Origin of the sequence: Bradyrhizobium sp. (assembly GCF_030697065.1) — a bacterium.
In the GTDB taxonomy this organism is placed as follows: domain Bacteria; phylum Pseudomonadota; class Alphaproteobacteria; order Rhizobiales; family Xanthobacteraceae; genus Bradyrhizobium.
The window spans coordinates 1-56,965 of sequence record NZ_JAUYQU010000105.1; the positions used below are offsets into that span (position 1 = coordinate 1).

Genomic DNA, 56,965 nt, shown 5'->3' on the forward strand with positions numbered 1-56,965 from the left:
CTGAAGTCCAAGGGCCATCCGATCGGCGCCACCGGCGTCTCCATGCAAGTGATGAGCGCCATGCAACTGGTCGGCCAGGCGCCCTAGGGCATGCAGATCAAGAACGCAAAACTCGCCGGCATCTTCAATATGGGCGGCGCCGCGGTGGCGAATTACGTCTCGGTGCTGGAGCCGATGAAGTAGGCCAAGGCTGTCTCCCCGCGAACGCGTGGCATCCAGTTCTCCGCGCCTTCGTTGGGAATCGAGAGATCAGCGTATACTGGATCGTCCGCCTTCGCGGACGATGACGGCTGAGGTCCGAAGCCCCTTCACGCATACGTCCATACGCTCGACGCCCTTGCTCTTCCTGACACGCTGCCGTTACTAGGCCCGAGAAACAACAGCGCCGGCAAAACGCGCCGCGTATCGGGAGCAAACCGCGCCATGGGACCACTCGAGGGCATCAAGGTCATCGACATGACGACCGTGCTGATGGGGCCCTATGCCACCCAGATGCTCGGCGACTACGGCGCCGACGTCATCAAAATCGAAACGCCCGACGGCGACGTGACACGGCAGATCGGGCCGACCCGGCATGCCGGCATGGGCCCGGTGTTTCTCAACACCAACCGCAGCAAGCGCTCGATCTGCCTCGACCTGAAGAAGCCGGCCGGGCGCGACGCGGTGCTGAGGCTGATCGCGACCGCCGATGTGCTGGTCTACAACGTCCGCCCGCAGGCGATGGCGCGGTTACAGCTCGGCTACGACGTGGTCTCGAAGGTCAATCCGCGGCTGATCTATGCCGGCGTGTTCGGCTTCGGCCAGGACGGCCCCTATGCCGCAAAGCCCGCCTATGACGATCTGATCCAGGGCGCCACCGCGCTTCCCGCGCTGATGGCGCAGACCAGCGACGGCGTGCCGCGCTATGTGCCCAATGCGCTGGTCGACCGCATCGTGGGCTTGACCGCGGTCGGCGCCATCTGCGCCAGCCTGGTGCATCGCGATCGTACCGGGCGTGGCCAGCGCGTCGACATTCCGATGTTCGAGACCATGGCGGGTTTTGTCATGGGCGATCACATGGGCGGGCTGACCTACGAACCGCCGCTCGACAAGGGCGGTTACGCGCGGCATCTGTCGCGCGACCGGCGGCCGTACAAGACTTCCGACGGCTACATCTGCGTGATCGTCTACAACGACAAGCAATGGCAGAATTTCTTCACGGCGACCGGGCGGGACGACCTGCGCCGCGACCCGATGTTTGCGACGTTTGCCGGCCGCGCCGTCAATATCGACACCGTCTATGCCGAACTCGCGCGTATACTCGAAACCCGTACCACCGCGGAATGGACCGATCAGCTGGTCAAGGCCGACGTCCCGGTGATGCCGATGCATGACCTCGAGGGCATGTTGCAGGATCCGCATCTGGCGGCGACCGGCTTCTTTCCTGTGGTCGATCACCCGAGCGAAGGAAAAATCCGCAACATGAAGGTCGCGGCCACCTGGTCGGAAACGCCGGTCGAGACGGCGCGGCTGGCGCCGCGCCTCAACCAGCACGGCGAGGAAATTCTTCGCGAAGCCGGCTACTCCGCCGACGAGATCGCCGCGCTGGTTCGCGACGGCGCCACCATAACGGCGCCCGCCACGAGGGATTGAGACCATGGATTTCGCACTGACCGCCAACCAGGAATCGATCCGCGACGCGATCGGCAGGATCTGCACCCGGTTCGACGACGCCTATTGGCTGAAGAAGGACAAGGAGGGCGGCTATCCCGCCGACTTCCACCGCGCGCTGGCCGATGCCGGCTGGCTCGGCATCTGCATTCCCGAGGAGTATGGCGGCTCGGGTCTGGGGATCACCGACGCCGCGATCATGATGCGGACCATCGCCGAATCCGGCGCCGGCATGTCCGGGGCCTCCGCCGTGCATATGAACGTGTTCGGGCTCAATCCCGTGGTCGTGTTCGGCACCGACGAGCAGCGCCGGCGCATGCTGCCGGGAATCGTCGATGGCCGCGACAAATCCTGCTTCGCGGTCACCGAGCCGAATACCGGCCTCAACACCACCCAGTTGAAGACCCGCGCGGTACGGACCGGCGACAAATACGTCGTCAACGGCCAGAAAGTCTGGATCTCGACCGCGCAGGTCGCGAGCAAGATATTGCTGCTGGCGCGCACCACGGCGCTGGAGGAGGTGAAGAATCCGACCCACGGCCTCAGCCTGTTCTATACCGATTTCGACAAGCAGCGGGTCGCGGTGCACGAGATCGAGAAGATGGGCCGCAAAGCCGTCGATTCCAACGAATTGTTCTTCGAGAATTTTGTGATTCCGGCCGAGGACAGGATCGGCGAGGAAGGCCGCGGCTTCGAATACATCCTGCACGGCATGAATCCGGAGCGCATCCTGATCGCCGCCGAAGCGGTCGGGCTCGGCAAGGTGGCGCTGAAGCGGGCCACCGATTACGCGAAAAGCCGCATCGTGTTCAATCGCCCGATCGGCAAGAACCAGGCGATCCAGCATCCGCTGGCGAAGAACTGGATGGAGCTGGAAGCGGCGTGGCTGATGGTGATGTCGGCCGGCTGGCAATACGATCAGGGCCTGCCCTGCGGTCCCGCTGCCAATGCCGCGAAGTACCTCGCCGGCGAAGCCGGTTTCCAGGCCTGCGAGCAGGCGGTGATGACCCATGGCGGCTTTGGCTATGCGAAGGAGTATCACGTCGAGCGTTACCTGCGGGAATCCCTGATCCCCCGCATCGCCCCGATCAGCCCGCAGCTCATTCTCAGCTTCATCGCCGAGAAGGTGCTGGGCATGCCGAAGTCGTATTGATGATGAGGTCTCGAGTTTCTCCGCAGTCATTCCGGGATGCGCCGCCAGGCGCAGACCCGGAATCTCGAGTTTCCGGGTTCGCATCTCCGATGCGCCCCGGAATGACGAACTCGAACAGAGTCGAGTCATCATGAGCTTCATCACCGGCGTCGGCCTCACATCCTACGGCAAGCACGAAGGCTCTTCCTCGCTCGACCTGATGAGCCAGGCCGCGCAACTGGCAATTGCCGACGCCGGCCTGAAGCGCAGCGAGATCGATGGCGTGCTGTGCGGCTACTCCACGGTGTCGCCGCATATCATGCTGGCGACCGTGTTCGCCGAGCACTTCGGAATCAAGCCGTCCTACGCCCATGCCGTCCAGGTCGGCGGCGCCACCGGGCTCGCCATGACCATGCTGGCCCACCATCTGGTCGAGGCCGGCATCGTCGAACATGTGCTGGTGGTGGGTGGCGAGAACCGGCTGACCGGGCAGAGCCGCGACGCCTCGATCCTGGCGCTGGCGCAGGTCGGGCATCCCAATTACGAGGTGCCGCTGGGACCGACCATCCCGGCCTATTACGGGCTGCTCGCCTCGCGCTACATGCACGAATACGGCGTGACGCAGGAGGATCTCGCCGAATTCGCGGTGCTGATGCGTGCCCACGCGCGCACCCATCCCGGCGCGCAATTCCATGAGGCGATCACCGTCGCGGACGTGATGGGCTCGAAGCCGGTGGCGATGCCGCTGAAATTGCTCGATTGCTGCCCGGTGTCGGACGGCGGTGCGGCGTTCGTGATCAGCCGCGAACGTACCGGGGAAGCCGGCGTGCGGATCCGCGGCTGCGCTCAGGCGCACACCCATCAGCACATCACGGCCGCTCCCGCCTTGAGCGAACTCGGCGCCGAGATATCTGTCGCAAAGGCGAAACAGGCTGCCGGTGTCGCGATATCGGACGTGCGCTATGCCGCGGTCTACGACAGTTTCACCATCACGCTGGCGATGCTGCTGGAGGATCTGGGCCTCGCCGGGCGCGGCGAGGCCGCAGCCAGGGTGCGCTCCGGGCATTTTGGCCGCGGCGGCGCGATGCCGCTCAACACCCATGGCGGACTGCTCAGTTACGGCCATTGCGGCGTCGGCGGCGCGATGGCGCATCTGGTCGAGACCCATCTGCAGATGACGGGACGGGCGGGCAACCGTCAGGTGCGCGATGCCTCGATCGCGCTGCTGCACGGCGACGGCGGCGTGCTGTCGTCGCATGTCAGCATGTTCCTGGAGCAGGTACGATGAGCGAAAAACCCGCCGACTGGACCACGGGCGCGGAAGCGATCGTCTACCAACGCTGCGCCGCCTGCGGGGCCATGCAGTATTTCCACCGCAGCTTTTGCGCGTCATGCGGTTCGCCGGATCCCGAACCGAAGCAGGCGAGCGGGGCAGGGACGGTCTACGCGACCTCGCTGGTGTGCCGCGCGGCGACGCCGGAGACCCGCGCGCATGTGCCCTACAACATCGTCCTGGTCGACACGGAGGAGGGCTTTCGCATGATGGGCCACGGCGACAATGAGCTCGCCATCGGCGACAAGGTTACCGCACGCTTCGTGCCGTTTGCGGGAAGGTCGGTGCCGTATTTCGAGAAGGTTTAATGATCTCTCTCTCCGTCATTGTGAGCACAGCGAAGCAATCCAGCTTTGATGTGACAAGAAAAGATGGATTGCGTCGTCGCTTCGCTCCTCGCAATGACGGTTATCACCGCACGTAAAACACGAGACTGGCGATGACGAGCATTGCCGTCACCGCCAGCATTTGCGCAAGCGCTTCCGAGGCCGCCCTCTTGGTGGCTTCCTTCATGCCGATCTCCCTAGACTTTAAGCACCCAGGATTTGGGCACGACTCATCGTCGCGCGAGCACGCGAACGATGGTCGGTATTTTTACTCGGAACACCCCACGACGAGTATTCGCTCCATGAGTCCCCACTCAGCGAATATCGACAGCCTAAGGTCGAACAGCAATGCGGCGGCATTTTGACTCGCGCATGACGAGATTTGCGAGAAGGAAGATCGATAAAATCAGCGGCGCATTTTCGCCGATTTGGGGTCACCGGGAGATTTGCAAGGCGGTACAGACTGTTGCTACCGCTGCAACCCGCAGATAGTGTTTCGACGGAGCTGCCCTCGATAGGGCAGCCTGAAAAATAGAAAAACGCCAAGGTGAATCATGGCCCGCATCGACTATTGCGACACCACCAAATCGAACGAGCGCACGAGGGAAATCCTCGGCAAGAACCGCAACGCCAATATCTTCCGGATGATGGCGCATTCGCCGAGCTATTTCGAGCAATATTGCCGGCTCGGCGGCGCGATCCGTCACAAGGGCGAGCTCGATCCGGTGGTGCGGGAACTCGCCATCACGCGCACCGGAATTCTGTGCGAGGCGCCCTACGAGATCGTCGCGCACAAGCGCATCGGCAAGAATGTCGGCGTGACCGACGAACAGAACGAGGCGCTGGAAAACTGGCAGGCCGCCACCTGCTTCACCGACGTGCAGCGCGCAGCACTGGCCTTCACCGACGAGATCGTCCGGCTGCACAAGCCGACCGACGCGACCTTCAACGCCATCGCCGCAAAACTGACGCCGGCGGCGCTGGTCGAATTGCAGCTCTCGGTCGGCTTCTATGTCATGACCTCGAAGTTCCTGGAAACCTTTGGCATCGACATGCAGCCGGTGTCGGAAGTGGTGGGCTGATCGACTCCCCTCCCTCCACGCGCTTTTGCGCGTGGCGGGGAGGGGAGAAGACTAATGTGCCGTCAGCAGATCCAGCCTCGTATTGGCGACGATCAGGCGCTCGGCCAGCAGCTGGGCGAGATTGCGCACGATGCGTTCGCTGGCCCTTGGATGCTGCCTGCGAAACTGCTCGAAATCCCGCAACGGGATTTCGTAGGCGGTGGCGGACATGTCGGCCAGCACGTCGGCGGAACGGTGGCTTTCCAGCAGCGCCATTTCGCCGAAGGCCATGCCGGCGGTCAGCGTCGCGAGCCTGATGCCGTCTGGCAGCGTGACGTGCACGGCGCCGCTGCGCAGAAAGAACAGCGCCGTCGCGGGCTCGCCCGAGGTGACGATCTTTTCGCCCGGCCGGTAGGTCCGGACCATCGCGATCGACGCCAGATCGGTCAGCTCCTCCGCCGTCAGGCCCGCCAGCAGCGGCTGTTCGGACAATTCGGTGGTTTCGTGAAAGTCGATCGCGCCGCCGTAGCGATAGACCATCTGATCCTCGGCCCACTCGATCGCGGCATCGAGCAGATAGAAGTCGCGCACATTCGAGAGTTCGCCGGTCCATTCGCCGAGGATGCTCCACTCCCGCGAATCCCGCTTGATGCCCGAGAGAATCACGGTGACGCCGTGGACCGCCAGTTCGCGGAATTCCTCAGCGACCAGCCGGCCGCCGGCGCGCGTCAGCGAGGTCACCCGGCGCAGGTCGAATATGACGAATTGCGGGCGCGGCTTGGTGGCGAGCTGCCGCGACACATAGTCGACGTTGGAGAAAGACAGCGTGCCCACCAGTTCGAGGACGCGAACATCCCGGTGATGCGCGGCGAGGATATGGCGTTCATGCGGGCGGCGGTCGCGCCGCGAGGGGTTCTTGCCGATGTCGTAGTCGGCGATGATGCTGGTGCGGGCGTCGTCGCTGCGGTTGAGCATGTGCAGGTCGTAATGCTGCGAAAGCTTCTCGCAGACCCGGATGCCGCGCACGCTGTTGCCGTGGCCGTCGAGCTTCGGCGAATAGCTGCCGAGCCCGAGCCGCGCCGGCAGGGCCGCCAGGATGCCGCCGCCGACGCCGCTCTTGGCGGGGATGCCGACGCGATAGATCCATTCGCCGGCGTAATCATACATGCCGGAACTGGTCATCACCGACAGCGTCCGCGAGATCGCGTAGGGCGTCATGACCTGCTCGCCGGTGACGGGATTGACGCCGCGGTTGGCCAGCGTCGCGGCCATCACGGCGATGTCGCGCGCCGTGACGAGAACGGCGCATTGCCGGAAGTAGGTTTCCAGCACCGCGTCGACGTCCTGGTCGATGACGTGCGAGGTGCGCAACAGATAGGCAATGGCGCGGTTGCGGTCTCCGCTGACCCTTTCCGAGGCAAACACGGCCTCGTCGACGGCAAGCTCGCGCCCGGCAAATTTGCCGAGCGCCTGGCGGATATAGTCGAACGCGCCGTCGCCCTTGGCTTCGCGGATCAGGCTGCTGCAGGCGATCGCGCCGGCGTTGACCATCGCGTTGAAGGGGTGGTTGTCGGCATTGAGCCGGATCGAATTGAAGGGATCGCCGGACGGTTCGACGCCGATGGCGCTCTCGACCCGCGCCGCGCCGAGCGTGTCCAGCGCCAGCGCGAACACGAAGGGCTTCGACATCGACTGGATCGTGAAGGGGACGCGGGTGTCGCCGGTCTCGTAGACGTGGCCGTCGAGGGTGGCGAGGCTGATGCCGAAATGGGCAGGGTCGGCCTTGCCGAGTTCCGGAATGTAGTCGGCGACGGCGCCGCCGGTCTCTTTCGAGAAATCCGCGTGGCAGCGGTCGAGGAACCGCAGCAGCGGCGGCTTCGAGGAGGCCCATGAGGCAGGCGCGGCGGGAAAGACTGGAGGCGGCTGTTTCATCGCCTCCAGTCTTGCCGCGCAATCAGCGAACGCGCAACCGTCCCGCGACGAGGGGCTGCCGGCGCACCATCAGCAGCGCAATGGCAACCGCCGGTGCCAGGATCGCCAGCCCTATGCTTGTGATCTGCAGTTGCGAGAGCGGGTTGATGCCGCCGCCGGGGGTTGCAATCACGAATCCGCCGATCACCAGCAATATTCGCAGCGGCCATTCCAGCGCCCCGGTGCGGCGGAGGTCGCCGACGAAAACCTGGTAGCCCTGAATGCCGCCGCAGATGAACAGGATGCCGAACGCGGCCAGCCCCATCAGGCCGAGCGCTTCGAAATAGGGGCTGCTGCCCTGCAGCACCAGCACCGGGTTGAGCACGAAGAAGAAGGGGATGAAGTAGATGATGCTGCCGACCCACATCGATTCCCAGCCGGTCTTCATCGCCGGCGAGCCGGCTATGCCCGCCGCGGCGAACGAGGCGATCGCGACAGGTGGCGTGATCGACGACAGCATGCCCCAGTAGAAGATGAACATGTGCACGGCCATCTTGTTGAGGCCGAGTTTTTCCAGCGCCGGCGCCACCAGGATGGCCAGGAAAATGTAGCAGGCCGTCGTCGTCAGCCCGAGACCGAGGATCAGGCTGGTGATCGCGCACATTCCGAGCAGCAGGAAGGCGTTGTCCCCGGCGATGTGCAACAGGTCGTTGGCAAGGCTGGAGACCACGCCTGTCATCGAGAATGCGCCGATCAGGAGGCCGCAACCGGCGAGAATGCCGGCCAGTTCGACGAAGGTGCGGCCGTTGACTTCGAGGAACTTGTTGATCGTCGAAAATGTCCAGCGGGTATCCTTCGAGAACAACTGGTTCAGCACCAGCAGCAGCGCGGTGGCATAGAACGGCGCATGGCTCTCGCGCTTGAAGTGCAGCAGCATGACGATCAGCAGGGCGATGACGAAGATGTAGTACCAGCCGTCCTTGATCGTATCCATCACCTTCGGCAGTTCGGAGCGCGGGATGCCCTCGAGCCCGTGCCGGGCGGCGTAGGAATCCACCTGCATGAACAGGCCGATATAAAACAGCACCGCGGGAATGATCGCGGCGAGCGCGACCTCGGCGTAACTGACGTTGAGGAACTGCGCGATGACGAAGGCGGTTGCGCCCATCACCGGCGGCGCCAGCACGGCCCCGGTAGAAGCGCAGGCCTCGATGGCCGCGGCATAGGAAGCGCGGAACCCGCTCTTCTTCATGACCGGGATGGTCATGGTCCCGGCGGTCAGCACGTTGGATATGATCGAACCGGACATCATGCCGAGCAGGCCGCTGGCGAAGATGCAGACCTTGGCGGCGCCGCCGCGGAACGTGCCGCACAGCGCGAACGAAAGATTGATGAAGAATTTGCCGGCGCCGGTCATCATCAGCGCGGTGCCGAACACCAGAAAACCGATCACGGTGTCGGCGAAGGCCTGGATCGGAATGCCGAGCAGGCTCTCGCCGGACAGCACATGATAGGAGGTGGCCTGCTCGAGGTCGGCCTGGCTGCCGCGGAACGGGCCGAGCCAGCTTGCTTCGGCAAACAACGGATAGACGGTGAACGGGAAAACGCAGAGGACCAAGCTCCAGCCGCCGGTGCGGCGCAGCGCCTCCATCAGCACCCCCCACATCACCAGGCCGACGGCGATCACCGATTTCGGCGCGCCGGAATACTCCCAGCCGAGCAGCGCGGCCTGACGTACGTTCAGCATCAGCCAGATCGCGGAGGCGCCGGTCATGACGAAGAGAACGACATCGTACCAGGGAATACGGTCGAGCGGGGCGTTTTCGGACCCCGGGAAGATCAAGAACGTGAACGGCAGCATCAACGCGATCAGCAGATAGAAGTACTCGGTATTGAGCTGGGTGAAGCCGACGAAAAAGCGCAACGTGAACTGTTGATTGATGCACAGCAGAATCGTCGCCGCGGTCGCGATGATCAGGGCCCAGCGCCATCCGCCGCCCAGCTTCCGCACGCGCGAGACCTCGGCCTCCTGCAAATTGGAGAGGTTGCCGTGGGGATCGTCGAACTCGATACGTTTTGCCGCCGGCGCTTCCGAGCCGGCGGTCGATGATGCAGACGACATAAGTTACCCCGTCAAGAAGATGTGGCGGCTCTATGCCGGCATTAAGTGAAGCGAAGAGGACGCGAGCGAGATTATCCCTCGAACCCGTCCGGCAGGTTGGCCTTTTTCAGTGCATCGGCGCGGGCCTTCATCCAGCCGGCCAGGAACTCCTTGTCGTCGGAAGGCGGATTGGCCTTGCCGTAAGCGGCCCAGGCGGCCGCCAGAATGCCCTGGCGCTTGATCAGGTCATTGTTGAATTTCTCGTCCGCGTCCGTCCAGTTTCCGGCTTCCTTCAACGCCTTCACGGCGCCGGGATGGAACGGGATGACCCACTGCTTGGTCTGACGCTTGACGTCGAGTCCCGACGAACCCGGTGCGGAATCCTTGTAGGAATCATAGCCTGCGATCATCGCCTTGGTGAGCGCGTAGACCTGATCCGAAGGCTGCGTCGCGTAGGTCGTTGCGATCGGATAGGGGTAGGTCGCCAGATTCAGGGGCTTTGATATGGCCGCGCCGCATGTCGTCACATGGGGCTGGAAGAACGCACCGATTTTCTGCACGCGCGCCCAGCCTTCCTTGTCAGCTACCGGAAGCTCCGGCCAGACGAGGCCGCGCGGCGAGTTCTCGAGTTCCCTGGCGGGGCCGGTCACGGTCGAGGCGAATCCGCCGTCGGCGTCGTTGTTGATGATGCCTTTCCACATCGCACCATAGCTTGCGAACTCGACGATCTTGACGTCGTTCTTCGTGAGCCCGGCGTAGGCGATGATAGCCAGCGCATTCTGGTTCAGCGCCGGCGAGCCGACCACGTGGCCGAGCCGCTTGCCGCGGAAGTCCTTCCACTCCTTGACGCCGGCATCCTTGGCGACGCCGACCGAAAGGCCGTTGCAGTCGATGGTGGAGAGCGTCATCTGCAGCGGCTGCGGGCCCCACTCCTTGACGCCGAATTCGAACACGCCTTCCTGCGCGAAATAGACGCCGGTGCCCATCCAGGCCAGCATCGAGCGGCCTGCGCGCAGCGGCGCCAGGCGCGCGACGTCGTTGCCGGCGGGAAGCACGCGGACATCGGTGCCGTATTTGTCCTTCAGCATCTTGCCGACGCCGACGGCGATGTTGAAACCGGAGGTACCGGTGTCATAGGCCGTGAACGCCATGGTCGGCGGCAGCTTCACGTCCTGGGCGTGAGCCGGCAGTGTCAGCAACGAGACGCTTGTGAAAGCGACAGGCGCGAGCATCAGCAGTCGGTTAATCATGTTCCCTCCATTGGTTTCGCTGTGCGAAAGATGCTTTTTGTTGTCTCGACCATGTCATCGCCCGATGGCGATGCAACGTCCAGCGATTTATTGACGTCAGTTGACAGATTGTCGCGGGTCGGTCGGGCTCGGTGCGAGCCGCGGCTAGGTCTCGACAATCGCAAGCACCTGGCCTTCGGCAACCACGTCATCAATGCTGACGAGTATCAGTTTCAGTTTGCCCGCTGCAGGTGAGGCGACGGGGATTTCCATCTTCATGGCTTCGACGAACGCGACGTCATCGCCGTCGTCGACGCTTCCGCCGATTTCGACGGGAAGCGCGCAAACGCGTCCGGCCACTTCGGTCACGATCTTGATTTCCGGCATTCCGTTCTCCCTCCACCGCCTGTCGGACCAACGCCCTCGCGAACGGCTTTTTGTTGTGGAGGCAGATTGCCTAGGGTAGCTTGTTCCGCAAGTGGAATTTTATTCCGCCTGACGGAATGGAAAAAAATACATGGGAAGACGCTCGGAACGGCTCAGTAAGCAGGGAATGCTCGCCAGCGATCTCGCGGGCGAGGTTGACGTCATCCAGGTGGTGTCGCGCGCGTTCGACGTGTTGCGCTGTTTCGAGGGACACGAGGCCCGACTGGGCAATCTCGAGATATCGAATCGCTGCGGGCTCCCGCGATCGACGGTGTCGCGCTTGACCCACACGCTGACCCGCATGGGCCAGCTGGTTTATCTGCCGCGCGACCAGAAATACCGCATCGGCCCCAGCGCGGTGGCGATGAGCACCTCGATGATGCGGGGGCTGCAGCTTCGCAACCTGATCCGGCTGCGGCTGCAGGATGTCGCGGAACAACTGCCGGGCACCGTCGGCTTCGTCATTCCCGACCGATTCCATCTCGTCTATCTCGAGTTCGCGCGCGCCGCCAATGCGCTCGGCCTGCATGAAAGCACCGGCAGCCGCATCGCCATGGCGAGCACGGCAGCGGGGCATGCCTATACCGCGGCGCTCGATGCCGATGTCGGCGACGCGCTGCTGGCTGAAATGGAGCGCGAGATTCCGGCGGGCGCCAAGGTGTTGCGGCCGCGTCTCGACGCCAACCGGCGCTTTCTGCAAGAGCACGGCTATGTGGTCGCCTGCGGCCTGTGGAGCCCGCATATCAACGGTCTCGCGGTGCCGATCTGGTCGCCGCAGTACCAAACCTTCGTCGTGGTGACGATCGGCCTGCTGGCTGCCATGTATGACGAGAAACGGCTGCACAAGGAGGTGGCGCCGCGAATGGTTGATCTGGGCTTTGCGGTCGGCGGCATGCTCGAGGGCGCCGATGGCGATGTCTTCAGCAATCGGATGGAAAGAAAGCCGCTTCCGGCGGTGGCCCATAACAACAACAAGATCTCGAAGGTGGAGGATACGAATGACCTGGAAGCCGGAACTCGACGACCTCGCCCGGCGCGAAGCGTTCGCGCGCGAGATGGGCGGCGTTGACAAAGTCAAGCGCCAGCGCGACCAGGGCCGGCTCACCGTTCGCGAGCGCATCGACGGACTGATCGACCAGAACAGCTTTCACGAGATCGGCGCGATTTCCGGGGTAGCCGAATACAGCGAGAACGGTGAGCTCACCCATCTGACGCCGGCGAACTGCGTTTTCGGCCGCGGCAAGATCGAGGGACGGCCGGTGGTCGTGGTCGGCGACGATTTTACGGTGCGCGGCGGCTCCGCCGATGCGTCGATATCGGCGAAACCGCTGATGGCCGAGGAGATGGCGCACGATTTCCGGATGCCGATCATCCGCGTCATCGAGGGCTCGGGCGGCGGCGGCTCAGTGAAGACCATCGAGACCAAGGGCGCGGCCAATCTGCCCGGCGGCGTCGGCGGCACCCGCTGGTACTGGTACACGATCGCCAACATGGCGCGGGTGCCGGTGGTCGGTCTCGGGCTCGGCTCGGTGGCGGGCCTCGGCGCGGCGCGACTTGCCGCCAGCCATTATTCGGTGATGACGAAGACGTCGGCGATGTTCGTCGCAGGCCCGCCAGTGGTCAAGCGGCTCGGCCAGGACCTGACAAAGTGGGAACTCGGCGGCGCCGACATCCAGACCCGCGCCGGGGGCGTCGACCATGCCGTCGACACCGAGGAAGAAGCCTTTGCCTGTGCCAGGCGTTTTCTCTCTTACCTTCCGTCGTCGGTGTTCGATCTGCCGCCGACGACTGCCTGCGACGACGATCCGGAGCGCGCGGACGAATCGCTGATGAAGGCGGTGCCGCGCAACCGCCGTCAGGTCTACAAGATGCGGCCCATCATCAACGCGGTAGTCGACAAGGGGTCGTTCTTCGAGATGGGCGCAAATTTCGGCCGCTCGATCATTGCCGGCTTCGCCCGATTGGACGGCCGCGCCGTGATGCTGCTGGCCAGCGATCCCTTTCATTACGGCGGGTCGTGGACGGCGGAGGCGTGCCAGAAAGTGGTGCGCTTCGTGGATCTCGCCGAGACCTTCCATCTGCCGGTGGTCTACCTGATGGATTGCCCGGGGTTCATGATCGGGCTCGAGGCCGAGAAGGCGGCGACCATCCGCCACGGCGTGCGCGCCATGGCCGCGGTCAACCAGACCACCGTGCCGTGGTGCACCATCATCGTGCGCAACGCCTTCGGCGTCGCCGGTGTCGTGCATCAGCCGGCCAACCGCTACTCGATGCGTTACGCCTGGCCGTCGGCCTATTGGGGGTCGCTGCCGCTGGAGGGCGGCATCGAGGCCGCCTATCGCGCCGACATCGATGCATCGGACGATCCCAAGGCCAAGCTGCAGGAAATCGAGGAGCGCCTCAACAAGCTGCGCTCGCCGTTCCGCTCCGCCGAACGCTTCTGGGTCGAGGAAGTGATCGATCCGCGCAAGACCCGTTCGCTGCTGTGTGACTTCGCCCGGCTCGCCGAGCCGCTGCGCACCCCGGGTCCGCCGGCGAATTTTTCGATCAGGCCGTGATGACCGCGGTACTCCTGCCCAAACGGAGCGGTCGGTAGAAGGTTGATCACGGGATGACGACGACGCCGATCGATCAACTGACAAAAGCAGCGGAGCGGGCGCCGAGCGCCCGTCTGTACTATGGCGAGGCGAGTTGCAGTTATGCGGAACTGCTCGATCGGAGTCTGCGCTGTGCTCGCGGGCTCGACGGTCTCGGCATCGGGGCGGGCGACCGGGTGGCGTTCTGGTTGCCGAATTCCATCGCCTACCTCGAACTGTTGTTCGCCTGCCTGCATATCGGCGCCATCGCCGTCGCGGTTAACACCCGGTTCCGTACCGCCGAGGCGGAATCAATCCTGTCTCGGACCGAGGCCAAGGCGCTGGTGCTGTGGCCTCAGTTCAAGGACATCCCCTTCGCCGAACTGCTGGCGGCAATGGATCCGGCAGCGTTGAAGGCGCTGGAGAGCGTCGTTGTTTGCGGCGGCGATTGGCCGGCACGCATGCAGATCGACAAGCGCGTGGTCCGGCACGCCGATCTGCGTGGTGAGGAGCCGGTGGCGAGCCGGGCGGCACCCGAGCTTGACTGCGCCATCTTCGCGACTTCGGGCACCACCAGCGCGCCGAAATTCGCCGTTCATTGCCAGGGTGTGGTGGCGCGGCATGCCGACATGACTGCGGTCGTTTGCGGCTATGACCGGCCTGCCACGCATCTGCTGCAGGCGATCCCGTTCTGCGGCATCTTCGGCTTCAGCCAGATGATCGCGACCGTCGCAGGGGCTGCGTCGGCGACCCTGCTCGATGTGTTCGATCCGGCGGAGGCCGGGCGGCTGATCCGCGAACGCGGCATGCACCACGTCAATGGGACCGACGATCTTCTCAAGCGGCTGCTCGATGTCTATCCGGCGGAGCAGCGGCCTTTTCCATCGCTGCGCCACTGCGTCTACGCCGCCTTCAATCCGACGCTGGCAGAGTTCCCTGCCGAAGCGGAGCGACGCGGGCTGCACCTGATCGGTGCCTTCGGCATGACCGAAGTGTTCTCGTTCGTGTCGCTGCAGCCATATGATGCGCCACTCGATATTCGCAAGACATCCGGGGGCCGGTTGGTCAATCCGGCGGCCAGGGTGCGCGCGCGAAGCCGCGAAACCGGAGAGGTGTTGCCTCCCGGTGAGGTCGGCGGGCTGGAGATTGGCTCCGACACGCTGTTTCGCGGTTACTTCCGCGATCCCGACGCCACGCGCGCGGCGTTCACGGAAGACGGTTATTTCCGCACCGGCGATCTCGGTTTCACGTGCGCCGATGGCGCCTTTCGTTTTCTCGGTCGGGCAGGTGATTTCCTCCGACTCGGCGGGTTTCTGGTCAATCCGATCGAGATCGAGGAGACCCTGCAGCAGCTGGATGCGGCGATCGAGACCGCAGTGGTTGTCGAGGTTGCGACGGAGCGCGGCAACAAGCCGGTGGCTTTCGTGCGTCTGCGCAGCGGTCACGGGTTCGACGAGAAAGTCCTGCGCGACCGGCTGAAGGCGGTAATGGCCGACTTCAAGATTCCGACATGCTTCATCGTGGTGACGACGTTCCCCGTTGCGCAGGGACCGAACGGCGAGAAGATTCAGCGCGTGAAATTGAAGGCCATGGCGACCAATGCAGTCGCCGCAAAGGGTCAGCTCGAAAACCCTTCGAGTCCTGTCTCCTTGCGATGAGGTCGCTCAAGCCGCCGCAACCTTCGCCGGCCGCGCGATCGTCAAGATGATCAGCGATGCCACGATGCACAGCGCGCCGGCGACGAAAAACGCCGGCAGATAGCTCTCCAGCACCGTGCGCGACACCCCCGCGCCGAAGGCGGCGACGCCGGCACCCAGTTGATGGCCGGCAAAGATCCAGCCGAACACCAGATTGGCGCGCTCCGGCCCGAACCGCTGCGCGGTCAGCCGCACTGTCGGCGGCACCGTCGCGATCCAGTCGAGCCCATAGAAAACCGCAAACAGCGACAAGGCGTAGAACGAGAAGTCGGTGTACGGCAGGAATAACAGCGACAGCCCGCGCAGGCCGTAATACCAGAACAGCAGCCAGCGATTGTCGTAACGGTCCGACAGCCAGCCCGAGACGATGGTGCCGATGATATCGAAGACGCCCATGGCGGCGAGCAGGCCGGCGGCATGGACCTGCGGGATGCCGAAATCGAGGCACATCGGGATCAGATGCACCTGAACCAGGCCGTTGGTGCTGGCGCCGCAGATGAAGAAGGTGGCGAACAGGATCCAGAACACTCTCGTCTTCGCGGCGTCGCGCAGCGCGCCGAGCGCGGCTGCGAAGATCGGCGCGGTGTTGGGCGGCGGTGCCGGCAGCGGCTCGGTCCCCTCGTCGCCGAACGGCCGCAGTCCGAGATCACCCGGGCGATCGCGCATCACCAATAGTACCGCCGAGGCTGCGACGGCGAGCATCACGCAGATCAGGCCCAGCGCCATCCGCCAGCCCACGCTTTCCGTCAGGCTCGCCAGCAGCGGCAGGAACACCAGTTGCCCGGTCGCTACGCTGGCGGTAAGAATTCCGACCACGAGGCCGCGGCGCGCGGCAAACCAGCGCGCGGCGACGGTGGCGCCGAGCACCAGCGCGGTCATTCCGGTGCCGAGGCCGATCACCACGCCCCACAGCAGCACCAGTTGCCAGATTTGGGTCATGAACAGCGATGCGACGAGGCCGGAGGCCACGACCAGCAACGAGGTCAGCGTGACATTGCGCAGGCCGTAGCGGTTCAGCAGCGCGGCGGCGAACGGCGCCATCAGCCCGAACAGGATGAAGCGGATCGACAGCGCCGAGGAGATTTCCGCAGTGCTCCAGCCGAACTCCTTTTGCAGCGGCACGATGAAGACACCGGGCGCGCCGACCGTACCTGCGGCGATCAGCGCCGTGAGGAAGGTGACGCCGACCATCGCCCAGCCGTAATGGATGTTGCGGCGGGCGAGGGCGGCTGACAGCCAGTTGGAGATCATGGCATTTCCTGTCCGGTATCCCCGTTGTTGGCGGGAAGTAATGAGCCGCAGTCTGTCGCAGCGTCAGTGCACGATGCGCTCCACGGCAATGGCTGTGGCTTCGCCGCCCCCGATGCACAGGGCCGCGACGCCGCGCCTCAGGCCTTTCGCTTCCAGCGCATGCAGCAGCGTGACGATCAGCCGGGCGCCGGTGGCGCCGATGGGATGGCCGAGCGCGCAGGCGCCGCCATTGATGTTGAGTTTCTCCCGGGGAATGCGGAGGTCGCGCTGCGCTGCCATCGCCACCACCGCGAACGCTTCGTTGATCTCGAACAGGTCGACGTCGGCGGCATTCCACCCGACCTTGTCGAGTAGTTTGCGGATCGCCGGGATCGGCGCGGTGGTGAACCATTGCGGTTCCTGGCTGTGGGTGGCGTGGCCCCGGATGACGGCAAGGCTCGGCAAGCCGTCGCGATCGGCCAGCGAGCGCTTGGTCAGGACCAGCGCCGCGGCGCCGTCGGCATTGGCGGAGGAGGCCGCCGGCGTAATGGTGCCGCCGGCCCGGAACGCCGGCTTCAGGCCGGGGATTTTGGCGGGATCGACCTTCAGCGGATGCTCGTCGTTGGCAATGATGCGCGGGCCGGCCTTTTCGGTGACGGTGATCGGCGCGATCTCGGCTTTGAACGCGCCGCCTTCGACCGCCTTGCGGGCGCGAGTTAGCGTTTCCATCGCGTAGGCGTCCTGGTCGGCGCGGGTGAACTGATAGGCTTCCGCGGTGGCTTCGCCGAAGTCGCCCATCGAACGGCCGGTCTCATAGGCGTCTTCGAGGCCATCCATCATCATGTGATCGATGATGCGGTCGTGGCCCGCGCGGTAGCCGCTGCGCGCCTTCGCCAGCAGGTAGGGCGCGTTGCTCATGCTCTCCATGCCGCCGGCCAGCACGATCTCGGCCGACCCGGCATGGATGAGGTCATGCGCCAGCATGGTGGCCTTCATGCCGGAGCCGCAGACCTTGTTGATGGTGGTAGCGCCGGTCAAATCCGGCAGTCTTGCGCCGCGTGCGGCCTGCCGCGCCGGCGCCTGGCCCTGGCCGGCCGGCAGCACGCAGCCCAACAATACCTCGTCGATCCGCTCAGGCGACAATTTGGCCCGCTCCAGCGCAGCGCCGATCACATGCGAGCCGAGCCTGTGGGCGCTGAACGGCGACAACTCGCCCATGAACCGGCCCAGCGGGGTCCGGGCGGCGGAAACGATGACGACGGGATCGGTGGCTGCGGCCATGGCGGACTCCTCACATGCTTCGAAGGAGAGAAGGTAATTAAATTATGATCATCATATGATGCATCGCAGAAATTGCAACGGCGGTGCGGGATAAATTGTCGTGAGAAGGGCTGCCTTGCCGCGTTCGGGAGAAGCCCGTTACTCCGCAATACCGTCCAGCGCGGTCCGGATCGCGCTCCGGAATACGGCGATGTCGCCGAGTTCATGGCCGAGCACCAGCGCGAGCCGCGTCAGGAACAGCGCTTCGCGCTCGGGGCCCGCCGAATCGATCGCCAGCGCCAGCGCTTCGTAGGCGGCTTCGAAGTCTTCCGGAGGCATCGCGCTCATGGTGTCGCTCTCCCCAGGCAGAGGCGCGCGGTTCGCAGGATTTCGTGAGGCACACTGGCTCTCCAGCGTCCGGCGACGTGGAGGTCGGGGCGCAACAGATAGAGGGTGCCCGGTTGCGCATCGAACAGGCGGGCAATTTCACTGTCCGCATCGGCAATCGCGCCGGCTGCCGGCGCAGAGCCATGGCGCGCAACCAGCAGGCCGACGAACCGCCGGTCCAGTTGAGCGAGTTGCGACAGGATAGCTGCCTGCCCGGCGTTGGGCGCACCGTCGCAAAACAGCATCGCCGTCATGCCGTCGCCGGCACGATCCAGCAGGAAACTGCCGTCGGCCAGCTTAGCATTCGGCGGAAAGCTGCCGCTGGACGGCCCGCCGGCAAACTCCGCGTCGCGGTCCGGATAGGGCGTCAGCGGACTTTCCGAATAGGTGTAGGGCTGCATCTGCCGGGGATTGGCCAGGCCGCGCGGAAACTCGTGTTTCAGGCTGAGCGAGAGTGCTGCTTCGCGGGCCAGCCGCCAGCCGCGCGTCGGCGGGGTCATGAAGCGCGTGCTTTTGGTGGCATTGGCGAAGACGTCCAGCGTGGCGCCGCGCCGCTCCGGCGAATAGCTGTCGAGCAGGCTTTCATCGGCTTCGCCATGGAGAACCGCCGCGAGCTTCCAGCCGAGATTCTCGGCATCGGCGAGACCGTTGTTGAGCCCGCGCACGCCAAAAATCGGCACGATATGGGCGGCATCGCCGACGAAGAACACCCGGCCGTGCCGGTAGTCGTCAAGGCAGAGCGTGTTGGCGGAATAAATGCTCCACCATTCCAGCTCCCAGGGTTTTGTGTGGCCGATATCCTGCAGGATGGCGCCGACGCGGGCGCGGATATTTTCTTCGCGCAGGGCCGCTTCCTCGCTCTCGCCTTCGCGGAGCTGGTAGTCTACCCGCCAGATGTTCTCGGGCTGCTTGTGGATCAGCACGGTGCCGCCGGGATTGCCGCTCGGCTCGAAGAAGGCGCGGCGCTCGGTCGGAAAGTCGTGATCCATGCGGATATCCGCGATGACATACTTGCCCTCGTAGTTCTCGCCCTTCATGCGCAGGCCGAGTTGGGTGCGCACCGGCGAGCGCGCGCCGTCGGCGGCCAGCACGTAGTCCGCCGCGAGGCGATAGTCGCCGGCCGGCGAGGCGATGCCGAGCGAGACGCCGTCATTGCCGGGCTCGATGCCGGTCAGTTCGCTCTGCCAGCGCATGTCGACGAACTCGCTGGCCGCAACCGCGTCGTGCAGATACTGCTCGATATATTGCTGCTGCAGATTGTACATCGGCAGGTATTTTTCGCCTTCGGGATGCGGCATCTCGAGCCGGAAGATCTGCTCGCCGCGGTAGTAGCTGCGGCCGAAACGCCAGCCCAGTGCCTTGTCGAGGAACGGCCTGATCGCCCCGAGCCGCTCCAGGATGTGCATGCTCGGCCGCGCGATGCACAGCGCGCGGCTGCCGTCATTGAAGGTGTCCTTGCGGTCGAGCAGCACGCTGCGGATGCCGTAACGCGCCAGCACCAATGAAGCGGTCATGCCGATCGGACCGGCGCCGACGATCACGACGGGGTGCCGCGCCGCGCGGCCGTCGAACTCGGGGACGTGCCGCGCCGGAAAGTGCGGATAATGGAAATAGAGCGAATCGAGCGGCCCCTTGCCGGCAGGTCTCATGGCGTATCCGTTATCTCTTGCGGTCGATGAATCCCTGCATCAGCCGCTGCGGCTCGCCGGTCAGGAAGGACTGTCCGAACACGGGAATCGAGAGGTCGACGGATTGTTTCAGCGGCAATTCCTCCCATTGCCGGAGCAGGGCCTTTTGCGCGCGCAGCGCTTCCGGACCGCATTCCAGCAGCATCGCCACGGTCTTTTCCACGGCGGCATCGAGGCCGCCTTCTGCGGCGACCACGTCAATCAGCCCCCAGGCCAGCGCGGTGGGCGCGTCGATATTCTCGGCCGTCATCACCAGCCAGCGGGCGCGGCCCCAGCCGATCAGCCGCGGCAACAGTGCCGCGTGGATCACGCTGGGAATGCCGACCCGCACCTCGGGCATGCCGAAATGGGCGTCATGTGCGGCGATCCGGAAGTCGCAGGCGGCGGCGAATTCGAGCCCGCCGCCGAGGCACCATCCCGGCATCCGCGCGATCACGGGAGCCGGGAAGGCGCGCGCGGCCTCGCAGAGATCGCGCAGGCGGGTGATGAACTTTTCCGCCGAAGGCTGGTCGAGTTTTGCCATCTCCTTGATGTCGGCGCCGCCGATCAGGCTCTTTTCGCTCTGGCCGGCGATCACCAGCACGCGAATCTGCCGGTCGGCCGCGAGCGTCTCCAGCCCCTCGCGTACGCCGTTGATGGCGGGCGTTCCCAGGATATTGAGCGTACCGGCGTTGCAGATGGTCAGGCGAACGACACCGCGCGGGTCGCGGTCGACGCCGCAATGGGGGTTGAGCATGTGCATCGCAGTTCCTCGGAGCGTGGGCCGGTCACTTCCGGGGCAAAGCGCCGCCTTGTCAAGTGCTGCATGGGACGGTCGCCGTTGCGCAACCCGTTGCGGAGTGTTGGCCGCTTCGATAATATGATGGCCATAATTCCTTATCGAGCGGGCGCATGACGGCGGTCGAGAGGGTGGACGAGGCTGACCCCACGGATCTGTTTGCCGCGGGATTGCGGCGGCAGCGGATGGTGGACTGGCACGCGCCGGGTCCAGTGGCGAGGGCCGCCGCCGCGATGTCCGGCCTCGACGCCATGCGCGCGATCGGCGACGGGGTGCTGCGGAACCGCCGCTAGCCCGGCTGATCGATTCGGCTGAGGGTGGCGGAACCCGGGCTGATCGTGATGGAGCTGGAACCGCATGAAGGATCAAACGTCAGACCAGCTATGCCGAAGGCTGGGTGCGCGACGGCGCCGGGAACCTCGCGGTGCACGCGACGGCGGCATTCTCGATCGTCGGATAGCCCCCCGCGCGAAATAAGTTGCAGCTTTCCCTGATCGCAACGGCTATTATATGACAGAATACATATCAAGGAGCGCCGAATGCGCTATTCCAGGGAACACAAGCTCGAGACTCACGCCCGGATCGTGAGGAAGGCCTCGGTGCGGATTCGGGAGAAGGGCGCGCATGGCATCGGCGTCGCCGACCTGATGAAGGACGCCGGCCTGACCCATGGAGGGTTCTATGCCCATTTCGATTCGCGCGAGGCCCTGGTGATCGAGGCCTTCGTCTATGCGATGGACCGCTCGACCGAGCGCTGGCGCAAGCTGGCGGAAACCACCCCGCCGGCAAAGCGCATGGCCGCCATCGTCGAATCCTATCTGACGCCGCTGCACCGCGACGATCCCGGACATGGCTGCGCCATCACCGCGCTGGGCGCGGAAATCGCCCGCGAGAGTTCGAAGACCCGAAAGGCGTTCGCGGCCAAACTGGACCAGATGGTCGACATGCTCGCCGAACAGATGCCGCGGGTTCCGCGCAAGGCCGCGCGCAAACAGGCATTGGCGGCGCTGTCGACCATGGTGGGAGCGCTGGTGCTCGCCCGCATCGCCGGGTCCGGCGAATTGTCGGACGACATTCTGGCCGCGGGGAGCGACGCAGCATTGGGTCGCGCGGCGTCACCGAAGCCGACGGCAAAGAAGACCCGTCCGCGGTCGAATTAGGCCGGCATTTCATGGCCGGTTGAACAGCGCGCGTTCGCGCTCCACCGTCTCGTAGATGTAGTCGGCAACCGCGCGGATCCGCGCCAGGTCCTTGCTGTCAGCATGCATCAGCAGCCAGAAGCTGCGCGAGATCGAGATTTCGTCCGGCAGAATCGGCCGCAGCTCGGGATGTGCCGTCGCCATGAAGTGCGGCAGAACCGCGATGCCGAATCCGGCGATGGTGGCGTTGAGCTGGGCGATCAGGTTGGCGCTGCGGAATTTGGCGGAGATTTTTGGCGAAACCTGCGGCAGGTAGTCCAGCTCCGGCGTGAACAGCAGCTCCTCGATGTAGCCGACGAACCGGTGTGCCGGCAGGTCCGCGCGGGATGCGATCGCAGGGCGGCGGTCGAGATAGGCGGGGGCGGCATAGAGTCCGAGGCTGTAGTCGAGTAGCTTGCGCCCGACCACGCGGCCTTCCTTCGGCATCGTCAGGCTGATGGCGATATCCGCTTCCCGCTTGGACAGGCTGAACAGCCGCGCGGTGGCGATCAGCTGAAGGTCGAGATCCGGGTAGCGCTCGGTCAATTGCACCAGTCGGGAGGCCAGGAAGTGGCTGCCGAAGCCGTCGGGCGCGCCGATCCGCACCGTGCCGGTCAGATGGGCCCGCGATCCGCCGACCGCCTCCTGGTTGGCAACGATAGTCGATTCCATCGCCTCGGCGCTGTTGGCGACGCGCTGGCCGGCTTCGGTCAGCAAATATCCGGTCTTGCGGCGGTCGAACAGCTTGGCTGAAAGATGCCGCTCCAGCCGGTCGACACGCCGGATCACTGTGGCATGATCGACGCCAAGCTGCTTCGCGGCAGCGGACACCGATCCGCCGCGCACAATGGCCAGCAGGAACCGGAAGTCGTCCCAATCGATGGCGCCGCCTTGATCCTGCATTTCCGCACATCTATGGTGCAATAACTCGGACTTGAATACCGCAAAATGCGGGTCCAAAGGGTCACAAAGCGATCGAGCCGGGACCAGGGAGATCTCACACATGCGCACAATCGGACATTTCATCGGCGGCCGCGAGGTCAAGGGCACGTCGGGACGGACGGCCGATGTTTTCGAGCCGATGACCGGCGAGGTCCAGGCCAAGGTCGACCTGGCCTCCAAGGCGGAATTGCGCGCGGCGGTCGAGAACGCCAAGGCCGCGCAGGTGGAGTGGGGCGCCACCAACCCGCAGCGCCGCGCACGCATCATGATGAAATTCCTCGAACTGGCACAGCGCGACTACGACAAGCTCGCCGACCTCCTGGCGCGAGAGCACGGCAAGACCGTCCCCGACGCCAGGGGCGACATCCAGCGCGGCCTCGAAGTGGTCGAATTCGCCTGCGGCATTCCGCATCTGATGAAGGGCGAATACACCGAGGGCGCCGGTCCCGGCATCGACATCTATTCGATGCGGCAACCGCTGGGAGTGGTCGCCGGCATCACCCCGTTCAATTTCCCGGCGATGATCCCGATGTGGAAATTCGCGCCCGCGATCGCCTGCGGCAATGCGTTCGTGCTGAAGCCCTCGGAGCGTGATCCCGGCGTGCCGATGGCGTTGGCGGCGCTGATGATCGAGGCCGGCCTGCCGCCGGGCATTCTCAACGTCGTCAACGGCGACAAGGAAGCGGTCGACGCCATCCTCGACGACCCAGATATCAAGGCGGTCGGCTTCGTCGGCTCCTCGCCGATCGCGCAATATATCTATGAGCGCGCCGCCGCCACCGGCAAGCGCGCGCAGTGTTTCGGCGGCGCCAAGAATCACGCCATCATCATGCCGGACGCCGACATGGACCAGACCGTCGATGCCCTGATCGGCGCCGGCTACGGCTCGGCCGGCGAACGCTGCATGGCGATCTCGGTCGCGGTGCCGGTCGGCAAGACCACCGCCGACCGCCTGATGGAGAAGCTGATCCCGCGGGTCGAGGCCCTGAAGATCGGAACCTCGATCGATCCTTCCGCCGACTTCGGCCCGCTGGTCACCAGGGCGGCGCTGGAACGCGTCAAGGATTACGTCGAGGTCGGCATCAAGGAAGGCGCGACGCTGGCGGTCGATGGCCGTGGCTTCAAGATGCAGGGTTATGAAAACGGGTTCTACATGGGCGGCTGCCTGTTCGACAACGTCACGAAGGACATGCGGATCTACAAGGAAGAGATCTTTGGACCGGTGCTCTCGGTGGTGCGCGCGCACGACTACAACGAGGCGCTGGCGCTGCCCTCCGACCACGACTACGGCAATGGCGTCGCGATCTTCACCCGCGACGGCGACGCCGCACGCGATTTCGCGGCCAAGGTCAATGTCGGCATGGTCGGCATCAACGTGCCGATCCCGGTGCCGATCGCCTACTACACTTTCGGCGGCTGGAAGAAGTCCGGCTTCGGCGATCTCAACCAGCACGGCCCGGATTCGATCCGGTTCTATACCAAGACCAAGACGGTGACGGCACGCTGGCCCTCCGGCGTCAAGGAAGGCGCGGAGTTCTCGATTCCGACGATGAACTAACTCTAAATGCAGTTCGCCCTCAACGAGGACCAGATCGCGGTTCGCGACATGGCGCGGGAATTCGCCGCGGAAAAAATCGCGCCGCATGCGGTGCGTTGGGACGAGGAGAAGCATTTTCCGGTCGATGTGATGCGCGAGGCCGCAGGCCTCGGCATCGGTGGCGTCTACATCCGCGACGACGTCGGCGGCTCGGGGATGACGCGGTTCGACGCCGCGCTGATCTTCGAGGCGCTGGCGCAGGGCTGCCCGACGGTGTCGGCCTTCATCTCGATCCACAACATGGCGTCGTGGATGATCGACGCCTATGGCAACGACGCCCAGCGCCACAAATGGCTGCCGAAGCTTTGCACCATGGAACTGCTGGCGAGCTATTGCCTGACCGAGCCGGGTTCGGGATCGGACGCCGCGGCGCTGCGCACCCGCGCGGTGCGCGATGGCGACCATTATGTTCTCAACGGCCAGAAGCAGTTCATTTCGGGCGCCGGCAAGGGCGATCTCTACGTGGTGATGGTGCGGACCGGCGCCGACGGCCCAGGCGGCATCTCGACGCTGGTGATCGAGGGCGATACGCCGGGCCTGTCGTTCGGCGCCAATGAACGCAAGATGGGATGGAACGCGCAGCCGACCCGCGCGGTGATTTTCGAGAATGCCCGCGTACCGGTGGCCAACTGCCTCGGCGAGGAGGGCATCGGATTCAAGATCGCGATGGCCGGGCTCGACGGCGGGCGGATCAATATCGCGGCCTGTTCGCTCGGCGGCGCGCAATGCGCGCTCGACAAATCGCTGGCCTACATGAAAGAGCGCAAGGCGTTCGGCAAGCGCCTCGATGAATTCCAGGCGCTGCAGTTTCGTCTCGCAGATATGGCGACCGAGCTGGAGGCGGCCAGAACCTTCGTCTGGCGGGCAGCGGCGTCACTCGACCGCAAGGATGCCGACGCCACCATGCTGTGCGCGATGGCCAAGCGCTTCGGCACCGATGTCGGCTTCGAGGTCGCCAATCAGGCGTTGCAGCTGCATGGCGGCTACGGCTACCTCAGCGAATACGGCATTGAGAAGATCGTGCGCGATCTGCGCGTGCATCAGATTCTGGAAGGCACCAACGAGATCATGCGGCTGATCGTATCGCGAAAACTGATCGAGAGCGCGCGATGACGGCGGTCGCTGCCGCTGCGGGCTCCGAACCCGACCTGATCGCGCGGCGCGAGGGCGCGGCCGGTGTGATCCGGCTCAACCGTCCCAAGGCGATCAATGCGGTGACGCTTCAGATGTTTCGCGACATCGACAGGGCGCTCGACGCATTCGAGGTCGATCCCGCGGTCGGCGTGATCCTGCTGGAAGGCGCTGGCGAGCGCGGCCTCTGCGCCGGCGGCGATATCCGCGCGCTGTATGAGGATTCCAGGGTCAAGGGCGATCTCGGCAGGATTTTGTGGCGCGAGGAGTACATCCTCAACGCCCGGATCGCGAAATTCGCGAAGCCCTATGTGTCGTTCATGGACGGCATCGTGATGGGCGGCGGCGTCGGACTGTCCGCGCACAGCAGCCATCGTATCGTCACCGAACGCACGAAACTGGCGATGCCGGAAGTCGGTCTCGGCTTTTTTCCCGATGTCGGCGGCACCTGGCTGCTGGCGCGCTCACCGGGCGAGATCGGTACCTATTTCGGGCTCACCGGCCAGATCATGAACGGTCCGGATGCGGTCCATGCCGGCTTTGCCGATGCCGTGGTGCCGTCAGGCAAACTGGCGACCTTGCGCGAGGCGCTGACGAAACTCGGGCCGGGCGTTGCCGCTGCACAGGTAAAAAGCATGATCGATGGCTTTGCGACCGGCGAGACCGCTGGACCGGTCGCGGCCATCGAGCCGCAGATCGATCGCTGGTTTGGCCATGACTGCATGCAGGATATCATCGCGGCGTTGCAGGCGGATGGTTCGGAGCTGGCGCAAGCAACGTTGAAGACGTTGAGCGAAAAGTCGCCGCGCGGCATGGTCGTGGCGCTGAAGCTGCTGCGGCTGGCGCGGGCGTCATCATCGCTGGAAGAGTGCCTGGCGCGTGAATACCGCGCCGCGCTCGAAGTGTTCGCCAGCGACGATTTTCGCGAGGGGGTGCGCGCCGCAGTGATCGACAAGGACCGAAACCCAAAATGGTCGCCGGCGCGCGTTGAAGATGTGACGCCCGAGATGGTGGCGCCTTACTTTGCCGAAATCGGTGCCGACGAACTCAAGTTCGACCAATAAGAGCAGCAACGGCTCAAGCGGAGGGAATTTCGGATGACAAACATCGCATTCATAGGTCTCGGCAATATGGGCGGTCCGATGGCGGCCAATCTGGTCAAGGCCGGTCACAAGGTGACCGCGTTCGACCTGGTCGAGGCCTCTTGCGCGCAGGCCAAGGCCGACGGGGCAGGGATTGCCGACAGTTCGGTGGCTGCGGTGAAGGGCGCAGAGGTTGTCATCACGATGCTGCCCGCGGGCAAGCACGTGCTCTCGGTCTGGACTGAAGTCATTCCGTCGATGGCGAAGGGCGCGCTGATCATCGATTGCTCCACCATCGACGTCGAAAGCGCCAAGCAGGCCCATGCGCTGGCTGCCAAGCACGACGTCGGTTCGGTCGATGCGCCGGTGTCCGGTGGCACCGGCGGCGCCAAGGGTGCGACGCTTACCTTCATGTGCGGCGGCGAGGACAAGGCCTTTGCGGCGGCGAAGCCGGTGCTGGAAAACATGGGCAAGAAGATCGTGCATTGCGGCGGCGCCGGTGCCGGGCAGGCCGCGAAAATCTGCAACAACATGATCCTGGGTATTTCCATGATCGCAGTCGGCGAGGCCTTTGCCTTGGCTGAAAAGCTAGGACTGTCGCATCAGGCGCTGTTCGACGTCGCCTCGACCTCGTCGGGACAATGCTGGGCGCTGACATCCTATTGCCCGGTGCCGGGCCCGGTGCCGACTTCGCCGGCGAATAACGACTACAAGCCCGGTTTCGCCTCGGTGCTGATGGTGAAGGATCTCACCCTGGCGCAGGATGCCGCCAACGCGACAGGCGCCGCGACGCCGCTTGGCAAACATGCGCAGGAAATCTACAAGGCATTCGATGCCGCGGGACATGGCGGGGTGGATTTTTCCGGGATCATCCAGCACGTGCGCGGGTTGGCGGGGAAGTAGTTGACGTCTTCATTGCGGGCGAAGCGAAGCAATCCAGCTTCGCCGCAGTGAAGCTGGGTTGCTTCGTCGCTTCGCTCCTCGCAATGACGACAATGTAGGCCGATCACATGACAACCTTCCAGGACGCGCGTTCCTTCCTGCTGCAGCATCGCACCGACTACGATGCAGCCGTTAAGGGATTCCGCTGGCCGGATCCAGTGCCGTTCAACTGGGCGCTGGACTGGTTCGACGCGGAACTGGCTGATAATGCCGACAGCAAGGAGCGCCCGGCCTTGTGGATCGTCGACGCCGGCAGCAATCGCGAGACGAAACTCTCTTTTGCAGCATTGTCGCGCCGCTCCAATCAGGTGGCAAATTTCCTGCGCGCGCAGGGACTGCAGCGCGGCGATCATCTGCTGCTGCTGCTCGGCAACGTCGTTCCGCTGTGGGAGACCATGCTGGCGGCGATCAAGCTCGGCGTGGTGGTGATTCCCGCGACCACGCTGCTGACACCGGACGAGTTGCGCGACCGGCTCGATCGCGGCCGCGCCAGGACCGTGGTGGCGACGCAGGACCAGGTCGCGAAGTTTTCGGGGCTCGGCGGCGACGATCTGGTTCGCATCGTCGTCAACGCGCCCTCGCAGCAGGAGGGCTGGCTGGCCTATGAAAAGGCCGCGGAATTTCCGGAAGCGTTTGAACCGGATGGCCCAACCAATGCCGACGATCCAATGCTGCTGTATTTCACCTCCGGTACCACGGCAAAGCCGAAGCTGGTGCGGCACAGCCAGCGCAGCTATCCCGTTGGCGCGCTATCGACCATGTTCTGGCTCGGGCTGCAGCCGGGCGACGTACATCTGAACATCTCCTCGCCGGGCTGGGCCAAGCACGCCTGGAGCTGTTTCTTCGCCCCCTGGAATGCCGGCGCCACGGTGTTCGTGGTCAATCAGCCGCGCTTCGACGCCAAGGGCCTTCTGGCGACCATCGGCCGCTGCGGCGTCACCACGCTGTGTGCGCCGCCGACGGTGTGGCGGCTGTTCATCCAGGAGAAGCTCGACACCTTCAAGGTGTCGCTGCGCGAAGTCTGCGGCGCCGGCGAGCCGCTCAACCCCGAAGTGATCGACCAGGTGCGCGCCGCCTGGGGGCTGACCATTCGCGACGGCTACGGCCAGACCGAGACCACGGCGCTGGCCGGCAATTCGCCGGGGCAGAAGCTGAAGGTGGGTTCGATGGGCCGCCCGCTGCCGGGCTATAACGTTCAGATCACCGACATCGACGGGCAGGTGACGAAAGAGGGCGAGGTCACGCTGGTGCTCGGCGCCGACCGGCCCGCCGGCCTGATGCAAGGCTATCAGGACGACGACGGCAAGCTGTCGGGCGCCGACGGCGAGCTCTACCGCAGCGGCGACGTGGTGTTCGCCGACGACGAGGGCTATCTCACCTTCGTCGGCCGCTCCGACGACGTGTTCAAATCGTCAGATTACCGGATCAGCCCGTTCGAACTCGAAAGCATCCTGCTGGAGCATGAATCGGTGGCGGAAGCCGCCGTGGTTCCCAGCCCCGATCCGATCCGGTTGGCGATCCCGAAGGCCTATGTGCTGCTGGTGTCGGGCGCGGAGCGCTCGGGCGAAACTGCGTTGTCGATCTTCCGGCATCTGCACACCCGGCTGGCGCCGTTCAAGCGGATCCGGCGGATCGAACTGGTGACGGAGCTGCCAAAGACGATTTCCGGCAAGATCCGCCGCGTGCAGCTGCGCCGGCTGGAGCATGAGAATGATCGCGAAGATTCACTGCGCGGCGTCGAATTCCGCGAAGAGGATTTTCCGGAACTGAAGAAGGAAATGCCGGCGGGATCGGCGGAGAATTGACGCATGAATGAAGTCTGGAAAAAGCCGCCCATCCCGCTCGATGACTATCTCAAACTGGTAGGCCACGAAGTCGGGGTATCGTCATGGCACCTGATCGATCAGAAGCGGATCGATGTCTATGCCGACGTGATCGAGGACCATCAGTTCATCCATGTCGATCCCGAGCGCGCCAAACGCGAGACCGCGTTCGGCACCACGGTGGCCCACGGTTTTCTCACGATGTCGTTGATGAGCATCATGTCCTATGAGGTCATGCCCGTGATCGAGGGCACCACGATGGGCGTCAATTACGGCTTCGACAAACTGCGATTTCTCTCGCCGGTCCGCGCCGGCTCGCGGGTCCGCGGCCGTTTCACGCTGACGGAAGCGACGCTGCGCAAGCCGACGGAGCTGCTGTCGCGTACCAATGTATCGGTCGAAATCGAGGGCGAGACAAAACCCGCTTTGGTGGCCGACTGGATCGGGCTGATCTATTTCGCGTAGCCAAAACCAACAGCCGTCATTGCCGGGCTTGACCCGGCAATCCATCACTGATCAAAAAGCGACCGACGCTTACACCCTCTCCCGTTGTGGGACAGGGTAGTTTCGCGAAGCGAAGCCGGGTGAGGGGTCTCTCTCCGCGGATACAGACCCCTCATCCGGCGCGCTGCGCGCGCCACCTTCTCCCACAAGGGGAGAAGGGAAGAAGAAATGTGGGGAATTGCGATCATGACTATCAGGTTTGACGGACGCGTCGCCATCGTCACCGGCGCGGGCAATGGTCTTGGCAGGGCGCATGCGCTCGGGTTGGCGAGCCGCGGCGCCAAGGTGGTGGTCAATGATTTTGGCGGCGCCCGCGACGGCACCGGCGGGTCGCTGACCCCGGCCGAAACCGTGGTCGAGGAGATCCGCAAGGCCGGCGGCAGCGCGATGGCCGACGGTGCCGACGTTTCGAACTACGAGCAGGTCAAGGCGATGGTGGCCCGCGCCACCAGTGAGTGGGGCAGCGTCGATCTGCTCTGCGCCAATGCCGGCATTCTGCGTGACAAGTCGTTTGCCAAGATGGAGATCGCCGATTTCGCCAAGGTGATCGACGTGCATCTCACTGGCACCTTCTATTGCTGCAAGGCGGTGTGGGACGGCATGCGCGAGCGTAACTACGGCCGCATCGTCATCACCACCTCGTCGTCGGGACTGTACGGCAATTTCGGCCAGGCCAATTACGGCGCCGCCAAAGCCGGCATGGTCGGCCTGATGAACGTGCTGGCCGAGGAGGGCCGCAAGAACAACATACGCGTCAACACGATCTCGCCGACCGCGGCGACCCGGATGACCGAGGAATTGCTGCCACCGCAGGCGCTGGGGCTGATGCGGCCGGAAGCGATCACGCCGGCGGTCGAGTTCCTGCTCAGCGAGGACGCGCCGACCCGCACCATCATGGGGGCAGGCGCCGGCTCCTTCGCGGTGATCCAGATCATGGAAAGCGAAGGCATCAACCTCGCCCAGTCCGACTGGACCCCCGACGCAGTGGCGGCGCATTTCGCCGAAATTGGCGACATGGCAAAAGCAAAAGCGTTGCAGGGCGCGTTCGAGCAGACCCAGAAGTATGTCGGCCAGGCCGCGGCGCGGGCCGGGATAAAACTGTAAGGGACGTCATTCCGGGGCGATGCGAAGCATCGAACCCGGAATCTCGAAATTCCGGGTCTGGTGCTTGCGCACCATCCCGGAATGACGAAATACTCTCGTCATGCCCGGCCATGACGGCTGTGTTGTGGCAAGCAGATAACGCCTACACTCCCTCCATGTCTGCAGTTTCAAAGAATCAGGTCGCCGTCATCGGCGCCGGCCCGGCCGGCCTGATGTCGGCCGAGGTGCTCGCGCAGGGCGGCGCCGCCGTGACCGTCTATGACGCGATGGCGTCGGCGGGTCGCAAGTTTCTGATGGCGGGGCGGGGTGGGCTCAATCTCACGCACAGCGAGGCGCTGCCGGTATTTCTCGTGCGTTACCGCGAGGCGACGCCGAGGCTTGCGCCGGCGATAACGGCGTTACCGCCGGATCGGTTGCGCCAATGGAGCGAGGATCTGGGGCAGCCGACCTTCGTCGGCTCCAGCGGCCGGGTATTTCCCCGAGCCTTCAAGGCCTCGCCGCTGCTGCGCGCGTGGCTGCGGCGGCTGGATTCGATGGGCGTGCAGCTCAGGCTGCGTCATCGCTGGACCGGTTGGGATGAACAGGGCCGGCTGCTGTTCAATGTGCCGGACGGAAGGCACGCCGTCGAGGCGAGCGCCACGGTGCTCGCGCTCGGCGGTGCGAGCTGGCCGAAGCTCGGGTCCGATGGCGCGTGGGCCGAATGGCTGGCGGCGAAGGGTGTGACGATCTCGCCGTTGCGGCCAGCGAATTGCAGCTTCGCTGTCGCCTGGTCCGACATTTTTCGCGATCGTTTTGAGGGGCAGCCGCTCAAGGGCATTGCCCTGTCATTTGGCCCGCACCGCGCGCGCGGCGAGGTGCTGATCACGCGTACCGGTATCGAGGGCGGCGCGATCTATGCACTGTCCGCCGAACTGCGTGAGGCGATCACGGATGCGGGTCAGGCAACGCTGAGCATGGCGTTGCGTCCCGATCTGGTCACGAAGGATCTGGTGGCGCGGCTGTCAGCACCGAAAGGCAAGCAATCATTTTCGAACTGGTTGCGCAAGGCCGCGCATCTGTCGCCGGCCGGCATCGGGCTGTTGCAGGAGGCGGCCATCGCATCGGGCGTGCCACTGTCGTCGCTATCAGCTGAACAACTGGCCGAGTTGATCAACGCCGTGCCGGTTCGATTGAACGCAGTAGCGCCGATCGCGCGCGCGATTTCCACCGCGGGCGGAATTGCCTTCGATGAACTCGACGGCGATTTCATGATTCGTCGGTTGCCCGGCGTGTTCGCCGCAGGCGAAATGCTGGACTGGGAAGCGCCGACCGGCGGCTATCTGCTGCAGGCGTCGTTTGCGACCGGTGCAGCGGCGGGGCGGGGGGCGTTGAAATACCTCGGCGCTCATGGCGAGGAGCGCCGCGGATAGCGGCTACCGCAGCTTTCCCCGCGCCGCCACGGCCAGCGTGCCGATGATCTCGTCGCCGCGCACCATCACCACCTCGTCCATCATGTTGACGACCACGCAGACATGGTTCGGCACGATGCGCACGACGTCGCCGACAACAGGGCGGGTGTTGCTGCGGGTGAGGTCGAGAAAGCCGTGCTCTTCGGCAAAGCGCGCGATCCTGGCTTCGGGGTGTTCGAGAATGAGGCCATGGCCGTCGAGGCCGCCGGTATCGGATGTCAGCGTCTTCGATCCGGCATCCAGGATGCCGCGATCGGGGCCGGCGCGGCTAACCACGGTGGAATAGATGTGAAGCGCGCAATCGTCCCAGCCGGCGACGCCGGCGGCGACCTGCATGCGGTCGTTATAGATGTAAGTGCCGGGACGGTGCTCGGTGGCGCCTTTGAGTTTTCCGACGTTCTTCAGGTTCGGAGTGCCGCCGGTCGAGACCATCGCGGCATCGAGCCCATGCGCGCGCAGGCCGGCCAGCGCCTCGTCGTAGAACTTTTGCGCTTCAGCCCAGCCGCTTTCGGTCGGATAGAGCATGAAGCCGGCGAACAGCAACCCCTTCGACGACGCGATCTCGCGCGCAAGCGCGACGGCTTCGGCCGGAGTTTCGACGCCGGCGCGCTTGCGCCCGGTGTCGCATTCCACAACCACCGAGAGCGGCCGACCGGAGGCGGCGGCCGCCTGCGGCAGGCCTGATATCACCGTCGAATTGTCGGCGGCGACGGTCATGTGGGCCTTTGCCTGCAGCGCGCCGAGCCGCGCCATCTTCTCCTCACCGATCAGATTGTAGCTGATCAGGATGTCGTCGATCCCCGCATTCGCCATCACCTCGGCTTCGCCGATCTTCTGGCAGGTGATGCCTTTGGCGCCGGCCGCGGCCTGCATCCTCGCCAGCATCGGGCTCTTGTGGGTCTTGATATGCGGCCGGTTGGCGACCCCGGCTGCATCGCAGGCAGCCTGGATCCGCGCAATGTTGTGCTCGACCCGGTCCATGTCGATGACGGCGGCTGGCGTGCCATATTCGCGGGCGATTTTGGCGGCGAGGGGCGTGGTCATCGGCGTCAACTCCAATTGTATCATCCGTCATTGCGAGCGTAGCGAAGCAATCCATCTCACGGCGGGAAGAAAGAATGGATTGCTTCGTCGCAAGCGCTCCTCGCAATGACGGCGTCAGGCCTGCTCGATCTCTTCACGCATCACTTCGAGCTCCAGCCATCGGTCCTCGGCGGCCTCCAACTCCTTCTGTGCGGCGGAGAGCGCCGCCGAACACAGATCGAATTTCTTGCGATCCTTCTTGTAAAGATTGGGATCGTCAAGATGCCGCTGCTGTTTTGCAATCTCCGCCTGCAGGTTGGCGATGGTCTTCGGCAGTGTTTCCAGCGCGTGCTTGTCCTTGAAGTTGAGCTTGCGCTTCGCCGCGGTCGAAGGCGCGCCGGCCTTCGATTCCTTTTTCTCGTCGGCGACGGCCTTCACCGCCTCGCGCTTCAGGTCGGCGCCGCGCTGCGCCAGCATGTCGGTATAGCCGCCGGCGTATTCGACCCAGCGGCCGTCGCCTTCCGGCGCGATCACCGAGGTCACGACGCGGTCGAGAAAGTCGCGGTCATGGCTGATCAGGATCACGGTGCCTTCGTAATCGCCGAGCATTTCCTCGAGCACGTCGAGGGTTTCGAGATCGAGGTCGTTGGTCGGCTCGTCCAGCACCAGGAGGTTGGAGGGCTTCGCCAGCGCGCGCGCCAGCATCAGCCGGCCGCGTTCGCCGCCGGAGAGCACTTCGAGCGGCGTGCGCATCTGCTCCTGCGCGAACAGAAAGTCCTTCATGTAGCTGACCACGTGCTTCGGCTTGCCGCCGACCATCACATTGTCGCTGCCGCCGCCGGTGAGGGCGTCGGCCAGCGTCGACTTCGGATCAAGGCTTTCTCGGTGCTGGTCCAGCGTCGCCATTTCGATGTTGGCGCCGAACCGGATGGTGCCGCTGTCGGGGGCCGCGCCGCCGGTCAGCATCTCGATCAGCGTGGTCTTGCCGGCGCCGTTCGGCCCGACGATGCCGATGCGGTCGCCGCGCTGCACCCGGATCGAGAAGTCATCGACGATCTTGCGCTCGCCATAGGTCCGGCCGATGCCCTTGGCCTCGATGATCAGCTTGCCGGACTTGTCGGCTTCGGATGCGGCCAGATTGGCGTTGCCGGCGGCGCCGCGATAGTCGCGGCGTTGCTCGCGCAGCGCGAACAGATTGCCGAGCCGCTTGACGTTGCGCTTGCGGCGGCCGGAGACGCCGTAGCGCAGCCAGTGCTCCTCGTTGACGATCTTGCGGTCGAGCTTGTGCTGGTCGCGCTCCTCCTCGGCCAGAGTTTCGTCGCGCCAGGACTCGAAGGCGCTGAAGCCGCGGTCGATCTGCTTGATCTGGCCGCGATCGAGCCAGGCGGTGGCGCGCGACAGGTTGGACATGAAGCGGCGGTCATGGCTGATGATGACCAGCGCCGAGCGGCGGCTGGCGAGTTCGCCTTCCAGCCATTCGATGGTGGTGAGGTCGAGATGGTTGGTCGGCTCGTCCAGCAGCAGGATGTCGGGCGATGGCGCCAGCACCCGCGCCAGCGCGGTGCGGCGAGCCTCGCCGCCGGAGATGTGCGCGGGGTCCTCGTCGCCGTGCAGCCCGAGCTGCTCCAGCACGTAACGCGCCTGGTAGTGGTCGTCGCCGGGCCCGAGGCCGTCCTCGACATAGGCCAGCGTGGTGCCAAATCCCGAAAAATCCGGTTCCTGCGGCAGATAGCGCACGGTGGCGCCGGGCTGCACGAAACGGCTGCCGCTGTCGCACTCCACGAGCCCTGCGGCGATCTTCAGCAGGGTCGATTTGCCGGAACCGTTGCGGCCGATCAGGCAGACGCGCTCGCCCGCGGAGACCGATAGTTCCACGCCGGACAACAGCGGCGTGCCGCCGAAAGTCAGCTTGATGTCTTTCAACTGGATCAGGGGAGGCGCCATCTTTTCTCAATTCAATTCTGGTTCTGCGCGATGTGATCCGCGCGCTGGCGCTGGATGCGCCTGATGGTCTGGTCGAGCGCCGAGAGGAACGCCGAGCGGTCGCGCGGTGCGAATCCCCTGGGGCCGCCGGTGACTTCGCCTGACGACCGCAGATCGGTCATCAGGTTGCGGACCGCCAGCGTCATCCCGATCGATTGTTCCGAAAACGGCTTGCCGTTCGGCGCGATCACCTCGGCGCCTGCCTTAACGCAGCGGCTCGCCAGCGGGATATCGGAGGTAATGACGATATCGCCCTTTCCGGCGCGTTCCGCAATCCAGTCGTCGGCGGCATCCATCCCGGAACCCGCTGCGATCCGCTCGATCAGGGGATCTGAAGGCACCCGGATGAAATTGCCGGCGACCACGCTGACGGGCAGGCCATGCCTGATGGCAACGCGGTAGATTTCGTCTTTGACCGGACAGGCGTCGGCGTCGACATAGATGCGGGTGGTGGGGTTCAAAACGGGTGTCATCGGTTGGGATTTTGGCGGGGAACGCCGCGGCGCTCCCTTCGAATGCGCGTGGTACTCCATCGTCAGGGGAAATGCGAGCAAAAGCGGGCCGAAACCCGCTTGCCACGGCCTTTTCTTCGCGTACCATCGTGCCAGAAACGCCAACCAGAATAAGGGGAAACAGGCATGACAAGCCGTATCCAGCCGTACCGGGTCTCGGCCTACAACACGTCAAAACATTCCGAGAACAAGATGCACGACGATACGGTAGCGAAGCGTTACGGCTTTGACGGCGGGCTGGTGCCGGGCGTGGACGTCATGGCCTACATGATGCATCTGCCGGTCGCAAAATGGGGCCGGGCCTTTCTTGAACGAGGATTGATCGAGGCCCGTTTTACCAAGCCGGTCTATGACGGCGAACTGGCCGATGTCACGGCTGAGGAAAGCAATGGCGTGCTTTCGATCGAGGTCAGGAGCCGTGGAGCGCTCTGCGCGACTGGCACGGCATCGCTGCCAGCGGCAGCGCCGGCATTTTCCCTTGCCGACTTCGTCGAGGTCGCGGCAGTAGCCGAGCGCAGGCCGGTGGATGCGACGTCCTATGCGTCAGGAAAATGGCTCGGTGCCGTGCCGCGCACCTGGGCGGCCGATGCGGCCAAGGAGTACCTGGCGGATATTCGCGAAACCGACGCGATCTATACCCGGGAGGGGTTGGGCCATCCCGGCCTGTTGCCGCGGGTCATGAACAAGGTGCTGGTCGACAACGCCATCATGGGTCCCTGGATACATGTCGGCACAAGGATGCAGCTTCTGTCGGCGGCCGGTATCGGCGATGAATTGACCGCGCGTGCGAAGGTCACCGGCAATTACGACAAGAAGGGCCACCGCTTCGTCGAACTCGACGCCCTGGTGGTGGCCAACGGTACCACGCCGCTGGCGCACTGCCATCACATCGCGATCTACCAGCCGCGCGAGCAGGCCGCGGCTTAGGGTGGCGTCCAAACACCTTCAGTAGTCGTCCTCCGCGAAAGCGGGGGACCCAGTACACTGCGGCTTCTCGGTCCCATCGCTGGCGTCTCTGGGATACTGGTTCCCCCGCCTTCGCGGGGGATGACGAGTGAGAATGCTGGAGCGGCTCGAACGTTTCTACACAAGACCCATTGAGGAATTCATACGATGACCATCACCGTCGATTATTATATGGCCCTGACTTCGCCCTGGACCTATCTCGGTTGCGCGCCGTTCGAAGAGATCGTCAGGCGCCACAAGGTGACCGTCAACATCAAGCCTTGCAAGTTCGGACCGATTTTCGAGCAGACCGGCGGGTTGCCGCTACCGAAGCGTTCGCCGCAGCGGCGCGCTTACCGGATGATGGAGTTGAAGCGCTGGCGCGAGGTGCGGGATGTTCCGCTGATCCTCGAGCCAAAATACTTTCCCTGCGATGACGGCGTGGGGACGCGGCTGCTGATCGCTGCCAAGCTGCAGGGCAAAGATACGCTCAAACTGTCGGAGGAACTCGGGCGCGCGGTGTGGGAACGCGAGGAAACGCTCGCCGATCCGGATCACGTTGCATCGGCTGCCCGACGGGCCGGTCTCGACGCCGCCGCGTTGCGCGCCGGAGGTCCTTCCGACGCGGAACTCGATGCGTTGCATGAGCAATACACGCGGGAGGCGGTGGCGGCGGGCGTGTTCGGCGCGCCGAGCTACGTGCTGCCGTCGGGCGAGATCTTTTGGGGACAGGACCGGCTGGAGTTGCTGGAGCGGGCGCTGAAGCGGCTCACATCGTGAAGATGCGCCCGGGATTCAGAATCTGATGCGGGTCGAGCGCGCGCTTCAGGGTGCGCATGGTTTCGATCTCATCCGCGGTGCGGCTCAGCCGGAGATAGGGCCGCTTCAGCATGCCGATGCCGTGCTCGGCCGAGATCGAGCCGCCGAAATCGCCGGTGATGCTGTACACCAGCTTCGACACCTCGTCGTATTTGTCGGCCGGCGGCGGGTATTTTGCGCTGATGTGCAGATTGCCGTCGCCGGCATGGCCAAACACGATCGCGTAGGCATCCGGGTGAATCGTCTTCATGCCCTTGTCGATGGCGATCGCGAACGCTTCCATGGCGTCGATGGCAAGGCTGATATCGAAACCGACACCGGGGCCGGTGGCGCGGCCGAGTTCGACCGAGGAGTCGCGAATCCGCCAGATCGCCGCGGCCGACGCTCCGGAGCTTGCAATCGTGGCATCGAGGATGATCCCGTCCTCCAGCGCCTGCTCGAGCAATTTCTCGAGGTCGCCGCGGATCCGCTCGGCGTCGCTGCCTGACGATTCCAGCAGGACGTAGAACGGATAGTTGGTCGCGAGCGGCGCGGCGACGCCTTTCACGAATTCGGTGGTGAGGCGATAATAATTGTTCCACATCACCTCGAACGCGGTGAGGTCTCCGCCAAGCCGCGTGCGCGTCAGCGTGAGCAAGTCACGGACCATGTCGAAGCTCGGCAGCGCGCACAACGCCACCTGCTGCTCCGCCGGCGCCGGGAAAATCCGCAGTGCGGCGCGGGTGACCACGCCGAGCGTCCCCTCGGTTCCGACGAACAATTGCTTGAGGTCGATGCCGGTGTTGTTCTTGATGTATTTGCGCACCCCCTTGAGGATGGTTCCGTCCGCCAGCACGGCTTCGAGCCCGAGCACGAGATCGCGGGTCATGCCGTAGCGGATCACCCGGTTGCCGCCGGCATTGGTGGAGATGTTGCCACCGATGGTGCAACTGCCGCGCGCGCCGAGATCGAGCGGAAACATGAAGCCATCCTGTTCGACCCGCTCCTGCAGCCGCTGCAACGGCACCCCGGTCTGGGTGATGACGACTCCGCCGCCGGTGTCGACCTCCTCTATTGCGTTCATGCGCTCGGTCGACAGCACGATTTCGCCCGGCGCCGGCATCGTGGCGCGTACCAGCCCGGTCATGCCGCCCTGGGTCGTGACCGGGACGCGGGCCTGATGGCATATTCTCAGAAATTGCGAGACCTCTTCCGTGGTGCGTGGCCGCACCACCGCGAGCGGCGGCGCGACCGCGACGCCGGCCATGTCGGTGTGATAGCGGGCGCCGATGTCGCTGCCGGTCAGCACCGCCGCCGGATCGAACGCGGCGCGAAGGTCGTCGATGATGGTTGACTGCACGTCGTTCGCTCCGCTTGCAAGACCGAGGGGCACATCGCCCGCAACGCCCTCAGTCGTCGTCCCCCGCGAAGGCGGGGGATCCAGTACGCCGCGGCTTCACGGCTCTATTACAGACGTCTCGGAGTACTGGGTCGCCCGGTCAAGCAGGCGACGACAGTTGTGGGTGTGTTGAGCAGCGCGGCTCAATCTTTAACGCAAACACTCACGCCGCCTTTTGCTTCGCATCCTGAATTGCCCGCCACACCCGCTCCGATGTCAGCGGCATGTCGATCTGCGTGACGCCATAGTCGGACAGCGCGTCGAGCGCCGCGTTGACGATCACAACCAGGGCGCCGGCGCAACCGGCTTCGCCGCAGCCCTTGGTGCCGAGCGGGTTGGACTTCGCCGGCGAGGGATGATCGCCGACCACCATGGGTGGAATGTCTTCCGCGCGCGGCAGTGCGTAATCCATGAAGGATCCCGTGATCGGCTGGCCGCTCTCGTCGTAGCTGACTTCCTCCATCAGTGCCTGGCCGATGCCTTGCGCGACCCCGCCATGCAACTGGCCTGCGACGATCATCGGATTGACGATGGTGCCGAAGTCGCTGATGCCGGTATAGCGCACGATCCGCAACACACCGGTTTCTGGATCGATCTCGACTTCCGCGACATGGCAGCCATTGGGGAAGGTCGACGGAGTATCCTTGGTGGCGTGATCGACGTCGAGCGTATCCGGCACGCCCTCGGGTACCTTGCCTTCGCGCAGGCGCTGCGCCAGTTCCATGATGCCGATCGAACGGTCGGTGCCGGCGATGGTGAAGCGGCCGCCTCCGAACTCGATGTCGCTTTCGGCGGCTTCCAAAAGATGCGCCGCCGCCTGCTTGCCTTTTGCAACCACCAGCGCCGCAGACTCGACGATCGCCGCGCCCGTCGCGGTAATCGAGCGGGAACCGCCGGTGCCGTTGCCGAAGCGGACGAGGTCGCTGTCGCTCTGTTCGAGCGTGATCTTCTCGAAGGGGACGCCGAGTTGCGCCGACAGCACCTGGGCAAACGGCGTGGCGTGACCCTGGCCGTAATCCAAAGTGCCGGTGGTGAGTTTCACCGAGCCATCCGGCTCGAACGTGATCTTGCCGAGCTCGCCGCTCGGCGGTGCCGTGACCTCAAGATAGGAGCCGACCGCGATGCCACGCAGTCTGCCGGCCTTGCGGCTTTCCTTCCGGCGTTTGGGGAAATTGGCATGATCCGACATCTCCAGCGCCTTGTTGAAGACGCCCTGGAAATCGCCGCTGTCATAGGTGACGCCGGAGGCGGCGGCGAACGGCAATTGCGCCGGCTTGATGAAGTTGCGCTTGCGCAAGGTCAGCGGGTTGATGCCCATCTCGCCGGCGGCGCGATCGATCAGGCGCTCCATGTAGTAATTGGCTTCGGGGCGTCCGGCGCCGCGATAGGCGCCCATCAGCGTAGTGTTGGTCAGTACCGTCTTGATGTCGACGCCGAGCAGCGGCGTGCGGTAGACGCTGGCGAGGTTCTTGCCCGTGTTGAGCGACAGCGGACCTGGCGCCACGCCGGTGATGTAGGCGCCGAGGTTGCCGTAGCCCTGGAGGCGAACGGCGAGAAACCTGCCCTCGGCATCGAGCGCCAGTTCGGCATGCATCAGCTGCGCGCGGCCATGGCTGTCGGAGAGAAAACTGGTGGAGCGCTCATCGGTCCATTTCACCGGGCGACCGAGCGCCTTCGCCGCGTGCAGGATGCAGATATATTCGGGGTAACTGACGTTCTTCATTCCGAACGAGCCGCCGACATTGGCGGTGAGGATGCGGACCTTGTCGTTCGGCACGTTGAGGATCTTCGCCAGCGTCACCTTGTTGCCCGAGACGCCCTGGGTGGGCACCTGCAGCGTGTAGCGCCCGCTGGTTCTGTCGTAGGCCGCCAGGGCCACGCGCGGCTCCATCGACACCACCGCGACGCGCGTGTTGACGATGTCGAGTTTTGTCACATGCGCCGCCGCCGCAAAAGCTGCGTCGATCTTGGCGGTGTCGCCATAGTGGTAGTCGAGTGCGACGTTGTTGGGGATGTGATCGTAAAGCTGCGGCGCGCCGGGTCGGGCGGCTTCGGCGGCATCGGTGACGGCGGGAAGCGGCTCGATATCGAGTTCGATGGCTTCGCCGGCCTCGCGTGCCTGTGCCAGCGTCGTCGCCACCACGAACGCCACGGGATCGCCGACATAGCGCACCCTGTCGGTCATCAGCGCGGCGCGGTTGGTCTGCATCAGCGGGGTGCCGTCGCGGCTCTTCAGCGGCAGGCCGCAGGTGAAGGGGCCGTAACCGGCGGTCACGAGATCGGCTCCGGTCCACACGCCGAGCACGCCCGGCATCGCCTTGGCGGCTTTGGTGTCGATGCCGCGGATGATGCCGTGGGCGTGGCTGGAACGCACGATCCAGGCATAGGCCTGGCCGGGCAGGCTGAAATCGTCGGTGTACTTGCCCTTGCCGCGCACCAGCGTATCGTCCTCTTTGCGGCGGACCGGCTGCCCGACACCGTATTTTTGCAGTGCGATAGCGTTTTCCAAAGCGATTGAGGGCGGTTGATCTTGCATTGAAAATTACCTGAAATGCCTGGTTTTGCGCGATTATCGTGGTTTCCCTGAGATAACGCACCGATATCGGAACGACAACGACTGATTGGGCATGGTGGCATGTGAACGGCTGTTGCGCGGCTGTCCGGCGCTGCTAAAGTTTCCGTGAACAGAAATTCCACGTCGGCCCCCGAGGGCTGCGGAAAGACATTTTGAATGAACGAAGACACGCGGCTTCGCGACGGCATTGGGCTGCGCGGAGACGGCCAAGGTCCGCCCCATAGCGGCGGCGTGCCCGGCGCCGGCCGTTCGCCGGCGGCAGTAACCGGCGTCTATGCCGCGCTGGACCTCGGCACCAACAATTGCCGCCTGTTGATCGCCTGTCCGACCGGCGACAGCTTTCGCGTGGTCGACTCGTTCTCGCGGATCATCCGGCTCGGGGAAGGAATCTCGGCGACCGGCTGCATCAGCGACGCTGCGATCGACCGCGCCATCGCGGCCTTGAGCATTTGCCGGGACAAGATCCAGTCCAGGAAGGCCAAGCGCCTGCGGCTGATCGCCACCGAAGCCTGCCGCGCGGCGTCGAATGCCGACGGTTTCATGGACAGGGTGGCGGCGGAGACCGGCATCCGGCTCGAGGTGATCGACCGCGAGACCGAAGCCGCGCTGGCGGTGACCGGCTGTTCGCCATTGCTGGATCCCAAGGGCAGGGGCGCAATCCTGTTCGACATCGGCGGCGGGTCGACGGAACTGGTTCGGATCGAACGCGATCCGGAGCAGGAAAATGCGGTTCCGCGCATCAAGGCATGGATGTCGATTCCGCTCGGCGTGGTCTCGCTGGCCGAAGCTTTCGGCGGCAAGGACGTCACGCCGCAGTCCTACGCCGCCATGGTCGCCGAGGTTGCGCAGCACATTGCCCCGTTCGCGGCCGAACACGGCGCCGACCTCGGCGGCATGCATCTGCTCGGTACCTCGGGCACGGTGACGACGCTGGCCGGGGTCCATCTCAATCTGCCGAGATATGATCGCCGCCGGATCGACGGCGTCTGGATGAGCGATGCCGATCTCACAGCGACCGTCGCGCGGCTGCTGTGCATGACCTATCAGGAACGCGCCGGCAATCATTGCATCAGCATCGAGCGCGCCGACCTGGTACTGGCAGGCTGCGCCATCCTCGATGCCATCCGCAGCGCGTTCCCGCTGCCGCGGTTGCGGGTCGCCGATCGCGGCCTGCGCGAGGGCATGCTGGTCGAAATGATGCGTGCGGACGGCGCCCTGAGCGGAAGCCGATAGGCGCGCCCGTTGTCGATGTGCTAGAGCCTCGATCATGGCAAAAGACACAACCGGACGGCTACGGGTTACCGTCAAGAGCGCAGGCAGGCTGAAACTGTCCTCGAAACTCTGGCTGGAGCGGCAGCTCAACGATCCCTATGTGGCGCAGGCCAAGCGGGACGGCCTGCGCTCGCGCGCGGCCTACAAGCTGCTCGAGATCGACGACAAGTACCATTTCCTCAAATCCGGCATCACAGTGGTCGATCTCGGCGCGGCGCCGGGCGGCTGGAGCCAGATCGCGGCCAAGCGGGTCGGCGCAGCCGACAACAAAGGCAAGGTGGTCGCGATCGACCTCCTGGAGATGCCGGAAATACCCGGCGTCAGCTTCGCGCAACTCGATTTTCTCAAGGAGGACGCGCCCGACAAATTGCTTGCGATGATGGGAGGCCGCGCCGACGTGGTGCTGTCCGACATGGCCGCCAACACCACCGGCCATCGCAAGACCGATCAGTTGCGCATCATCGGCCTGGTCGAAAGCGCCGCCGCCTTTGCCGCCGACGTGCTCAAGCCCGGCGGGACATTCGTGGCAAAAGTGTTTCAGAGCGGCGCCGATGCGACGCTGATGACGCAGCTCAAGCACGATTTCGCCACCGTCAAGCACGTCAAGCCGGCCTCGAGCCGCAAGGATTCCTCGGAGCGCTACGTGCTGGCGATGGGATTTCGGGGCGTGCAGGGCAAGCCGCAAGCCTGACGGCGCGACGCAGGAGCGGATCGGCGCAGCAAGGGCAGCCGAGAACGGGCCATCAGCCTTGGGCCTGCCCCGGACTTTCCTTCGGCCGCGCTTCCAGCGCCATCCGCACTTCCCTGGCGCTCGTCAGGGCGCGCCGGATGTTTTTGTCTTCCGAACCGGCATCGAATGTAATCAGGCGGTTGCAGTGCTGGCAGTTGGTTTGAAAGCCGTCGCGGAGTTTTTGCGCGCGCTCCCGGAACACCTGCGAGCATTTGGTGCATTTGACCCTTACTTTTTCGTCGATCATGAAACCTCCCTGAGCGGCAGCAAATCTCGTTGCCGGGGCTTAAGGGGATGGCAGGGGGTTTGCTAAAACTCTCGTCAAATCAATCCATGTTCATCGAGCCGGCCCCGATTACCTTGCCCCAGCGCCCGCCGCGAGCGCGAATGCGGCGGCAACGATCCGTTCTGGCGTCCGCACGGCATCCTCCCTTGTTGCAATTCACCCCAGCCGCTGATCCCGGGCGTCTTCCGTGGTTTCGCTGCCGGCTTTTGCCGCTGCCTTCGCGGCGCTCTTGCGGCTGGAGATTTCGACCGCGCTGCGGCCGGAGATCTCGTGCCCGGCATCGTCAGGCATTTGCCAGAAGAAGTAAGCCGAAATCGCCGAGAAGACCGCGACCACGATAAAGGCTGGCGCGAAATCGACCGCGCTCAGTTCGGTCACATGGCGCATCAGCATTGAGGATTCAACAGCAAACGCGCCGACCGCGACACCGGCAGAAATCGCCAGTTGCTGGTTGACGCTGACCAAAGTGGTGGCGCGGCTCATCTGCGCCGGCTCGACCTCGGCATAGGCCACGGTGTTGATCGCGGTGAACTGCAGCGAGCGGAAGAAGCCGCCGACCAGAAGGATGATCACGATCAGGAGCAGCGGCGTCGCCACCGTGAACAGCGCGCAGGCGGCGAGAAAAACCGAACTCACGATCGCGTTGACGACCATGATGTTGCGAAAACCGAAGGTGCGGATGATGCGTGCCGCCAGCGTCTTCATGCCCATGGCGCCGACCGCCGAGGCGAACGTCACCAGTCCCGAGTGGAACGGCGACAGGCCGAAGCCGATCTGCATCAAAAGCGGCAGCAGGAACGGCAGCGCGCCGATGCCGAGGCGAAACAGGAAACCGCCGAGGATGCTTGCGCGCAGTGTCGGCAGCCGCATCAACGAAAAGTCCAGCACCGGCGACTGGGTCCGCCTGGCATGGATCACGTAGAGCGTCATCGAAACCGTGCCGATTCCGATCAGCGCTGCCACGACGGTCCACGGCAGCAGATTGAGCCCCGCCACCGACAGTCCGAATGCGATGCCGCCGAGCCCCAACCCCGCCAGCAGCAGCCCGTAGAGATCGAAGCGCTCGGGTGTCTCGCTGCGGATCGGGTCGATGTAGCGCTGCGCCATGAAGATGCCGAGCAGGCCGATCGGAATGTTGATCAGGAAAATCCAGTGCCAGGAAAAATAGGTCGTGATGAAGCCGCCGAGCGGCGGGCCGATCACCGGCCCGATCAGCGCCGGTACCGTGACCCAGGCCATGGCGTTCACCAGTTGGCTCTTGTCGATCGAGCGCAGCAGCACCAGCCGTCCCACCGGGGTCATCATGGCACCGCCGATGCCCTGCAGGATGCGCGCAATGACGAAATCGGTGACGGAAGTGGACAGCGCGCAGCCAATCGACCCCACCATGAACACGGCGATCGCCGCCGAAAATACCGTGCGGGCGCCGAAGCGATCGGCGGTCCATCCGCTCGCCGGAATAAATACCGCGAGCGACAGGAGATAGGAGGTAATGGCGAGCTTCAGCGTCAGCGGACTGGTGCCGATATCCGCCGCGATCGCCGGCAGCGAGGTCGCAATCACCGTCGAATCCATGTTCTCCATGAACAGGGCCGCGGCCACGATGAGCGGGATCAGGCGTTCTTTGGTCATCGGAACCGGGGATCGATGGAGAGCGGGGGAGGCAGACCGGCTGTAACATCGCGGCGGATGCGGGGCTATTGCGGAGCCCGCAAAACCACCTAAATCCTGACAATGTTCACTGCGCGGCATGGCCGCCGGAGATCCGACGATGATCTATGTCCTCGCCGCCCTGCTGCCGCCGCTCGGATTGCTGCTGAACGGGCAGCCATTCTCGGCGATATTCAACCTCGTCCTGATCGTGCTTTGCGTGATTTTCGGGTTGATTTTCCCCATCCTGCTGCTGGTGCCGTCAGCGCACGCGCTGATCGCGGTTCACACCAAGCGCGAGGATCGCCGGCACCGGGAGGTGGTGGAGGCGATCCGCCAGCATGGCCCGCCACCGGGCTATCCGCGCTAGGAAGCAGGGCCCCCGGCTACCGTTCACAAAAGCCTGTGCATGGCTGGCAAACGCTTTGATTCGGCGCTCCGCCATGCTATCGACCACCGCCAACCCTACCGATGGGCTTCGATTCGACGGTGACGCCTTGGCGTCGGCGCAGGTCCTGCTCATCCCATAGGTCGTATCGCGGCGAACGGGCCGCCGAAGGAGTTGGTAAATGGCGCTGGTAAAGGGACTTCAGGGGATTCGCGAAGCCTATACGTTCGACGATGTGCTCCTGAAACCGGGCCTTTCGGACATCCTGCCCTCCGAGGCCGATATCCGCTCCCACGTCACCCGCTCAATCCCGCTCAATATTCCGATCATTGCCTCGGCGATGGACACTGTCACCGAAGCGAGGATGGCGATCGCCATGGCGCAGGCCGGCGGCATCGGGGTAATCCACCGCAATTTCGACGTCGACGGCCAGGCCGCCCAGGTGCGGCAGGTCAAGAAGTACGAATCCGGCATGGTGGTCAATCCGTTGACCATCGGCCCCGACGCGATGCTGTCGGACGCGCTGGCGCTGATGACCGACCACGGCTTCTCCGGCATTCCCGTGGTCACCGGCGCGGCCAAGGGCGTGCCCGGAAAACTGGTCGGCATTCTCACCAACCGCGACGTGCGCTTTGCCACCGACCCGCGCCAGAAGATCTCGGAGTTGATGACGCACGAAAACCTCGTGACGGTGCGCGAGGGCGTCAGCCAGGACGAGGCGAAGCGGATGCTGCACCAGCATCGCATCGAAAAGCTGCTGGTGGTCGACGACCAGTATCGCTGCGTCGGCCTGATCACCGTCAAGGACATGGAAAAGGCGGTCGCGCATCCCCTGGCCTGCAAGGACGCGCAGGGCCGCTTGCGTGTCGCCGCCGCGACCACGGTCGGCGAGGGCGGCTTCGAGCGCACCGAGCGCCTGATTGAGGCCGGGGTCGACATCATCGTGGTGGACACCGCGCACGGTCATTCCTCGCGGGTGCTGGAGGCGGTCGACCGCATCAAGCGGCTCTCCAATGCCGTGCAGGTGATCGCCGGCAACATCGCCACCATGGAGGGCGCGCAGGCGCTGATCGATGCCGGCGCCGACGCCATCAAGGTCGGCATCGGTCCGGGTTCGATTTGCACCACCCGGATCGTCGCCGGCGTCGGCGTGCCGCAACTGACCGCGATCATGGATGCGGTCGAGGCCGCCAAGAAAGCCAACGTGCCCGTGATCGCCGATGGCGGCATCAAGTATTCCGGCGACCTCGCCAAGGCGCTGGCTGCCGGCGCCGACATCGCGATGGTCGGTTCGCTGCTGGCCGGCACCGACGAGACCCCGGGCGAAGTGTTTCTGTGGCAGGGCCGCTCCTACAAGGCCTATCGCGGCATGGGTTCGGTGGGCGCCATGGCGCGCGGTTCCGCCGACCGCTACTTCCAGCAGGACATCAAGGACACGCTCAAGCTGGTGCCCGAGGGCATCGAGGGCCAAGTGCCTTACAAGGGCCCGGTCGGCAACGTCATGCACCAACTCGCCGGCGGCCTGCGTGCGGCGATGGGATATGTCGGCGCGCGAAACCTCGCCGAGTTCCACGAGAAGGCGCAATTCGTCCGGATCACCGGGGCGGGCCTGCGCGAAAGCCACGTCCACGACGTCACCATCACCCGCGAAAGCCCGAATTATCCCGGCGGGGTCTAGTTGTCAGGGTCCAAATAGACCACCACAAATCAGGCGAAACGCGATACGGTGCGGGCTGCCGATATCCGCGCTGCCCGGATCTTCAGTTTCTGGTTCCAGGCGCTGGATCCTGGCTCGGGATCGCAGTGTTTCCCTGAAATTCATCTCAACATAAGTCAGAAAAGAAGTTGGTCACTATGGTCGATTGGTCCGATGACAGGATTGCCGCGCTTTCAGATCAGGATCTGAAGAATCTGCTGGTCAACGCGGAACGCAAATCCGTCGCCGAGGTCATCGCGCAGTGCAAGGCCGAGATGGAAAAGCGCGATGCGTTGAAGCCCCGCAAGGCCTCGAAGCCGCGCACCGAATTGAAGGAATTCGAGCACGACATGTCCGGGCAGCTTGCCGTGGTCGGCAAGGAGATGGCCGAGAAGTACGATTTGTCGGAAGAGACTGCGAAGGCCCAATCGGTCGGCGTCAAGGGCTTCAAGTCGCACAAGCTGCTGGATGCCAAGGGTTACGCCAAGCTCGGCGGCATGCAGCGCGACGGTTCGGTCGCGATCGACCGCTATATTTCCTACCGCCGCGGCAAGGACATCGTGTCGCTCAGCGTCTTCCTGCTCAAGGACCAGCCGATCGAAGCGCATGAGTTTCACGTCATCGCCCCGCAGGCCTTGCTCGATGGCGCCAAACCGGTGGCGGAAATTCGTCCGACTGCGACTGAGGCGCAAAAGCAGTCCGCCGACGGCGGCCTGGCCTTCAAGGATCTGCCGAGTGCCGCGGCGGCATTCGACGCGGCGCTGGCGAAGATCACGGCCTGAGAACTATACTCGGAACTTCAAACGTCATTCCGGGGCGATGCGAAGCATCGAACCCGGAATCTCGAGATTCCGGGCCTGGTCGATCGGACCATCCCGGAATGACGAACCAAAAAATCAGAGGAAAGCACAACCATGTCCCAATCCGCCAAACGCGTCGTTCTCGTCTCCCGCCCGGCCGGCGAACCCAAGGCGTCGGACTTCCGCATCGAGGAGTGCGCGATCCCGACACCGGCCGCCGGAGAGGTGTTGCTGCGCACCATCTGGCTGTCGCTCGATCCCTATATGCGCGGCCGCATGAGCGATGGCCCGTCCTATGCGGCGCCGGTGCCGATCGGGGGCGTGATGGAGGGCGGCACCGTGAGCGAAGTGATCGCCTCGAACAATCCCGCTTTCGCCAAGGGTGACATCGTGCTGTCGCGCGCCGGCTGGCAGACCCATGCGCTGTCCGACGGCAAGGGGCTGAACAAGATCGACCCGAAACTCGGCTCGATCTCGACCGCGGTGGGCGTGCTCGGCATGCCCGGCATGACCGCCTATACGGGCTTGCTCGATATCGGCAAGCCGCAGCCCGGCGAAACGGTGGTGGTGGCCGCCGCCTCCGGCGCGGTCGGCTCGGCGGTCGGGCAGATCGCGAAGATCAAGGGGGCGCGCGCGATCGGGATCGCCGGCGGCAAGGACAAGTGCGACTATGTCAAAAAAGAGCTCGGTTTCGATGATTGCCTCGATCACCGCGATCCCGATCTGGCTGCGAAGCTGAAGGAAGCCTGCCCCAAGGGCATCGACGTCTATTTCGAGAATGTCGGCGGCGCGGTGTTCGAAGCCGTATTCCCGCTGCTCAATGCGTTCGCGCGCATGCCGGTCTGCGGCCTGATCGCCGAATACAATAATTTCGGCGAGACGTCGCCGAAATGGGCCGGCAAGATGATGCGCGCGGTGCTGACCAAGCGCCTGACCATCCGCGGCTTCATCGTCAGCGATTTCGCCGCGCGTCACGGCGACTTCCTGCGCGACATGTCGCAGTGGGTGCGCGACGGCAAGGTCAAGCACAAGGAATTCGTCACCGAAGGACTCGACAGCGCGCCCGCCGCCTTCATGGGCCTGCTGAAGGGCGCCAATTTCGGCAAGCAACTGGTACGGGTCGGGCCGGACAAGGCCTGAGGCGCGAGCACGGCGTCCGCCCACAACACGGGCGGACGTTGGGCCCATCCCATATAGCTCAAATCCGGCGCATCGGCTTTACCGGCCTTCAACCTTCCCCACGTAACAATGGCCCCGATACAACTCTCTTTCGGGGCCGCAACATGCGTATCGTTCCAGCTGTCTTGCTGCTGATTGTTGCCGGCCTCTCGACCGCATCGGCGCAGGAGGCCGCGACTGCGCCGGCATCTTCACCGGCTCCTGCGTCATCGTCCCCGGCGCCATCCTTTGCGATGGACCATGGCAATGCGGCCTCCGCCGCGGCGGCTTCGAAAGCGGCGGCGGCTGCCGCAAGAGCCAAGGCAGACGCCATCCGCAACGGACGTCCGCTCACCCCCAGCCAGTCGACCGATTTTGGTGTCAATGGCGGCGGTGTCGTTCGCCTGGCTCCGCCGCTCACGCCGGAGCAGCAGAAGGCCGAGGCGGAAGCCCGCGCGGCCTGGCAGGCGCGTTGCCGGCCGGTCGTGGTGACAGACCGCGAGGGGCTGCGCCGGACGCAGTATGCCGAGCCCGATTGCGACCTTTCGCGGTTCAATACGGCCGGCGGCGCATGAGCGTGCCAGCGGGTCAATCCGGCATGAATATCGGACAGAAGGCTGGCCGTTTCACGACTTGCGGTAACAGCCTCTTAAGCGAAGCTGCCTAGAGTTTCGCCTCGACGCACGCTCGATCCTCCGTCCGATGCGGGAGCGCACCGTTTCCAACGCCCCGGTCCGGTCATGAAAAGCACCGCTCACAATCCCAATCGCAGCCTGGTTCGCATCTTCTGCCTGTCGCTCGGCGGATTGGTGTTCGTCTACACGGCGATTGCGATTTACACCCTGATGATGCGCCCGGACGTCGGTGCGGCGGAGTTGGCCGCCAGCCTTGTGCGGATCGCGTTCGGATTTATGCTGGCAGCGCTGTTCTGCTGGGGGTGGCTGGCCGAACCGCTGGAGCGGCAGGTCAGGCTGATGGGGGCGGTGTTCGAATCCGACTACGCCAACCTGGATACCCGGACCAAGATCAGGGCGATCGTGCTGGTGACGATGCTCAGCCTGCTCCTCGAACTGGTACTGATCCGCTGGCTCGCATCGGTATTTCCGGTGTTCGCCTTCTACAAGAACTTCACCATGCTGGCCTGCTTCCTCGGCCTCGGCGCCGGCTACGCGGTCGCGGAAAAGCAACGCTGCGCGCCCGCACTGGTGTTGCCCATGCTGGCGCTGTTCGTCGGCGTCATCACGCTGCTGCGTTACGATACCGGCGGCGGACACCTGATCTTCTCGATCGGCTGGCTCTCCGCATTCGATCTTCCGGTCTATTTTCTGCTCGGGGCGAGCTTCATCCTGTGCGCATGCATCTGCTATCCGCTCGGCCAGCTTTGCGGCAAATTGCTGCACAGCTCCAATTCGCTGAAAGCCTATGGCCTCAATCTGATCGGCAGCATTCTGGGCGTCGTCGCGCTGTTCGTGATGAGCCTGTACTGGCTGCCGCCGGTGATCTGGTTCGCCGTGGTCGGCGGCATGATGCTGCTGTTCGTGCTGCCGCGCGACGGCTTCCTGCCGGCGGGCATCGCCAGCTTCTGCGCCCTGCTGGCGATCCTGGCCTGGCCGGTGCAGCCGGAGACGCAGCGGATTTACTCGCCGTACCAGTTGCTGGAGCGCACCGCCACCGCCGAGGGATTGATGCAGATCCTGTCGGGCGGCAGCTACTACCAGAAAGTCTACAATTTCGCCGACAGCAAGCGCGGGCAGGAAAGCGACGCGGATCGCTATGTCCGCGCCTATTACGAATTCCCCTACAATTTCAAGAAGCCGCCGGAGCGCGTCGCCATCGTCGGCTCCGGCAGCGGCAATGACGTGGCCACCGCGCTGCGGTTGGGCGCGTCGCATGTAGATGCGATCGAGATCGATCCCGCCATCGCCTTTCTCGGCAGGAAGTATCATCCGGAACGGCCGTACGACGACCCGCGCGTCAACCTGTCGATCAACGATGCCCGCAATTTCTTCCGCACCGCCGACCAGAAGTACGACCTGATCGTCTACGGCGTGCTGGATTCGCATACCGCGCTCAGCCATGCCTCCAACCTGCGGGTCGATTCCTACGTCTACACCCGCGAGGGGATCGCCGAGGCCTTCAGGCTGCTGAAGCCCGATGGCGTGCTCTCGATCTCGTTCACGCTGGTCAACGACGCCCTCGGCTTCAAACTATCCAAGATACTGCGGGAACTGCCCGGCGCCGGCAAGCCGCTGGCGGTGCGGGTGCTCTATGACTATTCGAACACCACTGCCTTCATCGTCAGGAAGGGCGGCGCAGTGACGATGCCGAACGCCAGCGCCTTTGCCGCGATCGGCTTTACCGACGTCTCCGAGCAGTTCTCGCAACCCTATCCGGAGTCCGCGGTCCCGACCGATGACTGGCCGTTCTTCTACATGGTCGAGCGCGCCTATCCTTTCACCTACATGATCGCGCTCGGGATCATCCTGGCCCTCAGCTACTTCTTCGTGCGCAAGACCATCGGATTTTCCGATCCGATCGACCGCAGTTATCTGCCGTTCTTCTTTCTCGGCTCCGGTTTCATGCTGGTGGAGACCAAGGCGATCACCGAACTGGGACTGCATCTCGGCGGAACCTGGGTGGTGATCGCGGCTGCCATCCTGCTGGTGCTGGGAATGGCCTTCATGGCCAACCTGATGGTGACGCGGACCGGGCGCAATCTGACCGGACCGGCCTATGTCGGATTGTTCGTCAGCCTGCTGGTCGGATACGGGCTGGCGGTCAGCCACAGCGATTGGACGTTTGGTCCGCCGTTCTTGCAACTGGCGATGAGCTGCTTCGTGCTGACGGTCCCCCTGTTCTTTGCGGGAATCATCTTCTCCAGCCTGATCGGCGAGGGCAGGATCAACATCTCGACGGCGTTCGCCTACAATCTGATGGGTGCGCTGTTCGGCGGCGTGATGGAATACAACTCGATGTATTTCGGATTTGCGTTCCTCTATTTACTCGCACTCGGCTTCTACGTACTGGCCTGGCTATTCTCGCGGAAATCCGCGTCGCTGGCGCAGGCGGCGCATCTAGCTCCTGCGGAGTAGCTGCTCCAGATCGACATCGATCTGGCCCGGCGCCCTGACGTGGCGGACCTCGAACGCGTCGGGCTGAAAGCGGTACTCCACCAACCCGACCTCCTTTCTGCCGATCACTTCCTGCTTGCGGTCAGGAATGATGAAGCCGGTCGACGGCGCCCAGACGTGTCTGACATGGCGAGAGGTAAAATCGCGGCGCTGGTGCACATGCCCGCTGGCGACCAGCCGCAGGTCGACGGTGTTCAGCATCTCCACGAGGCGGCGGCGAGAGGGCATCGGCACGAAGCGCATCGCGGTCGCCGCCAGTTCTGCGTCCTCGGGTGAATTGAGAAACAGCGGCTTGTGCAGGAACAGCGCTACCGGCCGGCGATCGGCGCTCGCGAGCGCCTGAGCCAGCCAGTCGAACTGTTGGGCCTCGCTCGCAAGGCCGGTGTTCATCACAAGCGAGTTGAGACCGATGAAGCACCAGCCCGCGGCCTCGAAGCGCCAGCGGTCTTCGCCGAAGCACGCGCGAAAAGCCTGCACGCCTTGCTCGGTGACGGGCTGAGACGGCGCGGGAGCGGGGAGGGTCGGGTTGTCGCCGACGTCATGATTGCCGGGAAGATAGCGGCACGGCACCGGCAGCGCTGCGTGCAGTTCGTGGGCAAATTCGGGATCATCCGGGTTGGTCGGGGCATCCCAGGCGAGATCGCCGCTGTTGACGACGAGGTCCGGTCGCGTCGCGTCGATATATTCGCTGACCCGGTGAAAATTGTCGGTGAGTTCCTGGTGGCGGCGGGTGAGGTGGGTATCGGAAATCTGGGTCAGGCGAAATTCGGGCATGCACGGTTCCTTGCGGGGCCGATTATAGGTCGATCAGCGACGGAATGATGAAAATCCGGGAGCAAACTCCCCTGATCGAGTTGCTACTCGAGCATCAGGTGGATCCCGGTTGAGACGATTTTAACCAGTTTGCAATATTGACCGCAATCGTACCGCAATTTTGTCGAGTCCGCTCAGCTTGACCCTCCCGGGACCATGGCCATGAGACTTCGCATTACGATTTCCCGCGCGATCTTTGCCTTCGGGGCGCTGACGGTCGTCGGTCTTGTGGCCGTGATCTTTGCCAGCAATTACGCGCTCTCGGAGCTCAAGGTCGGAGGGCCGCTCTACAGCAAGATCAAGCTCGGCAACGACCTGATCGCGGATATCCTGCCGCCGCCCGAATACATCATCGAAGCCTATCTGGAAGCCACCCTGGCGCGGCAGGATCCGTCGACGGTCGCGGCGCGGCGTGACCGGCTGGCGCAGCTCAGGAAGGACTATGACGACCGTCACGCGTTCTGGATCAATTCCGACCTCGAGCCCGTGAACAAGACCATGCTGGTCGAAAAATCGCACAAGGAAGTGCAGCGCTTCTGGAACGTGGTGGAGCAGTCGTTCCTGCCGGCACTGGCGAAGGGCGACACGGCCCAGGCGACGTCGTCCTATGCGGCAATCGCTGCGGCGTATACGGCGCACCGCGCCGTGATCGACGAGATCGTCAAAAAGGCCACCGACGACAACGCCGCCGCGGAAGCCGAAGCCACCAGCCGGGTCCGGTGGTTCACGATTCTGCTCTGGAGCATTTCCGCGTTCGTGTTTCTCGTCGTCGGCGCCGGGATTGCCGGCGTGGCAAGGGGTGTCATCCAGCCGATCATCAGGATGACCGGTGCGATGCAACGGCTCGCCAGCGGCAAACTGGACAACGAAATTCCCTCGCTCGGCCGCCAGGACGAGGTCGGCGCCATGGCGACCGCGCTGCAGGTATTCAAGGAAAATGCGTTGCGCGTTCAGGCCATGGAAGCCGCGCAAGCGAGCGCGGCAAAACAGGCCGAGGCGGACCGCAGGGCCGGCATGCTGCAAGTGGCGGACGGCTTTGAAAAGGCCGTGGGCCGGATCATCAGGACCGTATCGTCGGCTTCAACCGATATCGAGGCGGCCGCCGGCAGCCTGACCAGGACCGCGGAGACGACCCAGAAATTGTCCGCGACGGTCGCGGACGTATCCGAACAATCGTCATCGAATGTGCGCTCCGCGGCGGCTGCCTCCGAGGAGATGGCCGCTTCGGTCGCCGAAATCAGCCGGCAGGTCCAGCAATCCCAGGCGATTGCGCAGGCCGCGGTGGCGCAGGCGGAGCAAACCAATGTCCGGATCGCGGAGCTGTCGCATTCGGCGGGCCGTATCGGCGAGGTCATCAAGATGATCACCGCCGTTGCCGAACAGACCAACCTCCTGGCGCTCAATGCGACGATCGAGGCCGCGCGCGCCGGCGACGCCGGGCGGGGTTTTGCCGTGGTGGCATCCGAGGTGAAAGCACTATCCGCGCAAACCGCCAAGGCCACCGAAGAGATCGCGGCGCAGGTGACCCAAATGCAGTCCGCCACCGAGCATTCGGTGTCCGCGATCAGGGATATCGGCGCGACCATTGCCCAGATTTCGGAAATTTCCACCGCGATCGCGGCGGCCGTCGACCAGCAGGGCGCATCGACCCAGGAAATCGCCCGCAACGTCCAGCAGGCGGCCCAGGGCGCGACCCAGGTGACCGGGCGGATCACCGACGTCAATCGCGGCGCGGCGGATACCGGCGCCGCCGCCGGACAGGTTCACGGCCTCGCGGTGTCGCTGCTCTCGGAAAGCAATCACCTCAGCACCGAGGTTGAAACCTTCCTGCAGACCATCCGCGTGGCCTGACGAGGGGCAGGGGCTGCCATCATCCGCCACCGGGTCGGCGCTATCTTGTCCAGGCCAGCGGCTCGCAGCTCGGGTGCCGGTTCGGCACCGAAATCGATGGAACCGCCCGCCCTTGGTCACGGCAGCGGCGATGCGACCGGGCGGGATTGATTGTCAGGGGGGAGCGCGGTCGCTATAGCGGGGGCCTGCACGCGATCGAGGGGGAATTCCGATGACGGTTCAAATGGTTTTGCTGCCGGTGTTCGTGCTGGTGGGGCTTGCCTTCGCGCTGCTGCTGGGGATGGCCTCGGCGCGCACCCGGGCGGTCGTGGGCAAGCAGGTCAGCCTGAAGGATGTCGCGTTGCGCCAGCCGAACTGGCCCGAGCGGGCCACCCAGATCGGAAATTGCTTCAGCAACCAGTTCGAGATCCCGATCCTGTTTTACGTGCTGATCGCGCTGGCGCTGCCGTTGCGCAAGGCCGACCTGATCATCGTGCTGCTGTCCTGGGTGTTCGTGGTCACGCGCTTTGCCCATGCCGGAATCTTCGTGACCTCCAACGACGTCCGGCAGCGCTCGCTGGTCTGGTTCGCCGGCGTGCTCGTGTTGTTCGCGATGTGGCTCTACTTCGCTCTGAACATGCTGTTGTTGAGCTAACCCCTTATCCAGTCGAAAGTATCGCGAAAGGCCTCAATGACTCCCGCCGCGCGGCTCTCCGCCGCCATCGAACTGATCGGCACCATCGACGCGGAGCGCGTTCCTGCCGCGAAAGCGCTGAAGGAGTGGGGCACCGCGCATCGTTATGCCGGCTCCGGCGACCGCGCCGCGATCGCGGGGCTGCTCTGGGACGTGCTGCGCCGGCGCGCCTCCAGCGCCTGGATCATGGACGCCGATACGCCGCGGGCGCGGATGCTGGGCATGCTGAAACTCGAGCGCAAGCTCGATACTGACGCGATCGCAGCCCTGTGTGACGGCGGGCGCTTCGCGCCGGAGCCGCTGACCGAGGCCGAACGCACCGCGCTGACCTCGCGCTCGCTGGCCGACGCGCCGGCGCACGTCGCCGGCGATTATCCGGAATGGCTCGATCCCCATCTGGCGCAGGCGTTCGGCGACGACCGGGTCGCCGAGGCGACCGCGATGGCGAGCCGGGCGCCGCTCGATCTGCGCGTCAACACGCTGAAAACCAGCCGCGAAAAGATGCTGCCGTCGCTGGCCCATCTCGGCGTTCAGCCGACGCCATGGTCGCCGATCGGGCTGCGCATCGAGCTCGGCGCCGACGCGCGCAATCCCGGCATCCATGCCGAGGAGGATTTCATCAAGGGCGCCATTGAAGTTCAGGACGAGGGCTCGCAGCTCGCGGCCCTGCTGTCGGCGGCAAAACCCGGCGAGCAGGTGATCGACCTGTGCGCCGGCGCCGGCGGCAAGACGCTGGCGCTGGCGGC

The 56,965-nt window shown here is 64.5% G+C and carries 49 protein-coding genes and 1 pseudogene (1 of these 50 cut by a window edge); 32 read left to right on the top strand and 18 right to left on the bottom strand.

Annotated elements, in window-relative coordinates; translation table 11 throughout:
- The 6 genes and pseudogenes from Q8R73_RS07875 to Q8R73_RS07900 form a co-directional block, all read left to right on the top strand.
- Positions 1-183, top strand: a pseudogene (locus Q8R73_RS07875) (thiolase domain-containing protein); the annotation flags it as partial.
- A 240-nt stretch (positions 184-423) separates the two neighbouring features.
- Positions 424-1,632 (top strand): CaiB/BaiF CoA-transferase family protein, encoded by a 1,209-nt coding sequence (locus Q8R73_RS07880; protein ID WP_305718981.1) that lies wholly within the window; start codon positions 424-426, stop codon positions 1,630-1,632.
- A 4-nt stretch (positions 1,633-1,636) separates the two neighbouring features.
- Complete coding sequence (locus Q8R73_RS07885) at positions 1,637-2,803, top strand: acyl-CoA dehydrogenase family protein (RefSeq protein ID WP_305718982.1); 1,167 nt, start codon at positions 1,637-1,639, stop codon at positions 2,801-2,803.
- Between the two features lie 130 nt (positions 2,804-2,933).
- On the top strand, positions 2,934-4,070 hold the full coding sequence (locus Q8R73_RS07890) for a thiolase family protein (RefSeq protein WP_305718983.1): 1,137 nt from the start codon (positions 2,934-2,936) through the stop codon (positions 4,068-4,070).
- Complete coding sequence (locus Q8R73_RS07895) at positions 4,067-4,423, top strand: Zn-ribbon domain-containing OB-fold protein (RefSeq protein ID WP_305718984.1); 357 nt, start codon at positions 4,067-4,069, stop codon at positions 4,421-4,423. Before Q8R73_RS07890 ends, Q8R73_RS07895 begins: the two co-directional genes overlap by 4 nt.
- A gap of 572 nt (positions 4,424-4,995) precedes the next feature.
- Entirely contained in the window at positions 4,996-5,523 is a 528-nt protein-coding gene (locus Q8R73_RS07900) for a carboxymuconolactone decarboxylase family protein (RefSeq protein ID WP_305718985.1), read from the top strand.
- Positions 5,524-5,574: 51 nt separating this feature from the next.
- Here the strand turns inward: Q8R73_RS07900 and glsA are convergent, their stop codons facing one another.
- The 4 genes from glsA to Q8R73_RS07920 all read right to left on the bottom strand — a co-directional run bounded on the left by glsA (position 5,575) and on the right by Q8R73_RS07920 (position 11,130).
- Positions 5,575-7,434, bottom strand: a complete 1,860-nt coding sequence (gene glsA / locus Q8R73_RS07905; RefSeq protein ID WP_305718986.1) for a glutaminase A — start codon at positions 7,432-7,434, stop codon at positions 5,575-5,577.
- A gap of 22 nt (positions 7,435-7,456) precedes the next feature.
- On the bottom strand, positions 7,457-9,535 hold the full coding sequence (locus Q8R73_RS07910) for a TRAP transporter permease (RefSeq protein ID WP_305718987.1): 2,079 nt from the start codon (positions 9,533-9,535) through the stop codon (positions 7,457-7,459).
- A gap of 71 nt (positions 9,536-9,606) precedes the next feature.
- Positions 9,607-10,764, bottom strand: a complete 1,158-nt coding sequence (locus tag Q8R73_RS07915) for a TAXI family TRAP transporter solute-binding subunit (protein ID WP_305718988.1) — start codon at positions 10,762-10,764, stop codon at positions 9,607-9,609.
- A 144-nt stretch (positions 10,765-10,908) separates the two neighbouring features.
- Positions 10,909-11,130 carry an acetyl-CoA carboxylase biotin carboxyl carrier protein subunit gene (locus Q8R73_RS07920; RefSeq protein ID WP_305718989.1) on the bottom strand — a complete coding sequence of 74 codons (222 nt, stop codon included), beginning with the start codon at positions 11,128-11,130 and terminating at the stop codon, positions 10,909-10,911.
- 130 nt (positions 11,131-11,260) lie between these two features.
- Here Q8R73_RS07920 and Q8R73_RS07925 point away from each other — a divergent pair, with 130 nt between their 5' ends.
- The 3 genes from Q8R73_RS07925 to Q8R73_RS07935 are packed head-to-tail and all read left to right on the top strand — an operon-like array spanning position 11,261 to position 15,403.
- Positions 11,261-12,238 carry an IclR family transcriptional regulator gene (locus Q8R73_RS07925; RefSeq protein ID WP_305718990.1) on the top strand — a complete coding sequence of 326 codons (978 nt, stop codon included), beginning with the start codon at positions 11,261-11,263 and terminating at the stop codon, positions 12,236-12,238.
- Positions 12,168-13,727, top strand: coding sequence for an acyl-CoA carboxylase subunit beta (locus Q8R73_RS07930; protein ID WP_305718991.1), 1,560 nt, complete (start codon positions 12,168-12,170; stop codon positions 13,725-13,727). Before Q8R73_RS07925 ends, Q8R73_RS07930 begins: the two co-directional genes overlap by 71 nt.
- 53 nt (positions 13,728-13,780) lie before the next feature.
- Positions 13,781-15,403, top strand: a complete 1,623-nt coding sequence (locus Q8R73_RS07935; protein ID WP_305718992.1) for an AMP-binding protein — start codon at positions 13,781-13,783, stop codon at positions 15,401-15,403.
- Positions 15,404-15,409: 6 nt separating this feature from the next.
- On the opposite strand, the gene Q8R73_RS07940 is transcribed toward Q8R73_RS07935, so the two are convergent.
- From Q8R73_RS07940 to Q8R73_RS07960, 5 genes are all read right to left on the bottom strand, one after another.
- Complete coding sequence (locus Q8R73_RS07940) at positions 15,410-16,693, bottom strand: MFS transporter (RefSeq protein ID WP_305718993.1); 1,284 nt, start codon at positions 16,691-16,693, stop codon at positions 15,410-15,412.
- Positions 16,694-16,756: 63 nt separating this feature from the next.
- Positions 16,757-17,953 (bottom strand): acetyl-CoA C-acyltransferase, encoded by a 1,197-nt coding sequence (locus tag Q8R73_RS07945; RefSeq protein WP_305718994.1) that lies wholly within the window; start codon positions 17,951-17,953, stop codon positions 16,757-16,759.
- A gap of 138 nt (positions 17,954-18,091) precedes the next feature.
- Positions 18,092-18,280, bottom strand: coding sequence for a hypothetical protein (locus Q8R73_RS07950; protein ID WP_305718995.1), 189 nt, complete (start codon positions 18,278-18,280; stop codon positions 18,092-18,094).
- Entirely contained in the window at positions 18,277-19,968 is a 1,692-nt protein-coding gene (locus Q8R73_RS07955) for an FAD-dependent monooxygenase (protein WP_305718996.1), read from the bottom strand. The genes Q8R73_RS07950 and Q8R73_RS07955 overlap by 4 nt, the downstream gene beginning before the upstream one ends.
- A gap of 10 nt (positions 19,969-19,978) precedes the next feature.
- A complete protein-coding gene (locus Q8R73_RS07960; RefSeq protein WP_305718997.1) occupies positions 19,979-20,749 on the bottom strand; it encodes an enoyl-CoA hydratase in 771 nt (256 codons plus the stop codon).
- A 167-nt stretch (positions 20,750-20,916) separates the two neighbouring features.
- Here Q8R73_RS07960 and Q8R73_RS26030 point away from each other — a divergent pair, with 167 nt between their 5' ends.
- Positions 20,917-21,078 carry a hypothetical protein gene (locus Q8R73_RS26030; protein ID WP_371126057.1) on the top strand — a complete coding sequence of 54 codons (162 nt, stop codon included), beginning with the start codon at positions 20,917-20,919 and terminating at the stop codon, positions 21,076-21,078.
- Positions 21,079-21,324: 246 nt separating this feature from the next.
- Positions 21,325-21,945, top strand: coding sequence for a TetR/AcrR family transcriptional regulator (locus Q8R73_RS07970; RefSeq protein ID WP_305718998.1), 621 nt, complete (start codon positions 21,325-21,327; stop codon positions 21,943-21,945).
- Positions 21,946-21,954: 9 nt separating this feature from the next.
- Here Q8R73_RS07970 and Q8R73_RS07975 read toward each other — a convergent pair whose 3' ends face one another.
- Positions 21,955-22,866 (bottom strand): LysR family transcriptional regulator, encoded by a 912-nt coding sequence (locus Q8R73_RS07975; protein WP_305718999.1) that lies wholly within the window; start codon positions 22,864-22,866, stop codon positions 21,955-21,957.
- 100 nt (positions 22,867-22,966) lie between these two features.
- Between Q8R73_RS07975 and Q8R73_RS07980 the strand changes: the two genes are divergently transcribed.
- The 8 genes from Q8R73_RS07980 (at position 22,967) to Q8R73_RS08015 (ending at position 32,497) form a co-directional block, all read left to right on the top strand.
- Complete coding sequence (locus Q8R73_RS07980) at positions 22,967-24,463, top strand: CoA-acylating methylmalonate-semialdehyde dehydrogenase (protein ID WP_305719000.1); 1,497 nt, start codon at positions 22,967-22,969, stop codon at positions 24,461-24,463.
- A 6-nt stretch (positions 24,464-24,469) separates the two neighbouring features.
- Positions 24,470-25,615: an isobutyryl-CoA dehydrogenase gene (locus Q8R73_RS07985; RefSeq protein ID WP_305719001.1), complete on the top strand. Its 1,146-nt coding sequence runs from the start codon at positions 24,470-24,472 to the stop codon at positions 25,613-25,615.
- Complete coding sequence (locus tag Q8R73_RS07990) at positions 25,612-26,697, top strand: enoyl-CoA hydratase/isomerase family protein (protein ID WP_305719002.1); 1,086 nt, start codon at positions 25,612-25,614, stop codon at positions 26,695-26,697. Before Q8R73_RS07985 ends, Q8R73_RS07990 begins: the two co-directional genes overlap by 4 nt.
- A 33-nt stretch (positions 26,698-26,730) precedes the next feature.
- Entirely contained in the window at positions 26,731-27,618 is an 888-nt protein-coding gene (gene mmsB / locus Q8R73_RS07995) for a 3-hydroxyisobutyrate dehydrogenase (RefSeq protein ID WP_305719003.1), read from the top strand.
- A 107-nt stretch (positions 27,619-27,725) separates the two neighbouring features.
- The gene (locus Q8R73_RS08000) at positions 27,726-29,462 is read left to right on the top strand and encodes an AMP-binding protein (RefSeq protein ID WP_305719004.1); all 1,737 of its coding nucleotides are present in this window, start codon (positions 27,726-27,728) and stop codon (positions 29,460-29,462) included.
- 3 nt (positions 29,463-29,465) lie between these two features.
- Positions 29,466-29,945 carry a MaoC family dehydratase gene (locus Q8R73_RS08005; RefSeq protein WP_305719005.1) on the top strand — a complete coding sequence of 160 codons (480 nt, stop codon included), beginning with the start codon at positions 29,466-29,468 and terminating at the stop codon, positions 29,943-29,945.
- A 225-nt stretch (positions 29,946-30,170) separates the two neighbouring features.
- On the top strand, positions 30,171-31,088 hold the full coding sequence (locus tag Q8R73_RS08010; RefSeq protein WP_305719006.1) for an SDR family NAD(P)-dependent oxidoreductase: 918 nt from the start codon (positions 30,171-30,173) through the stop codon (positions 31,086-31,088).
- A 155-nt stretch (positions 31,089-31,243) separates the two neighbouring features.
- Positions 31,244-32,497 carry a TIGR03862 family flavoprotein gene (locus tag Q8R73_RS08015; RefSeq protein ID WP_305719007.1) on the top strand — a complete coding sequence of 418 codons (1,254 nt, stop codon included), beginning with the start codon at positions 31,244-31,246 and terminating at the stop codon, positions 32,495-32,497.
- A 3-nt stretch (positions 32,498-32,500) separates the two neighbouring features.
- Here the strand turns inward: Q8R73_RS08015 and Q8R73_RS08020 are convergent, their stop codons facing one another.
- The 3 genes from Q8R73_RS08020 to Q8R73_RS08030 form a co-directional block, all read right to left on the bottom strand.
- Complete coding sequence (locus Q8R73_RS08020) at positions 32,501-33,580, bottom strand: D-TA family PLP-dependent enzyme (RefSeq protein WP_305719008.1); 1,080 nt, start codon at positions 33,578-33,580, stop codon at positions 32,501-32,503.
- A 114-nt stretch (positions 33,581-33,694) separates the two neighbouring features.
- Positions 33,695-35,503 (bottom strand): ABC-F family ATP-binding cassette domain-containing protein, encoded by a 1,809-nt coding sequence (locus tag Q8R73_RS08025; RefSeq protein ID WP_305719009.1) that lies wholly within the window; start codon positions 35,501-35,503, stop codon positions 33,695-33,697.
- An 11-nt stretch (positions 35,504-35,514) separates the two neighbouring features.
- Positions 35,515-36,015: a YaiI/YqxD family protein gene (locus Q8R73_RS08030; RefSeq protein WP_305719010.1), complete on the bottom strand. Its 501-nt coding sequence runs from the start codon at positions 36,013-36,015 to the stop codon at positions 35,515-35,517.
- Between the two features lie 165 nt (positions 36,016-36,180).
- Between Q8R73_RS08030 and Q8R73_RS08035 the strand changes: the two genes are divergently transcribed.
- Both Q8R73_RS08035 and Q8R73_RS08040 read left to right on the top strand, forming a co-directional pair.
- Positions 36,181-36,981 (top strand): hypothetical protein, encoded by an 801-nt coding sequence (locus Q8R73_RS08035; protein WP_305719011.1) that lies wholly within the window; start codon positions 36,181-36,183, stop codon positions 36,979-36,981.
- Positions 36,982-37,167: 186 nt separating this feature from the next.
- The gene (locus tag Q8R73_RS08040; protein ID WP_305719012.1) at positions 37,168-37,779 is read left to right on the top strand and encodes a 2-hydroxychromene-2-carboxylate isomerase; all 612 of its coding nucleotides are present in this window, start codon (positions 37,168-37,170) and stop codon (positions 37,777-37,779) included.
- On the opposite strand, the gene Q8R73_RS08045 is transcribed toward Q8R73_RS08040, so the two are convergent.
- Both Q8R73_RS08045 and Q8R73_RS08050 read right to left on the bottom strand, forming a co-directional pair.
- Positions 37,769-39,157, bottom strand: a complete 1,389-nt coding sequence (locus Q8R73_RS08045) for an FAD-binding oxidoreductase (protein WP_305719013.1) — start codon at positions 39,155-39,157, stop codon at positions 37,769-37,771. The two genes, Q8R73_RS08040 and Q8R73_RS08045, sit on opposite strands and share 11 nt — an antisense overlap.
- Before the next feature lie 202 nt (positions 39,158-39,359).
- Positions 39,360-41,732, bottom strand: a complete 2,373-nt coding sequence (locus tag Q8R73_RS08050; protein WP_305719014.1) for a xanthine dehydrogenase family protein molybdopterin-binding subunit — start codon at positions 41,730-41,732, stop codon at positions 39,360-39,362.
- A gap of 195 nt (positions 41,733-41,927) precedes the next feature.
- On the opposite strand from Q8R73_RS08050, the gene Q8R73_RS08055 reads away from it, so the two are divergent.
- Both Q8R73_RS08055 and Q8R73_RS08060 read left to right on the top strand, forming a co-directional pair.
- Positions 41,928-43,004, top strand: a complete 1,077-nt coding sequence (locus Q8R73_RS08055) for a Ppx/GppA phosphatase family protein (RefSeq protein ID WP_305719015.1) — start codon at positions 41,928-41,930, stop codon at positions 43,002-43,004.
- 34 nt (positions 43,005-43,038) lie between these two features.
- The gene (locus tag Q8R73_RS08060) at positions 43,039-43,734 is read left to right on the top strand and encodes an RlmE family RNA methyltransferase (protein WP_305719016.1); all 696 of its coding nucleotides are present in this window, start codon (positions 43,039-43,041) and stop codon (positions 43,732-43,734) included.
- A 52-nt stretch (positions 43,735-43,786) separates the two neighbouring features.
- Here Q8R73_RS08060 and Q8R73_RS08065 read toward each other — a convergent pair whose 3' ends face one another.
- Complete coding sequence (locus tag Q8R73_RS08065; protein WP_305719017.1) at positions 43,787-44,020, bottom strand: hypothetical protein; 234 nt, start codon at positions 44,018-44,020, stop codon at positions 43,787-43,789.
- 195 nt (positions 44,021-44,215) lie between these two features.
- Positions 44,216-45,691: an MFS transporter gene (locus Q8R73_RS08070; protein ID WP_305719018.1), complete on the bottom strand. Its 1,476-nt coding sequence runs from the start codon at positions 45,689-45,691 to the stop codon at positions 44,216-44,218.
- Between the two features lie 139 nt (positions 45,692-45,830).
- Here Q8R73_RS08070 and Q8R73_RS08075 point away from each other — a divergent pair, with 139 nt between their 5' ends.
- The 6 genes from Q8R73_RS08075 to Q8R73_RS08100 all read left to right on the top strand — a co-directional run bounded on the left by Q8R73_RS08075 (position 45,831) and on the right by Q8R73_RS08100 (position 52,843).
- The gene (locus tag Q8R73_RS08075) at positions 45,831-46,079 is read left to right on the top strand and encodes a hypothetical protein (protein WP_305719019.1); all 249 of its coding nucleotides are present in this window, start codon (positions 45,831-45,833) and stop codon (positions 46,077-46,079) included.
- 199 nt (positions 46,080-46,278) lie between these two features.
- Entirely contained in the window at positions 46,279-47,775 is a 1,497-nt protein-coding gene (gene guaB, locus Q8R73_RS08080; RefSeq protein ID WP_305719020.1) for an IMP dehydrogenase, read from the top strand.
- Between the two features lie 176 nt (positions 47,776-47,951).
- Positions 47,952-48,575, top strand: a complete 624-nt coding sequence (locus tag Q8R73_RS08085) for a hypothetical protein (RefSeq protein ID WP_305719021.1) — start codon at positions 47,952-47,954, stop codon at positions 48,573-48,575.
- Between the two features lie 132 nt (positions 48,576-48,707).
- Positions 48,708-49,733 carry an NADP-dependent oxidoreductase gene (locus tag Q8R73_RS08090; protein WP_305719022.1) on the top strand — a complete coding sequence of 342 codons (1,026 nt, stop codon included), beginning with the start codon at positions 48,708-48,710 and terminating at the stop codon, positions 49,731-49,733.
- Positions 49,734-49,876: 143 nt separating this feature from the next.
- Complete coding sequence (locus Q8R73_RS08095) at positions 49,877-50,326, top strand: hypothetical protein (RefSeq protein ID WP_305719023.1); 450 nt, start codon at positions 49,877-49,879, stop codon at positions 50,324-50,326.
- Between the two features lie 165 nt (positions 50,327-50,491).
- The gene (locus Q8R73_RS08100) at positions 50,492-52,843 is read left to right on the top strand and encodes a hypothetical protein (protein WP_305719024.1); all 2,352 of its coding nucleotides are present in this window, start codon (positions 50,492-50,494) and stop codon (positions 52,841-52,843) included.
- On the opposite strand, the gene Q8R73_RS08105 is transcribed toward Q8R73_RS08100, so the two are convergent.
- Entirely contained in the window at positions 52,826-53,656 is an 831-nt protein-coding gene (locus Q8R73_RS08105; RefSeq protein ID WP_305719025.1) for a metallophosphoesterase, read from the bottom strand. The genes Q8R73_RS08100 and Q8R73_RS08105 overlap by 18 nt on opposite strands.
- Positions 53,657-53,857: 201 nt before the next feature.
- On the opposite strand from Q8R73_RS08105, the gene Q8R73_RS08110 reads away from it, so the two are divergent.
- From Q8R73_RS08110 to Q8R73_RS08120, 3 genes are all read left to right on the top strand, one after another.
- A complete protein-coding gene (locus Q8R73_RS08110) occupies positions 53,858-55,546 on the top strand; it encodes a methyl-accepting chemotaxis protein (protein ID WP_305719026.1) in 1,689 nt (562 codons plus the stop codon).
- Positions 55,547-55,757: 211 nt separating this feature from the next.
- On the top strand, positions 55,758-56,180 hold the full coding sequence (locus Q8R73_RS08115; protein ID WP_305719027.1) for an MAPEG family protein: 423 nt from the start codon (positions 55,758-55,760) through the stop codon (positions 56,178-56,180).
- A gap of 36 nt (positions 56,181-56,216) precedes the next feature.
- Positions 56,217-56,965: the 5' portion of an RsmB/NOP family class I SAM-dependent RNA methyltransferase gene (locus Q8R73_RS08120; protein WP_305719028.1), read on the top strand. It continues 550 nt past the right edge of the window; 749 of the gene's 1,299 nt are visible here — the first part of the coding sequence; its start codon is at positions 56,217-56,219; its stop codon lies off the right edge, out of view.

Excerpts from the sequence above, each read along its gene's own strand:
- Q8R73_RS07935 (WP_305718992.1), top strand. The coding sequence starts at position 13,781 with ATGACGACGACGCCGATCGATCAACTGACAAAAGCAGCGGAGCGGGCG.
- Q8R73_RS08040 (WP_305719012.1), top strand. The coding sequence starts at position 37,168 with ATGACCATCACCGTCGATTATTATATGGCCCTGACTTCGCCCTGGACC.
- Q8R73_RS07960 (WP_305718997.1), bottom strand. The coding sequence starts at position 20,749 with ATGCACATGCTCAACCCCCATTGCGGCGTCGACCGCGACCCGCGCGGT.
- Q8R73_RS08025 (WP_305719009.1), bottom strand. The coding sequence starts at position 35,503 with ATGGCGCCTCCCCTGATCCAGTTGAAAGACATCAAGCTGACTTTCGGC.
- Q8R73_RS07980 (WP_305719000.1), top strand. The coding sequence starts at position 22,967 with ATGCGCACAATCGGACATTTCATCGGCGGCCGCGAGGTCAAGGGCACG.
- Q8R73_RS07900 (WP_305718985.1), top strand. The coding sequence starts at position 4,996 with ATGGCCCGCATCGACTATTGCGACACCACCAAATCGAACGAGCGCACG.
- Q8R73_RS07920 (WP_305718989.1), bottom strand. The coding sequence starts at position 11,130 with ATGCCGGAAATCAAGATCGTGACCGAAGTGGCCGGACGCGTTTGCGCG.
- Q8R73_RS08090 (WP_305719022.1), top strand. The coding sequence starts at position 48,708 with ATGTCCCAATCCGCCAAACGCGTCGTTCTCGTCTCCCGCCCGGCCGGC.
- Q8R73_RS07925 (WP_305718990.1), top strand. The coding sequence starts at position 11,261 with ATGGGAAGACGCTCGGAACGGCTCAGTAAGCAGGGAATGCTCGCCAGC.
- Q8R73_RS08055 (WP_305719015.1), top strand. The coding sequence starts at position 41,928 with ATGAACGAAGACACGCGGCTTCGCGACGGCATTGGGCTGCGCGGAGAC.
- Q8R73_RS07990 (WP_305719002.1), top strand. The coding sequence starts at position 25,612 with ATGACGGCGGTCGCTGCCGCTGCGGGCTCCGAACCCGACCTGATCGCG.
- guaB (WP_305719020.1), top strand. The coding sequence starts at position 46,279 with ATGGCGCTGGTAAAGGGACTTCAGGGGATTCGCGAAGCCTATACGTTC.
- Q8R73_RS08030 (WP_305719010.1), bottom strand. The coding sequence starts at position 36,015 with ATGACACCCGTTTTGAACCCCACCACCCGCATCTATGTCGACGCCGAC.
- Q8R73_RS08110 (WP_305719026.1), top strand. The coding sequence starts at position 53,858 with ATGAGACTTCGCATTACGATTTCCCGCGCGATCTTTGCCTTCGGGGCG.
- Q8R73_RS08105 (WP_305719025.1), bottom strand. The coding sequence starts at position 53,656 with ATGCCCGAATTTCGCCTGACCCAGATTTCCGATACCCACCTCACCCGC.
- Q8R73_RS08000 (WP_305719004.1), top strand. The coding sequence starts at position 27,726 with ATGACAACCTTCCAGGACGCGCGTTCCTTCCTGCTGCAGCATCGCACC.
- Q8R73_RS08095 (WP_305719023.1), top strand. The coding sequence starts at position 49,877 with ATGCGTATCGTTCCAGCTGTCTTGCTGCTGATTGTTGCCGGCCTCTCG.
- Q8R73_RS07885 (WP_305718982.1), top strand. The coding sequence starts at position 1,637 with ATGGATTTCGCACTGACCGCCAACCAGGAATCGATCCGCGACGCGATC.
- Q8R73_RS08075 (WP_305719019.1), top strand. The coding sequence starts at position 45,831 with ATGATCTATGTCCTCGCCGCCCTGCTGCCGCCGCTCGGATTGCTGCTG.
- Q8R73_RS08100 (WP_305719024.1), top strand. The coding sequence starts at position 50,492 with ATGAAAAGCACCGCTCACAATCCCAATCGCAGCCTGGTTCGCATCTTC.
- Q8R73_RS07950 (WP_305718995.1), bottom strand. The coding sequence starts at position 18,280 with ATGAGCGCGATGCCTCCGGAAGACTTCGAAGCCGCCTACGAAGCGCTG.
- Q8R73_RS07910 (WP_305718987.1), bottom strand. The coding sequence starts at position 9,535 with ATGTCGTCTGCATCATCGACCGCCGGCTCGGAAGCGCCGGCGGCAAAA.
- Q8R73_RS07970 (WP_305718998.1), top strand. The coding sequence starts at position 21,325 with ATGCGCTATTCCAGGGAACACAAGCTCGAGACTCACGCCCGGATCGTG.
- Q8R73_RS07930 (WP_305718991.1), top strand. The coding sequence starts at position 12,168 with ATGACCTGGAAGCCGGAACTCGACGACCTCGCCCGGCGCGAAGCGTTC.
- Q8R73_RS07880 (WP_305718981.1), top strand. The coding sequence starts at position 424 with ATGGGACCACTCGAGGGCATCAAGGTCATCGACATGACGACCGTGCTG.
- Q8R73_RS07940 (WP_305718993.1), bottom strand. The coding sequence starts at position 16,693 with ATGATCTCCAACTGGCTGTCAGCCGCCCTCGCCCGCCGCAACATCCAT.
- Q8R73_RS07915 (WP_305718988.1), bottom strand. The coding sequence starts at position 10,764 with ATGATTAACCGACTGCTGATGCTCGCGCCTGTCGCTTTCACAAGCGTC.
- Q8R73_RS08085 (WP_305719021.1), top strand. The coding sequence starts at position 47,952 with ATGGTCGATTGGTCCGATGACAGGATTGCCGCGCTTTCAGATCAGGAT.
- mmsB (WP_305719003.1), top strand. The coding sequence starts at position 26,731 with ATGACAAACATCGCATTCATAGGTCTCGGCAATATGGGCGGTCCGATG.
- Q8R73_RS07945 (WP_305718994.1), bottom strand. The coding sequence starts at position 17,953 with ATGGCCGCAGCCACCGATCCCGTCGTCATCGTTTCCGCCGCCCGGACC.
- Q8R73_RS08010 (WP_305719006.1), top strand. The coding sequence starts at position 30,171 with ATGACTATCAGGTTTGACGGACGCGTCGCCATCGTCACCGGCGCGGGC.
- Q8R73_RS08115 (WP_305719027.1), top strand. The coding sequence starts at position 55,758 with ATGACGGTTCAAATGGTTTTGCTGCCGGTGTTCGTGCTGGTGGGGCTT.
- Q8R73_RS07985 (WP_305719001.1), top strand. The coding sequence starts at position 24,470 with ATGCAGTTCGCCCTCAACGAGGACCAGATCGCGGTTCGCGACATGGCG.
- Q8R73_RS08065 (WP_305719017.1), bottom strand. The coding sequence starts at position 44,020 with ATGATCGACGAAAAAGTAAGGGTCAAATGCACCAAATGCTCGCAGGTG.
- Q8R73_RS07895 (WP_305718984.1), top strand. The coding sequence starts at position 4,067 with ATGAGCGAAAAACCCGCCGACTGGACCACGGGCGCGGAAGCGATCGTC.
- Q8R73_RS08035 (WP_305719011.1), top strand. The coding sequence starts at position 36,181 with ATGACAAGCCGTATCCAGCCGTACCGGGTCTCGGCCTACAACACGTCA.
- glsA (WP_305718986.1), bottom strand. The coding sequence starts at position 7,434 with ATGAAACAGCCGCCTCCAGTCTTTCCCGCCGCGCCTGCCTCATGGGCC.
- Q8R73_RS08015 (WP_305719007.1), top strand. The coding sequence starts at position 31,244 with ATGTCTGCAGTTTCAAAGAATCAGGTCGCCGTCATCGGCGCCGGCCCG.
- Q8R73_RS08050 (WP_305719014.1), bottom strand. The coding sequence starts at position 41,732 with ATGCAAGATCAACCGCCCTCAATCGCTTTGGAAAACGCTATCGCACTG.
- Q8R73_RS07955 (WP_305718996.1), bottom strand. The coding sequence starts at position 19,968 with ATGAGACCTGCCGGCAAGGGGCCGCTCGATTCGCTCTATTTCCATTAT.
- Q8R73_RS08005 (WP_305719005.1), top strand. The coding sequence starts at position 29,466 with ATGAATGAAGTCTGGAAAAAGCCGCCCATCCCGCTCGATGACTATCTC.
- Q8R73_RS07975 (WP_305718999.1), bottom strand. The coding sequence starts at position 22,866 with ATGCAGGATCAAGGCGGCGCCATCGATTGGGACGACTTCCGGTTCCTG.
- Q8R73_RS08060 (WP_305719016.1), top strand. The coding sequence starts at position 43,039 with ATGGCAAAAGACACAACCGGACGGCTACGGGTTACCGTCAAGAGCGCA.
- Q8R73_RS07890 (WP_305718983.1), top strand. The coding sequence starts at position 2,934 with ATGAGCTTCATCACCGGCGTCGGCCTCACATCCTACGGCAAGCACGAA.
- Q8R73_RS08070 (WP_305719018.1), bottom strand. The coding sequence starts at position 45,691 with ATGACCAAAGAACGCCTGATCCCGCTCATCGTGGCCGCGGCCCTGTTC.
- Q8R73_RS08020 (WP_305719008.1), bottom strand. The coding sequence starts at position 33,580 with ATGACCACGCCCCTCGCCGCCAAAATCGCCCGCGAATATGGCACGCCA.